Raw genomic sequence first — 57671 nt, 5'->3', positions numbered from 1 at the left:
GCAGCCTCGAGCAGCACCTGTTCTGCCGACTTACCGCCAATGGTGCAGTACGCACCGTTCTCGCCGGTCGGAATCGAGCCATTGACCACCAGAATGTGATCCTCGGCATTCATGTCGTCCAAAGCCTTTTCAGCCGCATGCCCGGACGGTGCCATGAGCAGCTCGTTGTAGTCCATCGAAACCAGGTTCAGCACCACATCTTCAGCAGTGGTGCCTCCGGAACGCAATACGGATTCCATACATCCGGTACATTCCTGCAACTGCAGCCAAGCCACCTTCGGCTTCTTTACAGCCGAGAGCTTATCTGCGATTTCCTCCGCCGAGGGAGTCAGTGACTGCGCCGCAGCCTCACCGACATTCGGAGTTCCGGCGGCAAAAATTGCCGCCATAGTGCCACAAAACTTCATGAAACTGCGCCGTGAGACACCAGCTCTAGCGAGGTTTTCGCCGAGGGTCCCTTCCTGCCAATTCGCGCCACTAATCATTTTTTCGCTGCGCCTTCTGCTTAGTTATTAGGAATATTGGTTTCGAGGTTTTACAACTACCAAGGCCCATTGCCTATACATGGCCAAGTATAGCGACCTAAGAACAACCTGAATAATGGTGCTGCGCTGCGGTTATAACAAAATAATATGCAAGATAAATGTTGCGTAAATATAGCTCCAGGTACAGGTAGTGAACGTGAAAAACCGCCGCAGATTACAGCGGGATATCACCTATCCCCCACTAAGGTGGAGCGAAGCGAGGGGGGGGTAGCGGGGCCGTCGTCAAGCATGCCGTGACGCCCCCATTGCTTCACGACGGCCCCCGGCGCGCGCTTAATCAACCAGCGCAGGGTTGACCCAACGGAGCCATTCGTCGATGCCCGCCCCGGTCTTAGCGGAGACCTCAATCACCTTCACGCCTGGATTGACCTTTTCCAGGTTGGCGCGGAAGAGCTCCATGTCGAAGTCAAGGTACGGGGCAAGGTCCATCTTGTTGATAACCACTACCTGCACAGAGCGGAACATCACCGGGTACTTGACCGGCTTATCCTCCCCCTCGGTGATGGAGTAGACCATTGCCTTACGAGTCTCACCGACCTCAAACTCAGCCGGACAGACAAGGTTTCCCACATTTTCAATCATGACCAGGTCAAGCGTGGCCAAATCCAGCCCCTCGAGCGCGCGGGAGACCATCGGGGCGTCCAAGTGGCATTCACCACCGAATCCGTTGCCCGTGTTCAGCAGCGAAATCTGTGCCCCGTAGCCCTCCAAGCGGTCGGCATCGAGAGCCGTCTCAATATCGCCCTCGATAATGCCGACGCGCAGCTTTCCCTGCGCAGCCGCCAGTGTCTTCTCCAACAGCGCAGTCTTGCCTGACCCCGGGGAGCTCATCAGGTTGATGGCTTCCACGCCATGTTCAGCAAGCAGCTCGCGATTGTGCTCCGCGCGATGGTCGTTTTCGCTGAAGATGTCCTCGAGGATGGTCACGCGTTCCACGCCGGTTTCATAACCTGAGTGGTCGCCGTGGCTAGTGTCATCGGGATCGGCGAGATGAACGTGGTCATGGCCGTGATGGTGGTCATGGTCGTGGTCATGATGATGGTGGTGATGGTGGTGTGCGTCATCGCCGTCATGCCGGTGGAAACGTCCCATGATAAAACCGTCTTTCCTACTTGTGCGTGTCGACGTCGATGTCGACGATTGTGAACTCTTCCCCCGAGATTACGCGTCCTGGCTTTCCACACGTGGGGCACAGCAGGCCGTCGAGTGGCCCCACCTGTTCGCGATGCCCGTGCGCGCATTCGACAACCGCAGGTACCCAGTCAATATCCAATTTCGCGTCCCCCAAACCGGTATCGCGACTGACGAAATCCCACGCGTATGAAAGGGTTTCTGGCACAACCTGCCGTAGAGCGCCTATCCGCAGGTGCACAGTGCGTACAGTTCGACCTTCGGCTGCTCTCGTGACAACCTTCGCTAACTGCATGCTCAACGCTACTTCGTGCACAATCTCCAAACTAGCAGTGCGAACGGACCCGAGCCGCTTACGTAAAGTTGAATGCATGGAAAAGGCAGGCGCGACCGGGGCGGGGATGGGTACGAGTATTCAACGCATTCGCTGGCGTATCGAAGGTATCGTCCAGGGGGTCGGATTCCGCCCTTTTGTCGCCACCATCGCCCGGCGCGCGGGTCTCGTCGGCTTCTGTGGCAACGATGAGCAGGGCGTATTCATCGAGGTAGAAGGCCCACCGGACGCCCTCGCTGCCTTACGCAGCCAGCTTTTCACCGAACTGCCGGCGCTTGCCCGCATCATCAATCACTCCGCCGAGCACATCGCGACACTGGGCCATGAGCGCGAGTTCACCATCGTGCCCTCTCGCCACAGCTACTCCGGCCGCGCACTGCTTCCGCCCGACACTGCACTGTGCCCGGACTGCCGCCGTGAGTTTTTCGACCCTACCAACCCGCGCTACCTCTACCCTTTCATCTCCTGCACCAACTGCGGACCGCGCCTGTCCATCATCACTGAACTGCCCTACGACCGCCCGCGCACCACTATGGCGGCCTTTCCGATGTGCACCCCGTGCGAGCGCGAGTACACCGACCCCACCGACCGCCGCTATCACGCTCAGCCAATCAGCTGCTTCGACTGTGGCCCGCGTCTGAGCTGGCACGATGCAGGCGGCACCGCCACCGCCACCTCCCGCGAGGAGGTTCTCGCGCTCTTTCGTCGCGCACACGCACTGCTTGACGACGGCGCCCTGCTCGCCGTCAAAGGTATTGGTGGTTTTCACCTGGTCTGCGATGCCACCAATGACGCTGCCTGCGAGAAACTACGGATGCGCAAACGTCGACCCGACAAACCGTTAGCGGTAATGGCCCCCACTGTTGACACCGCTGCCCAACTGGTTGAGTTAACTGAGCAGGAGAAGCGTTTCCTCGACTCCCCTGAGGCACCGATTGTGATTGCACCGAAGCAGCGGTCGGGGCCGCTTTCCAATCTCATCGCACCGGGCCTCGACAGCTTCGGGATTATGCTTCCGTACTCAGGCATTCACCTGCTGCTTTGCGATCGCCCGCTCGTGGTCACCAGCGGCAACCTCAGTGGCGAGCCCGTCTGTACCGACAATGCCGACGCGCTGAAGAAGCTCGGTCACATCGCCGACGCTTTCATCCTCCACGACCGCGAAATCCACGTACCCGTTGAAGATTCGGTTTTCATCGGCACCGCCCCATCGCGCCGGTCCCGCGGCTTCGCTCCCGTCCCCGTTTCAATCACGCCCACCGATTCTCGTAGCCACACTGGCCCTGGCCCTGGCACCAGCGCCCGGAGCACGTCCCAACCCACCATTTTCGCGACCGGCGGAGAGCTGAAGAACACTTTCGCTATCGCGCATGGGGACCTCGCTCACGTCTCCGCGCACATTGGCGACATGGGTTCGTGGGCCAGTCAGAAGGCCTTCCAGAGAGCAGTTGACCAGCTGCTTTCCATGCGTGACGCGACCCCGGAGCTTGTCGTCTGCGATCTGCATCCGGACTACGCCACTACCGCCTTCGCCGAACGCTTCGCCGCCGAGCACGACATCGAGCTGCTCGCGGTTCAACACCACTTCGCCCACGCGCTTTCCCTACTCGCCGAGCACCGTCTCCTTTCCCTGAACGCGGGCCGTGCCGTCGTCGCCACCCTCGACGGCACCGGCTACGGCACTGATGGCACCATCTGGGGCGGCGAGATCCTCACGCTCAGTCGCAGTTCCGCAAACTGGGAACGCACCTGGCACTGCCCCTCTTTCCCGTTGGTCGGCGGCGATCGTGCCGTCACACACCCGTGGAGGCTCGCCCTCGGTCTCACTCACGCATGGGAGCTTGACGACGACCACCTCCTGCGCAATCTCTCCAACGAGCGCGAAGTAGCCCTGGTTAAAAGCCAGTTGGCGACGGGAGTTGGCACAGTGCAAACTTCATCTCTCGGCCGCATATTCGATGCCGCCGCAGCACTGCTGCTTCCTCGCTGGCGCGGTGGCGGAGCCATCAGCTACGAGGCGCAAGCGGCCATGGAGTTGGAGGCAGCGGCGACTCGCTACGTGAGGTCACATGCGGAAGCGCTTGAAGCGGTCAGTTCAGAGACCAAGCCAGTGCCCTTCCAGGACGCCATTCGGGAGGCGGTAGCATCGCCTGACGCTGAGCAGGCCGCATTTGTGTTTCACGGTGGGGTCGCGGGTGTCGTCGGCAAGCGATTGGTGCAGGCTGCGGAGGAAGCCGGCACCGATGTTGTCGGCGTCAGCGGGGGTTGCGCGAATAATGCGCTGTTGATGGAGCTGCTGCGGCGCGAAGTTGCAGCTGAGGGCATTACTCTGTTGCAGCATCAAATTGTGCCGCCGGGCGATGGCGGATTGAGTCTTGGTCAGGCGGTGGCCGGCCGCCTGCTGGCGGCAACGGGCATGGATGTCTAGCAGATGCGCGGCAGCGGGTCGCCGACCAACATGTCCACCATGCGGGTGCCACCGAATCCGGTGACCAGTACCACGGAAGCGGCGGGCTCGTCCTCGATGGAGCCGATATCACAAGCCTCGGAAGCCCCGGCTGCGTGGAGTGCACTGAGCGCTGCCTCGGATTGCTCGGCGGGGACAACGGCGACGAAGGTACCTTCATTGGCGACGTAGAGCGGATCGATGCCAAGCATGTCACAGGCGCCACGGGTCATTTCACGGACTGCAATGGAATCGTCGTCAAGCACGACACCAAGACCGGTGCCACGGGCGAGCTCGTTGGCGACCGTGCCGAGGCCGCCACGGGTGGCATCGCGCATCCAGCGAGTGCCGGGGGCAGCTTCAAGTAGTGCCTCGACCAGGCCGTTGACGGCACGGGTATCGGACTCGATAGGCGCGGCCAGAGCCAAGTCGCCGCGGGCGAGCATGACGGCCATGCCGTGATCGGCGATTGGACCGGAGACGAGGATGCGGTCTCCGGCCTCGATGTTTGCGTAGACAGATCCTTCCGTAGCGGCACCGGCGTAGTCGCCGCGGACCACGCCCACCCCGGCCGTGGTGATGTAGACCTGGTCACCTGCGCCCTTCGGCACAACCTTGGTGTCGCCGGCGACGATGCTCACCCCTGCGGCATCGGCAGCGACGCGCATACTCGCCACAATGCGGCGCAGAGTCGCAATCTCCAGCCCCTCTTCCAGAATGAACGATGTGGTCAGCGCCAGGGGCCTGGCTCCAGCTACCGCTAGATCGTTAATCGTGCCGTTGACGGCCAAATCCCCGATGTTGCCGCCCGGGAACTCGATGGGATTGACCACATAGGAGTCGGTGGACATTGCCAACCGCGCCCCACCATGTGCAGAAGCTGCCGCAGCCTCGACGACGGCATCGGCAGCGAACAGCCCGGAGTCGCCACCCTGCCCTAAAATTTCATTGCCATAGGCGTCGAAAAAGACCTGTTCAACCAGAGCTGCGGAGGCCTTTCCACCGGAGCCGTGTTGCAAGGTGACGTAATCGTCGAGAAGCCTGAACGGACGTGCCCGAACGCGACCAATATTGGTGTTTACCTTGGCTTCGTTGGTGTTCAGACGATTCTTCGGCTGCATGCTCACTATCCCTAACTTCACAGCTGCTGGCGGACAAAACTGCTTGCGTCACTCGTCCTTCGAAAACGAGGCTCGCTGCTCCTGATGGTAGTCTCGATAAGTATTGCAAACGAGGAGAAGCGTATGTGTCTTGGTGTCCCCGCCGTCATCACGGAAGTCCACGATGCTGCCCGTGCAACAGTGGAAATTGGTGGCGTCGCACGCATGATTTCCACCGATTTACTTATTGACGAGAGCCTCACCGCCGGTGATTGGGTTCTCGTACATGTCGGTTTCGCCATGAGCAAGATCGACGAGGAAGAGGCCAGGCTCTCGCTCCAGCAAATCAAACAGCTAGGTGGCGACGCTTACGAGGATGAGCTGGAATCCTTCTCATCGTCACAGATCAACTAAGGGGGCTGGACGGCACCATGAAATACGTTGACGAATTCCGCGATCCCGCCGCTGCGAAGAAGCTGCTCGCACGCATCGAACGCGAGGCCACCAAGCTGGAAAAGCCCATCGCACTGATGGAAGTCTGTGGCGGGCACACGCACACCATTTACCGCTACGGCTTGGAAAACCTCCTACCCGAGAACATCGAGCTGATTCACGGACCCGGCTGCCCCGTCTGTGTCATCCCCATGGGGCGCGTCGACGATGCCATCTGGCTGGCACAGCAGGAAGACGTCATTTTCACGACCTTCGGCGACATGATGCGCGTGCCGGGGTCCGAAACGTCGCTGATGCAGGCACGTGCGCGCGGCGCCGATGTACGCTTTGTCTACTCGCCTCTCGACGCGCTGAAAATTGCCACCGACAACCCCGATAAGCAGGTCGTTTTCTTCGCCGTCGGGTTCGAGACCACCGCCCCGTCGACTGCCGTGACCGTTGAGGCCGCACGCCGGCAGGGCGTGGAAAACTTCTCCGTGTTTTCCAACCACGTACTTATCGAGCCGCCGCTGCGCGCCATCGTCAACGGCGGCGAAACCAAGGTTGATGGGTTTATCGGCCCAGGTCACGTGGCTACAACCACCGGCACGGACGCCTTTGAGTTCCTGCCGCGCGAGTTTAATCTGCCAGTGGCGGTCACCGGTTTTGAGCCATTGGATGTGCTCCAGGCCGTCGTCATGCTGCTGGATCAATTCGTCAGCGGCGACGTTGCTGCCGGTAAGTCGCGGGTGGACAACCAGTACGCGCGCGTCGTTCGCTCCTCCGGCAACACCACCGCGCAGAAACTTATGGACCGCGTCTTTTCTCTCCGCGACACCTTCGAGTGGCGTGGCCTCGGCTGGATTGAAAACTCCGGCCTCGGCATCTCTGAGGAATACGCGGCATTCGACGCCGAGCGTCGTTTCCAGGTGCCGGGGCGCCGTATCCCAGATCCCGTGACCTGCGAATGCGGTTCTGTGCTCACCGGCCACATCAAGCCCTGGCAGTGCGCGGTCTTCGGCACTGCCTGCACCCCGGCGACCCCCATCGGCACCTGCATGGTCTCCCCCGAAGGCGCTTGTGCGGCGTACTACAACTTCGGCCGCATCGATCGGAAGGTCACCGAGAACCTGGCGAAATCTCGCCGCTAGTTACTCCGTAATTCCCGCTCGCGCGAGCGCTGCCACGGCTTGCTTTACGACGGGCGCGTCAATCATTTCACCATCGAGCTGGAAGGCGCCGGTATGCGTTCCAGCGTGCTTGACAATCTCCCGGGCGCGGGCCAGCGTTGCGTCCGACGGCTTGTATGCCTTACGCACCGGTGGCACCATCGCCGGGTGAATACAGGCAGTAGCCAGGAATCCGCACCCCACTGCGTCGAGTGCCTCGAGATACTGGCCACGCTCATCCCGGAAATCAGCGTGAATGGCATCAATGGCGGCAATGCCCGCTGCAGCTGCATGGACCTGAACAAGTGCTCGCGCCAGACGCTGCGGGTCTCGGTAGTGGCGACGTGGGTTTTCATCCACACTCTGCCGCGAGGACACCCCGCCGAGTTCGGCGGTCAGGTCTTCGGCACCCCAGAACAGACCCACAACGTCCGGGTGCGTGGCAATCTGCTGGATATTAATCATGGCCTGCGGGGTTTCAATCATCGCGATGATCTTCAACCCCTCGAGCTCTGCGGGGATGGAGTCTCGAATCTTGGGCACCATGACGATGTCGTAATCACATGCACGGGCAAAGGCGACATCCTCCGCGAAGGTCGGAGTCCCGGGACCGGTGATCCGAAGAATAGTCGTCTCCGGGTCGAGCGGATTGTTGATGATGTTCGCACGTGCCTGCTCGTGATTGTCAACGGCAGCGCCGTCTTCCAGGTCAATGATGACCATGTCCGATCGTTCAGCAGCTTTCTGGAAACGTTCCGGACGGTCAGCCGGGGCGAAGAGTAGCGCCGGGCCAGAGGGAAGCCAAGGGAAGGTCTGTTCACCATCGAGGGAGCTAAAGCCTGTCATAGCTCCTAACCTAATTGAAAACTCGAATCACCTTCGCGCAGGGGCTCCCCCAGGAGACAACAAAACCCGCGTTGTGGCATCCATAGAGTGGAAACCACAACGCGGGCTTGCTGAGTTTTTCAGCCTTTCGCGATTAGTCGCGGTACAGCAGCAGCGCATCGCCCTGACCGCCGCCACCGCACAGGGACACACCAGCGCGACCCGAACCGCGACGGTTCAGCTCCATCGCAGCGGTCAGAGTCAGGCGGGCACCAGAGCAGCCAATCGGATGGCCGAGGGCAATCGCGCCACCGTGGATGTTGGTCTTCTCCAGCGGGTAGTCCAGCTCACGCAGGGACTTGACGGCCACCGCACCAAATGCCTCGTTGATCTCGATGAAGTCGAGCTCCTGCGCGTCCCACTCAGCGCGACGCAGGGCATCCTTCAAAGAGTCCGCAGGCTGAGCGTGCAGGGAGTTATCCGGACCTGCGGTCTGGCCAGCCTTGCCCACAACTGCGAGGTAGTCCAGTCCGTGCTTTTCTGCGTAAGCACGCGATGCCAGCACAACTGCTGCGGCACCGTCGGAAATCGGCGAGGAGTTACCGGCAGTGATGGTGCCGTTTTCCTTCAGGAAGACCGGGCGCAGCTTAGCCAGGGTCTCCACCGTGGTCTCCGGGCGAATGCCCTGGTCGGTGTCGACAACTACCGGGTCACCCTTGCGCTGCGGAATCTCGATTGGAGCGATTTCCTGCGCGAAAATACCGTCTTCCTGCGCCTTAGCCGCACGCTGGTGAGAAGCGGCCGCAACCTCGTCCTGCTGCTCGCGGCTAATGCCGAGGTCGCTGTTCGGACCGTCGGTAAGCGTACCCATGGACACACCATCGAAGGAGTCGACCAGACCGTCGCGCTCCAAGGTGTCCTCCAGCTTCAGCGCACCGAAGGACTTGCCCTGACGAACACCGCGTGCAACGTGCGGAGCGTGCGTCATGGACTCCTGACCACCTGCAACAACGACGTCTGCATCACCGAGACGAATCAAGCGAGCGGCGTGAATGACAGCGTTTAGGCCCGAGAGGCAGACCTTGTTAACGATCTCAGCAGTCGTATTCCATGGCAGACCCGCCTTAATGGCGACCTGTCGAGCCGGGTTCTGGCCAGCACCTGCGAGAATCACCTGGCCCAGAACGACGTGCTGAACCTCTTCCGGGGCAACGCCGGAACGCTGGACAGCGTGCTTGACAGCATGAGCGCCAAGTTCGACGGAAGTAAGCGGTGCCAGCTGACCGAGCAGCTTGCCCTGCGGGGTGCGGGCACCAGCGAGGATAACGACATCATTCGGGCTGGGAGCTGGAAGGTTACTCATGGATGGATTCTCCTAAGTCAAAACTGATGAGTGTGGACTGACCATGATTGCTGCGTATTTAATTCTCGAGGTCAACCACGTATGCGGCTTCGGTGTTGGCCTCGATATCTGCCAGCGTCACCCCAGGTGCCAGCCTGCGTAGCACCAGGTGATCATCAGCGACATCGAAGCTTCCCAGGTTGCTAATAATCCTTTTCACTACTTTTGCACCTGTGAGGGGCAGTTCGCAGGCTTTTACCAATTTTGGTTTGCCATCTTTGGAAACATGATCGGTCAAAACCACCACTCGAGGGGTACCGGCGACCAAGTCCATCGCACCGCCCATGCCCTTGACCATCTTTCCCGGAATCATCCAATTGGCCAGGTCACCGCACTGGCTCACCTCCATCGCACCCAACACGGCCATTTTCACGGCACCGCCGCGAATCATGCCGAAACTGGTGGCGGAGTCGAAGATTGCCGCGCCCGGCACCAATGTCACGGTCTGCTTCCCCGCATTGATGAGGTCAGCATCCTCTTCGCCTTCATATGGGAAGGCACCCATTCCCAGAATTCCGTTTTCACTCTGCAGCAGAACGCGCACGCCTTCGGGAATATGGTTTGCCACCAGTGTCGGAATGCCGATACCCAGATTCACATAGTCGCCATCGCGCAGCTCTTCAGCGGCCTGCTGTGCCATCTCGTCACGGCTCCAGCCCTTGTCCATAATTGTCTTCGCAGGTGCCATTTAAATCTCCTCCCCTGCTGCCGCGTCACCGGCATCGTGGCTGGAATCGGTATTGCGTGGCCGAGTTGTGCGCTTTTCAATGAGCTTCTCGCGTCCGTCACCGCGAACGATGTGCTGGATATACACACCCGGAGTCATCACCAGATCCGGGTCGATCTCGCCGCGGCCAAGCAAGTACTCCACCTCTGCAACGGTCACCTTGCCGGATGCTGCGCACAGCGGGTTGAAGTTCTGCGCGGTCCGGCGATAGACAAGGTTGCCGTCAATATCGCCGTGGTAGGCGTGCACCAGGCCGATGTCGGCAACGATGCCACGCTCCTGCACGTAGGTCTGTCCGTCGAAGTCGGCGTGGGGCTTGCCCTCTGCAACGAGCGTGCCGACGCCGGTTGCGGTGTAGAACGCGGGAATACCTGCGCCACCTGCGCGAAGACGCTCTGCCAGAGTGCCCTGTGGGGTGAACTCCACCTCGATTTCTCCTTCGAGGTACTGGCGAGCAAACTCCTTGTTCTCGCCGACGTAGGAGGCCACTACCTTTGCCACCTGCTTGTTCTCCAGCAGAATGCCGAGCCCAGTACCGTCAATGCCCATGTTGTTGGACACGATGGTGAGGTCTTTTGCCCCGGAGTCGCGCACGCCCTCGATGAGGGTATATGGCACACCGCAAAGGCCGAAACCGCCGACTGCCAGGGTCATTCCATCAGTGACGAGGCCTGCGACAAGCTCGCGACCGGTCTGATCAGTTGTTTTTGACATTGTTCTACACCCAGCCCAGGATTCGCGGAGCCATCTCACGCATCTCAACCTTGCGAACCTTGCCCGACGCGGTCATCGGAAACTCCTCGACGACGTGGACGTAGCGCGGAATCTTGTGACGCGACAGCTTGCCGTGGGCAAAGGCCGCCACGTCCTCAGCGGTGAGGTCTTCCACATCGTCGTGCAGAATTACCCATGCCATGATTTCTTCGCCATACTTGTCATCCGGCACGCCGATGACCTGTGCATCGACAACAGCCGGGTGAGTGAACAGGAACTCTTCAATCTCGCGCGGGTAGATGTTCTCACCACCGCGGATGAGCATGTCCTTGATACGTCCGGTGATGGACAGGTAGCCCTCGTCGTCAAGCACACCCAAGTCGCCGGTGTGCATCCAGCCGTCGGCGTCGATGGCCTCGGCAGTCTTTTCCGGGTGCTCCCAGTACTCCTTCATCACGGAGTATCCACGGACGACGACCTCGCCCTGTTCACCTCGTGGTAGGGTCTCGCCGGTTTCTTCACAGATGATGCGGGCTTCCAGGTGCGGCATGATCTGCCCGACGGTGTTGACGCGCTTTTCCAGCGGGGAATCCGCGCGGGTCTGGAAGGACACCGGCGAAGTCTCGGTCATGCCGTAACAGATGGCAATCTCACGCATATTGAGCTTGTCCATCACATCACGCATGGTCTTCGACGGGCACGAGGTACCTGCCATCACACCTGTGCGCAGCAGCGACAGGTCGTAAGGGGAGCCGTATTCCTCCTGGTCGTGGGCTTCTTCAAGCTCATTGATGAACATCGTCGGCACGCCGTAGAGGCTGGTGGCCTTAGCCGAGTGCACAGCCTTGAGCGTTTCACGCGCCTTAAACGACGGAGCCGGAATGACAATAGCGGCACCGTGGGTGAAGGCAGCGAAGGTGCCAATCACCATGCCGAAGGTGTGGAAGAACGGCACCGGCACACAGATGCGGTCGGCCTCGGTGTAGCCCAACAGCTCACCGATGAAGTAACCATTGTTCAGCAGGTTGCGGTGCGTCAGCGTAGCGCCCTTGGGAAAGCCTGTCGTGCCCGAGGTGAACTGGATGTTGATCGGATCATCCGGCTTCAGCTGGGAGGTGTACTCGCTCAGGTCATCGATTTCGCTGTGCATGTGCTCGTACCACTCGGAGGAGCCGAAGTAGATGACCTTGTCCAGGCGCACACCGCGCTGCTTGGAGGCCTCGATCAGCATGGTTCGGTAATCGGAGTCCTTGTAGCGGCGGGCGGCAAACACCATACGCACACCTGCCTTTTCCAACACGTAGTTCAGTTCGTGCTGGCGGTAAGCCGGGTTGATGTTGACCAGCACCAGGCCGATGTGGTGGCAGGCGTACTGCACCACGGTCCACTCCCAGCGGTTGGTGGACCAAATGCCGATACGATCTCCTGGACGGTAGCCCTCACGGATGAAAGCGCTGGCCAGACGCAGAACTCGGTTGTAGAAACGCTCAAAGGTAAAGGAGACATCCGCGTAGACGTCAACGACGGCGTCGCGAGACGGGAATTTCTCCACAATCGCACGCAGGTTCTCACCGAGAGTCTCATCGCGAAGTGGAGCGGCACCTTGCTCGACACCGGCGCCGAACACGTGGCTCATCTTGTTGCCATCAGCATCGACAACATCCTTGCCGTATGGTGCCGGCACAGTGGTGAAGCCCTCCGGCAGCTTCGAAGGATCAGCAGTGCGCTGTTCTGCGTGGTTCTTCAATGTCGCGGTCATGGGGAGATCTCCTTGGTTTAAGTGACTCCGCATAGTGCGGAGTGTGAGAGGGAATTGTGTTCTTTAGGGGGGATAAATCAGTGGTAGTTACCGGCTGTGGGACTAACCGGTTACAGCGGCTCGCCGAGCAATGGCTTCTGCTTGACGGAAGAGCGGCGCATCCACCATCTGGCCGTCTAAACTGAAGGCACCGGTGTTCTTTTCCGCTTCCGCCAAGAGCCGACGCGCCCAGTCAATCTCCTCGTCGCTAGGGCGATAAGCCTGGCGGATTGTCGGGACCTGACCTGGGTGAATACAGACGGTGGCAGCGAATCCCAACGCAGCGGCATCGGCTGCCTCCGCAGCTAGCCCATCCGCGTCGGAGATATTTACGTAGATGGAATCCAGACTGGCCTTACCGTGCGCCGCTGCCGCCAGGTGAACGTGGCTGCGGGTATGTACCACCACACTGCGGTAGCTGCCCGCATAGATACGGCCCGGCGCGAGTGCAGCCTCTGCTTCGCTAAAGCGTGATGACGTTCCCGCCAAGCCCGCCACCAGGTCCTCTGCGCCCCAGAACAGCGCAACGACGCCATCGGCCTGCGCCAGCTCTTCGGCGCGCATGACCCCAAGCGGAGTTTCGATAAGGGCAATGACCTGGGTCTTCTCCCCCAGTGCCGCTACCAACTCATCCACTTGCTGCGCCGAGGAAGCCTTGGGCAGCATCACCTGGCGGAAAGCGGTGCCACGCAGCATGTCAATATCCGCTGCGTAGTCCTCAACCTCCGGTGGATTGACACGCACAATGGTGCGGGCCGGATCGAGGTCACAGGAGACGATAGCCTCGCGGGCAGCCTCACGGTTTTCTGCGCGACAGCCGTCCTCCAGATCCAGAATCACCATGTCGGCGCGGTCAGCAGCTTTGCCGAATCGCTCTGGCCGATCGGCCGGCGCAAACAGAATTGCAGGGCCCAGCGGCTGCCAGGAGTTATGCGTAGACATGAGCCACTCACTTCCCCGCTGAAGCTGCGTTCTCGGAGCCGTCGTCAAGCGAAGTCGGTGCGCATTGGACGAGCGTGGAACGGACTGCGCGGCAGACGACGGTGCCGTCCTGGTTGCGTCCGATGTGCTCGAGCTCGACGATGCCCTGGTTGGGGCGGGACTTGGACAGGCGCTTGTTACGGCAGACGGTCTCTGCGTACAGGGTGTCGCCGTGGAACATCGGTGCGGGAAACGCCACTTCGGTGAAGCCGAGGTTGGCGACGATGGTGCCGAGCGTCAGCTGCCCGACAGACAGCCCGACAACCGTCGACAGCGTCCACATCGAATTGACCAGGCGCTCGCCTCCGAATCCCGGCTGCTGGCTCGACCAGTGCGCATCCAGATGCAGTGGCTGGGTGTTCATGGTCAGCGTCGTGAAGAGGACGTCATCGGTTTCAGTGACGGTTCGCCCCGGACGGTGCAGGTAACGCGCGCCAACCTCGTACTCTTCGAACCACAGTCCGCGCTGCACGACGTCGCGGGTGACTTCGGTTGCGTTGTTGTCAGCCATTTTTACAGCCCCAATCCGCGCGCGATTAGCATGAGCTGCACTTCGGTGGTGCCCTCGCCGATCTCCAGGATCTTGGAGTCGCGGTAGTGGCGTGCCACGCGGTACTCGTTCATGAACCCGTAGCCGCCGAAAATCTGCGTCGCGTCGCGCGCGTTGTCCATCGCAGCCTCCGAGGCAATCATCTTGGCGATGTACGCTTCACGACGGAACTCTGCGCCCGCGGCCATCTTTGCGGCTGCGTCGTACCACGCCATCCGTGCGGCATGCGCACGCGCTTCCATACGGGCAATCTTGAAGGAAACAGCCTGGTACTCGCCGATTGCACGGCCCATGGAGTGACGTTCCTTGGCGTGGCGAACCGACTCATCAACACAACCCTGCGCAGCACCGGTGGCAAGCGCTGCGATTGCGACACGCCCCTCGGCCAAGATGGACAGGAAGTTAGCGAAGCCGCGACCACGGGTGCCCAGCAGGTTCTCCTGCGGGACGCGAACATCGGTGAAGGTCAGTGGGTGGGTGTCGGAGGCATTCCAACCGACCTTGTCGTAAGCCGGTTCCGCGACAAAGCCCTCCGTGCCACTCGGCACGATGATGGTAGAAATCTCCTTCTTGCCATCTTCCTTCTGGCCGGTGACTGCGGTGACAGTAACCAGCGAAGTAATATCCGTGCCGGAGTTGGTGATGAACTGCTTGGCGCCGTTGATGACGAAATCATCGCCGTCTTCACGGGCTGTGGTGCGGGTGGCGCCGGCGTCGGAACCTGCATCCGGCTCGGTGAGACCAAAGCCAGCGAGCTTCTTACCAGCAGTCAGCTCGGGCAGATAGGTCTCCTTCTGCTTGTCATTGCCGAAGTGGAAGATTGGCATGGCGCCCAAACCAACACCAGCTTCCAGGGTGATAGCGACCGACTGATCGACCTTAGCTAGCTCCTCCAGAGCGATACCGAAGGACAGGTAGTCGCCGCCCATGCCACCGACTTCCTCGGGGAATGGCAGACCGAACAGGCCCATTTCGCCCATCTGCGAGACAATCTCGTACGGGAAAGTGTGGTTGCGGTCGTGCTCGGCGGAAACCGGGCCGACAACTTCGTTGGCAAATTCGCGAACTACTTTCTGCAGCTCCACGTATTCGTCGTCGAGGATGGCGGTTGCAATCTTGGCGCTTTCGGACATGATGAGTGCTCCTTATAAGATTTTGTAGGTGTGGGACTTGATTGGCGTTAGACCTGGTTGGTGCGTTTCGTGTGGGTTTTTATTCCTCGGCTTCGGCCACAGTGATGACCGCCAGCTGCTGGTCACCGGTGACCTGATCGCCCGGCGCGACGGTGAAGCTGACCTCACCCGCAATTTCAGCGGTGAGAGTGTGCTCCATCTTCATGGCCTCCATGACCAACAGAGCATCACCAACTTCGACGCGGGTTCCCTCCTCCACCGCCAACGCGATAATCGCGCCGGGCATCGGAGCTTGGATGACTCCCGAGCCTCCGGCATCGGCTTCGGCTCCGGTGGCGACTACCTCGGTGCGAGGCAGCACCCACGTGCCGTGAGCGCCGGCGACGACGTATTCTTCATGGTTCGCAGCCCCCGCATTGTCGATGGTCTCGACCAGGAAGTGCTGTGCGACACCGTCGCGGACGATGCGCAGGTGCTCCCCGTCGCGGTAGACCGAAACCTTGTAGTTTCGCGGTTCTGGAACGTCGATCTCTTCGTTCTCCGCCTCGGCGGACAGGCCCGCGACCACATCACCGACGATGACGTCGGCGCTCGACGGCGTGCCCACAATCGAGATCAGACGCGAGTCCTCCCCCGTTCCGAAGCGGATGCGCTGCGCGGCAGGGGTACTGGCGCGCCAGCCGTCCGGGGTCAGCCACGGCGAGTCGGTGGCCTCTTCAAAGCGAGAAGTCAGCCAGTCCATCGCAGCGGCGAGGTAGACATCGTCCGGTGTTTCGGAGGTGGCGAAGCCTTCCGCCACACGGTCGAGCAGACCGGTATCAAGATCGCCGACGCGAACCTCGGGGACGTTCAGCAGGTAGCGACAAAAGTCGATATTGACACCGACACCTGCGACAACGGTGTCTCCGAGCGCCCGGTCCAGCCGCTCGAGCGCCTGCTCACGGTTTTCCCCATGGGAGATGATCTTCATCAACATCGGGTCATAGAGGGATGAGACCTCGGAACCGTCGACAATGCCGGAATCCACCCGGATTCCCGCCCCGCTCGGCTCGACGACACGTGTGACCGTGCCACCGGTGGGCAGGAATCCCGCCGCTGGGTCTTCGGCATACACGCGAGCTTCAATCGAGTGACCGGTGAGAGTTACATCTTCCTGAGCAACCGGCAGTGGTCGTCCCGAGGCAATGTCAACCTGCAACGCCACCAAATCCAGGCCGGTGACCTGCTCAGTTACTGGATGCTCGACCTGCAGGCGCGTGTTCATCTCCATGAAGAAGAACGACGACGGGTCCTTCGCCGGCACAATAAACTCCACCGTGCCCGCGCCGACGTAGCCAACCGAGCGGGCCGCGTCACAGGCCGCTTCACCAATTGCACTGCGCGTTTCCTCATCCAGCAGCGGGCTCGGCGCTTCCTCGATGACCTTCTGATGGCGTCGCTGCAGCGAGCACTCGCGCTCGCCTAGGTGGATCACATTGCCGTGCTTATCTGCGAGGATCTGCACCTCGATGTGTCGCGGGGTGTCGACGAAGTGCTCGATGAACAGGGAGTCATCGCCGAAGGCACCCGCCGCTTCACGACGAGCCGTTGCGAGCGCTGCCGGCAGGTCAGCAGCGTTTTCCACGCGGTGCATACCCTTACCGCCACCGCCTGCCGATGGCTTAATCAGGACTGGGAAGCCAATCGATGGGGCTGCCTCAATGAGGTCCTCGTCGCTAAGCCCTGGGCGAGATAGACCCGGCACGGTGGGAACATAGCGGGCTTCGACGGCAGCGCGGGCGGAGATTTTGTCACCCATGGTGTTGATGGCGCTGGCCGGTGGGCCGATGAATTCAATACCTGCTTCCTCACAGGCGGTCGCGAAGTCAGCGTTTTCAGACAGAAAGCCGTAACCGGGGTGGATTCCGTCTGCGTCGCAGCGGCGAGCGGCATCGATAATCTTGTCGATGACCAGGTAGGACTCGCGTGCCGGAGATGGGCCAATGTGGATGGCCATATCCGCCATGCGTACGTGAGGGGCGTCGGCATCGGCATCCGAGTAGACCGCGACGGAGCGAATTCCGTTGTCACGAAGGGTTCGGATAATGCGGCAGGCAATCTCCCCACGGTTTGCGACCAATACGGTACTCAGGCTGCCGCCAGCTGCGTGGGGCTGCGTGTTGTGCGCTGTCATGTGCCCTGTGTTTCCTTTCAGAAAATGCGGTGTCGAGAGTTTTTAGCTGGTTACTACATGCGGAAGACGCCGAAGCCCTGTTCATCCATGGGCGCGCCACTTGCCACATCGAGGGCCATGCCAAGAATTCGGCGGGTATCTGCGGGGTCGATGACACCGTCATCCCACAGGCGAGCCGATGAGTAATAGCAGTGCGACTGACGCTCAAACTGCTCGCGAATCGGAGTTTCAAACTCCTCCTGCTCTTCCTGCGACCAGCTCTCACCTGAGCGTTCAATCTGGTTGCGACGAACCGTCGAAAGCGTCATCGCCGCCTGTGGACCGCCCATGACGGAAATGCGAGCATTCGGCCACATCCAAAGGAAGCGCGGCGAATATGCGCGACCGCACATGGAGTAGTTGCCGGCGCCGAAGGCGCCACCGATGACTACAGTGAACTTGGGCACGCGGGTGGTAGCCACGGCGTTGACCATCTTGGCGCCGTGCTTTGCAATACCGCCGGCCTCGTATTCGCGACCAACCATGAAGCCCGTGGTGTTCTGCAGGAATACCAGTGGGATGCCGCGCTGGTCACACAACTCGATGAAGTGCGCGCCCTTCTGCGCAGATTCCGCGAAGAGAATGCCGTTGTTGGCGATAATGCCGACGCGGTGACCGTGGATGCGGGCGAAAGCAGTGACCAAGGTCGTACCGAATTCGGCCTTGAACTCCTGGTACTGACCGCCATCCACAATAATTTCAATGACCTCGTGGACGTCGTAAGGCACTTTGGCATCGACGGGGACGACATCGTAAAGATCGGTCTGGTTGCGAGTCGGCGCGACGGTGGGTTCTGTGTCCCACGGAACTTCCGGGTCCTTGGGGAGCGTTGCGACGATATCGCGGACACGACGCAGTGCATCGGCATCGTTAACCGCAAGGTGGTCGGTAACTCCGGAGGTCTTGGAGTGCAGTTCGCCGCCACCGAGTTCCTCTGGTGTGACATCTTCACCAGTTGCAGCCTTAACCAGTGGTGGGCCTGCCAGGAAGATGGTGCCCTGGTTTTTCACAATGACTGCTTCATCGCTCATTGCCGGCACGTATGCGCCGCCGGCGGTACAGGATCCCATCACGGCGGCAATCTGCGGAATGCCGCGGGCAGAGAGGTTGGCCTGGTTGTAGAAAATGCGACCGAAGTGGTCGCGATCAGGGAAAACTTCATCCTGGTTGAGAAGCATGGCCCCACCGGAGTCGACCAGGTAAATGCACGGCAGGTGGTTAAGGCTGGCGATCTCCTGTGCGCGCAGATGCTTCTTGACAGTCAACGGGTAGTACGTACCACCAGAGACGGTTGCGTCATTAGCAACGACCAGGCAGCGACGACCTTCGATGATGCCAATGCCGGCGATGACGCCAGCAGCCGGAACCTTGCCGCCATACATTTCGTGGGCCGCTAGCGGTGCGACCTCAAGGAAAGGGCTGCCGGGGTCAAGCAGTTGGTTGATGCGCTGACGTGGCAGCAGCTTACCGCGGGAAATATGGCGAGCACGGGCACGTTCGGAACCACCGCGTGCTGTTGTGCTAAGCAGCTCTTTGAGCTCTGCGACGAGCTCTTCGTGGCGCTGTCGGTTGGTCAATGCTGGAGCGTGAGTCATGGGCGAAATACTTTCCGTTAATGACTATTAACTTTCTTGACGAAAAGATTAATGTGACCCCAGTCACCTCACAACAAATTTTGTTTCTTAGACCACACTTTCACCCCCGGAAGTCTTTTATGCAGCTTGAAATACACACCTCTCCCCGAGGTCGCAACATGTTTCCAATAGAGATTTATGTTTCCCCTAGAAATCTGTTTCGGGGGTGAATTCAACTGAATGTGAGCGCCCTGCACCGCACAACAAAGCCGCCTGACCTCACACTGCTGAGCACAGTGAGGCCAGACGGCAGAAGAATGAATACGGATTATTGGTTGTTAATGCCCAGCGCAGCGAGGGCCATCTCAAAGGCATTTTCCCTTGTCGCCTCGGGGCCCGCCCATTTGAGCACATGCCTGGAAGAGTTAATCAACCCAGCGGTGAGCTGGACTTTAAGCTGCGCCTCGTCGGAGGTGAGTTCGGGCTGTAGTTCACGCAGAGCGTCCACCCATAAGACCATGTAAAGACGCTGCAAGGAACGCACTTTTGCGCTCTGCTCTGGCGCCAGATTTCCCCCTTCGCGCTCTTGGACACGAATGCGATCGGGCTCCGTGACTGCAAAATGCACGTGATGCGCAAGGAGGCCCCGAAGAGTCTCCTCTGGCTCCCAATCATTGCTCTTTGCTCGATCGAGAACTGCTCGCGCACCATCGACAAGTCGGATAGAAATATCGATGAGGATCTGCGCCAACAGCTCTTCCTTGCCGCTGAAGTAACGGTAAAGAGCTGGGCCAGAAATGCCGACAGCGGAGCCAACATCCTCCAACCGAGTCTGATGAAACCCTCGGTCGGCCAGGATCGCAGCAGCAGCGGAGAGAATCTCTGCTTCTCGACGCCGTCGCGCTTCGGTTCTACGTGACATAAGCCCTTATGTTAAACGCATTGGAGCCATTTCGTCTGCATAATTATCACCAGCGCCTGCCCTCAGCGTGTGTTCACATAGACCACGGCTCGACAACAGACACACATCCTCGCCCACAGGTCCCCACACGTCCGGGTAGAGAAAAACCGCCGAGGTGACAGTTAGCACCGCGGCGGTTAGCCCCTAATCCAGTAAGGAATTAGTGGAAGAAGTGACGAGTACCTGTCATGTACATGGTGACGCCAGCTTCCTTGGCAGCAGCTATGACCTCTTCGTCACGGATGGAACCACCTGGCTGGACAACTGCCTTCACACCGGCATCAATCAGGACCTGCAGACCGTCAGCGAACGGGAAGAAGGCATCGGACGCAGCGTAGGCCCCCTGAGTACGGTTTTCTCCGTCGGCAAGCGTATTTGCGCGCTCAACGGCGAGCTTTGCGGAGTCCACGCGGTTGACCTGGCCCATGCCGACGCCGACGGTGGCGTTGTTCTTGGACAGCAGGATGGCGTTGGACTTCACAGCGCGGACGGAGCGCCATGCAAACTCGAGCTCAGCCAGCTCTTCAGCATTCAATGCCTCGCCGGTGGCCAGCTCCCAGTTCTCCGGCTTATCACCCTCTGCCTGGTAAGTATCCGGATCCTGGGTGAGCAGACCACCCGAGATAAACTTGTTCTCGGTGGTCGGTGCTTCGTACTCGGCGACGAGAATACGCAGATTCTTCTTGGCCTTCAGCACCTCAACGGCACCGTCTTCGTAGGACGGAGCGACGATGACCTCGGTGAAGATGTCCTTGACCTGTTCGGCCATCTCAACGGAGACCTCGCGGTTGACGGCAATGACACCGCCGAATGCGGACATCGGGTCACATGCGTGAGCTGCGCGGTGAGCTGCGGCGATGGACTCATCCGAGACTGCGATGCCGCACGGGTTAGCGTGCTTGATGATTGCCACACACGGGCGCTCGTGATCCCAGGCGGCACGCCATGCGGCGTCGGCATCCTGGTAGTTGTTGTACGACATCTCCTTGCCGTTCAGCTGCTTGGCGTTTGCCAGCCCCTTGGTACCAATGCGGGTCAGAGTTGCCGACTGGTGAGAGTTCTCGCCGTAGCGCAGCGGAGTCGGAGTGGATCCCTCAGCGCCACCGAGCTGCTCAACAAACCAGTTGGACACAGCTGCGTCGTAATCAGCGGTGTGCAGGAATGCGTCGCGAGCGAACTCACGGCGCTGCTCGAGGGTGAAGCCGCCTTCCTTCACGGCGGTAGCGACATCGCCGTAACGAGCCGGGTCGACGACGATGGCAACCGACGGGTGGTTCTTCGCCGCAGCGCGAACCATCGACGGGCCTCCAATGTCGATCTGCTCCACGCATTCGTCGTAGGAAGCGCCCGAGGCAACGGTCTCCCGGAACGGGTACAGGTTAACGACAACGAGCTGGAAAGCCTCCACACCGAGCTCCTTCAGCTGAGCCAGGTGGTCTTCCTTGCGGGTATCAGCCAGAATGCCGGCGTGAACACGCGGGTGCAGCGTCTTCACGCGGCCCTCGAGGCACTCCGGGAAACCAGTGAGATCCTCAACCGGGGTCACAGGCACGCCAGCTGCAGCAATCTTGCCAGCCGTGGAACCGGTGGAAACGATTTCCACGCCAGCCTCGTGCAGGTCGCGAGCCAGCTCCTCGAGCCCAGTCTTGTCGTAGACGCTAATCAGAGCGCGCTTGATCGGTTTACGCTGCGTGTTGTCGTTGGTCATTTCAGATAAGCCTTTCGTCCGTCACGCTCAATTCCGTGATCGGCAATCGAGTGCAATACATCAACCAGGAGTCGGCGTTCGACAACCTTGATTCGTTCGTGCAGGGTCTCCACCGTGTCGTCGTCCTCGACGGCCACTGGCTGTTGCGCCAGAATCGGCCCGGTGTCCACTCCATTATCAACGATATGCACGGTCGTGCCGGTGACCTTCACCCCGTAGTCAAGTGCATCCGGTACCGCACGCGCCCCTGGGAAGGACGGCAGCAGCGCTGGGTGCGTATTAATGATGCGATTGCTGTAGGCCTCCACAAATGATGGCCCCAGAATGCGCATGAAACCCGCCGAGACAACGATATCCGGCGAAAAACTGTTCACGGCCTCTAAAACACGAATATCCCAACCTTCTCGGTCCTTCTTTGCCTCAGCATCGAAAGGCACCCGAAAAGTTGGGATATTGAGGTTTTGAGCCCTCTCCAGCGCCGGACAATCCTTGTCCGAACCAACCGCGACAATCTGAACCTTTTCAGCGTCCAGCAGTTCCAGCATCGACTGCAAAAGGGAGCCCAGGCCAGAGGCCAGGACTACGATGCGGAGCTGCTTGCTGGAGGAATTATTGTGCGAAATTTCTGCGACGGGCTGTGCTTCAGTCACGGCGTTTAGCTTACCCAGCCCGGCAGAGACCCCAAATTCCGCTCCCCCTAAGTTGGCTTAGCTCTTTTGGCTTGACGACGGTTCCCCGTCGCCGCCTTCCTCCGAGTCTTCGGTGTCCTCATCGGATTCGTCCTCGTCGGTCGCATCTACTTCGCCCGATGCTTCTCCGCCTGCGGCGCTTTCTGAATCCTCTTCAGAGTCGTCCGATTCCTCAGCGTCTTCTGAAGTGTCTTCAGACTCAGCACCGGACTCTGATTCCTCCTCTGTGTCGGACTCGGCTTCGTCTTCGGAGGTCGCTTCATCTTCGGAGGTCGCTACGACTTCCCCGTCGACAATCTCCTCCGACTCCTCCGAACCGCTCCCGTCATTGTCGGACTTATCGGCGTCGCCGGCATCCTCAGCCTCAGCATGACCGTTTCCATCTCCCGCAGGCTTCGGCGGGAACTTCTCGGCGGCCACTTCCGAGACTCCCTTGTCCCTACCAAGTGACGGCACACCGGTCATCGCAACAACCACGATGGCCCCCGGAACAACCAGCCACATCGAGCCGAGCAGTCCAGTCAGCCACCAGGAGGCACCGGCCCACCCAAAGATGCCAACCTCACCGCCGAGCAGCCAAGCCAGCCCCATGAGGAAGATGATCGACCACACGGCAGCGAGAACGACGACCAGGTAGGGCTGCTTCGGTGCAGATTTCTTCAGGAATGCCACGACGCGCCAAGCCGCAACGGCTGGCGGTAGCACAATCAGCACTCCGAAAGCCCAGTGCACCAGCGACTGAGGCATGGCAGCCAAAATCGGCAGCGGTGGCAGCTGAGCCGGGTGCACTGCGAACAGCCCAGCCTCCGCTGGCCCAAACGTCGATTTTCCGCCCACCAGCACACCGACAGCACCGAAGGCCACATTTGGCAGGTACAGCAGCGAGAGGCCGCTGACCGCAACACTTTCACCGACGGTATCCGTGATTGCAAATGTCTCTGCCAGCAACTCTCGATGCCAAATCAGCGAAACGAGTGTCACCACAACACCGGCCAGCCACAGCCATGCCACGTAGCTGCCCGCCAGACGGGCCGACCCGAGCAACCACTCCGGCAGCTTCCGGCGCAGCAGTAGTGCACGCAGCAACCGCTGCCCCATTCCCAGCACCAAGGCCACGAGATTTACAAGCAGCGCGGCTGCAATCGCAAGGCCGAAACTAGGGGTCTGAACGCGGGGAAACACCTTCGACGCGTCGTAAAGCATGAGCCACGCGATGATGGTGAGAACAATGGGCGTGCCCAGATACGCGCCGACCAACGCGCGGACATCCTTGATGCTGATGCGGTCAGCGACTTCGCGGCGTACACGCCAGGCGATGAACAACACCATCAGCACCGCGGGCAGTGCTGGTGTGAGCCCCAGCGTCGTGCCGTTAAAACGGAACGGCGCGAGGTTAAAGATCATCCACATCGACGCGATACTCGCTGGAAGCGGAGACATTCCAGCGCCACTGACGATGACGCCAATCAGAGCTACCGAGATGATGAACAGCAATACGACGCCGTAAGAACCGGCAACAGACAGCCCAAACCGGCGTGTACGAGGCGAGTTAATGAAACGACGGAACCCCGAGGGACGCCCCTTGCGTGACGACGTTCCGGAGCCCCCCGCTTTCATCTTCGTCGTGGCGGCTCGATTGCTGTCGGCACCGACGCTGCGCGCACCGCCAGTCTGACCGGCCTGCGTATTCTGCCATGCGCGGGCAGTGCGCTCGCTGCGGACGCTACGGGAACCCCCGCCGCTGCCACCGGCACCGGTGCGGCTTCGCCGATTTCGATCGCTACCGGAGGAACCTCTCCGCGAATCCGCGCCTTTCACAGTGACATCGTCCTTCCCGCGTCTAATCATTGACAGCTGATTGCCCACCTATATAGATAGGGTGCCACGCAAGGGTGCGTCACAGCCATGGCCATATAGTGCCATACATACAACGCCTCTTTGTTTAGGCATTGCAGAGTCTAATTTGAAGGTACGGATCCCAGGACGGACGGTATCCGTTGAGTCCGATCTCCTTTTGCCCCCTCCCCCCCAAAGTGGCTTCACCTTTGGTTTCCATTTGTCAACGCCGATGGGTTACTTTTTGCCACCCCCGCGACCACACCCTTAGTTCACCCGGAAACTACTTGCCGATCCCCCTACCCAGCCCCTCGATTAAGGGGCATCCGCCATAAATCCCCTGGCAACACACCGGTTGCGCTTCACCGGATCCGTGATACAAGACAACAGCCCCACGGCCACAGCACGGCCCTATTGAACTGAAACTGACGAATCAGCGAACAAGTTCTCTAAAAACAAGTTGCTTGCCCTATATCGAACCGTTATTATCGCAGAAGTTAGATAACAGTTGGGTTACAAAGAGTTTCGTTGGCAGGGAGATTGAAGTGACGTTTTTCAATGCTCGTCGCGGAGGCGGAAAGCACCGCAAGGTAGAGGTTTCCGCAACTTCTCGCGCAGCACTGGTCGCACTGTCCGCATCGACGATCGCTTCCTCCAACGCGGTCGCCCACGCAGCTGAGACCGAGAATAAGGCTCCGGAGAACTCAGCTTCGACTCAGACCCGCGCTGCTCAGCCGAAGAACAACGCTCCGATGGTGCTGGCCTCCAGCTCCTTCAATCCGAGCACTAACCTCAGCGACCACCTCGCTACGGCGTTGCAGTACAACCAGGAGCGCGTTGCTCGCGACCAGGCTGCCCGCGCTCCGAAACTCTCCATCCCGACCGTGGGGCTGCTGACCTCACCGTTCGGCTCACGCTGGGGAACCTTCCACTACGGTGTCGACCTGGCTAACGTCACCAACACCCCAATCATGTCCGTCATGGACGGCACTGTTATCGATGCAGGCCCGGCTCAGGGCTACGGCCAGTGGATTCGCGTTCGCCATGACGACGGCTCTGTTTCCGTCTACGGCCACATCGAGTCCATCTACGTTGCTGTCGGAGAAGCTGTCCGAGCTGGTCAGGTCATCGCCGGTATGGGCAACCGCGGCTTCTCCACCGGTACGCACCTCCACTTCGAGATCCACCCGGATGGCACCACTCCGGTCGACCCGGTGACCTGGTTCATCCAGCGTGGTCTGAACCTGAACTAATCAGGTATCGGCACAGGTACGAGCAAGCCTGGCCGCTCTGCGAAGGCCCTACCTGTGCACCGGCCCCTGTTTGACCGCGGCTGCAAGCCTCCCCTGATTAAATTTTTCAGAAACCGGCATCGCCGCCGGTACTGGGGCTTTACTCTTGACACATGGCAGAGACTCAAACATTCCGCATGTGGAAGAAGTTGGCTGCGACTCCAGTCGTCGGCAAGCGTCTATTTTCCTTAACCGCCGCATTGACGGCGCCATATTTCCGCACAATCTGTCCCAAGCTAGAGACGATGCAGCCTGGACTGGCGGTAGCGCGCATGCCCGCTTGGTGGGGCGTGCGTAATCACATTAAGTCCGTGCATGCGATTGCTGCGTGTAACCTCGCTGAATTCGCGATGGGCATGCTCTGTGAGGCCAGCGTACCGACAACGCATCGCTGGGTTCCAAAGGGCATGACGACGAACTACAAGCGCATCTCCGTTGGTGGCCTGACGGCTGTGGCCAAGGCTGAGTTGCCGGACTTCTCCACCATCACACCGGAGACTGGTGGGGTAGATTTTCCCGTCCACATCGTGCTGACCGATGCCAACGGCACCGAAGTACAAGATGCCACCATCAACTGCTGGGTGACAGCGAAGAAGCCTAAGTAGCCTCCACGCGATAGTGGCACGTGCACGGCCGCGGGTAGGGACGGCCAGTCGGGCGGTGGTTGTTCTTTTACAACTTCTCCATGGGCACGCCGCCGATAAGCATCATGCGGACCTTACCTGCGGATCCAAAGTCAATCATCGCAGTTGCCCGGGGCGCGGCCCCTTGGACCTCAAGCACAGTGCCTAAGCCGTACTTGTCGTGAACAACCTTGTCACCGGGCTCTAGGTGCAAGACCTGATTCTTCTTTCGGGATGACGCACCAGAGTTAGAGGATCCACCAGAGCCGAAGCCCGAGCTGGAACCGAAGCCCGACGAGGCACCATGGCCACGACCAAACGCGCTGCCCGCGCCGTAGCCACCAGAACCAAAACCACCAGAACCGGCGCCCCAGCTGCGAGCCGGAGCCTCGCGCAGCCAATCGATCAGGTCGCTTGGGACTTCCCCCAGGAAACGTGAAGGCGGATTATTCTGCGGCGAACCCCACGAGGACCGAGTCACAGCGCGCGTGAGATACAGCTGCTTGCGAGCTCGGGTAATACCCACATAGGCCAGACGTCGCTCTTCAGCCAGCTCCTTCGGATCGCCCAGGGCGCGCAGGTGCGGGAACAGTCCGTCTTCCCAGCCAATGAGAAATACCACCGGAAACTCCAGGCCCTTAGCCGTATGTAGCGTCATCAACGTCACTACACCGGTGTCATCATCCGGAATCTGATCCGCATCGGCCACCAGAGAAACTCGCTCGAGGAATGCCTGCAGACTTCCCGGTTCCGCTTCCCCATCGTTGTCGAAGTCGGCCGCGAAATCACGCGCGAGGTCATTCGCGATTCCAGATTCCACCTCGGACTCGCCACTAGTATCAGCACCGCTTTCAGCATCAGCTGCAGCGCCAGAGCCTTCATTTACATCAGCGCTAATATCCACCGACGACATCATCCGCGCCTCTGCAGAGAACTCCCGCGCAACGCTGACGAGCTCATTGAGGTTGTCCAGGCGCGTGGCATCTTGCGGATCATTGGAGCGCTCGAGCTCCGACTTGTACCCACTGCGATCAATAATCGCGTTGACCAAATCACCGATATCGGCCAGTTCACCGGATGCCATATCCGCCGCCAAGCCATCAATCATCTCGACGAACGCCGCCATCGCGTTTCGACTCCGCGCCGCCACCGCCGGAACCTTACCCTCCGCTACGGCACGTAGCGCCGTGCCGAACGAGCACCTCTCGTCCTCGGCATAGAGCGACACATGAGCCACCGCACGGTCACCGATTCCGCGGCGCGGCGTATTGATAATGCGACGCAGCGAAACATCATCGTCGAAGTTCTCAATAACGCGCAGGTAGGCGACAATATCGCGTACTTCCTTACGCTCATAGAACCTGGTGCCACCAACCACCGTGTACGGAACGCCCATACGAATGAAGACATCCTCTAGCGCACGGGAGGAATTATTGGTGCGGTAGAAAATCGCCACATCTGAATACGAGTACGGCCCGTAGTCGACCAATTGCTCAATCTCGTTAGCGATAAACCGAGCCTCATCGTGCTCATTGTCCGCCACGTAGCCCTTGATCTTGCCGCCCTCACCGAGATCGGTCCACAGCTTCTTCTCCCGGCGGTTCTCATTGCGCGCAATCAACGCATTGGCCGCCGACAGAATCGTCTGCGTCGAGCGATAGTTTTGCTCCAGCAGAATCGACGTGGCCTCCGGATAGTCCTTCTCAAACTCCTCAATATTGCGAATAGTCGCACCACGGAAGGCATAAATGGACTGGTCCGAATCGCCCACCACACACAGCTCACTCGGAGGCACATCTCCACCGGGCTTGCCGACGAGCGTCGAGACCAAAACATACTGCGCATGGTTGGTGTCCTGGTATTCGTCCACCAACACATGCCGGAAACGGCGACGGTAATACTCTGCAACCTGCGGGTGATTGGTGAAAATCCGAACGACCTCACCGATTAGATCGTCAAAGTCCACGGCATTAGCCGCCCGTAGCCTGGTCTGGTACTCCAGGTAAACCCGTGCAACGACGTCATCAAAAGGATTGCGCGTCGTCGACGCGTCCGCGAGGGCCTTCTCCGGGTCAATCAACTCATTCTTGAGATTGGAGATACGCGACGAGAGCACGCGGCCGGTGAACTTCTTGGCATCTAGGTCCATGTCCTTAGCGATAATGGACAGCAAACGCCGGGAGTCGTCCGAATCATAAATAGAGAAATTGGAATTAAGCCCCGGTACTAGCGCATGCTGCATGCGCAGTATGCGCACACACATGGAGTGGAACGTGGACACCCACATACGCCGCGCCTGGTCACCGACCAGTCCCGCCACACGCTCGCGCATCTCGGCTGCGGCCTTATTGGTAAAGGTAATAGCCAAAATTTGGCTTGGCAGGACCCCACGCGCACCGATCAGGTATGCAATCCTGCGCGTCAGCACAGATGTCTTTCCTGAACCCGCTCCAGCCACAATCAACAGTGGTGAACCAATGTGCTCCACTGCTTGGCGCTGCTGCGGATTAAGCCCCTCTAGCAGCGACTCTGAATCAAAACTGGGCTCGAAGCCACCGCCAAAACCGCCGCCAAAGCTGGCAGCGTCACTCGGTGCGCTATTGCTACCAGCGCTGGCGAAGTGGCCGAACCCACCACGGCCAGGCGTAGCACCGCCCGCCTCACCGTGGTTCGAACCAGCATGGCTATCGCCACTACGTCCATCGTCAGCATTGAAGGACCCGAACAGCATTCCAGTTTCATTTCCCATGATGGCTACTACAGTAGCCGAGCCCCCGGATTGGACTGTTCGAATCCTTTGGCACAATAAGAACTATGAGCGAAAACCCTGCGGACACTCCCGCCGCACACACCGACAACACCGACGGCGCCGAGCACAGCCAGCAGGCGGCGGCAGTATCCCCTTTTGAAGTCCGCACCCCCACCGGTACCGATGACCCGTTGAGCTCCGCGGAGATCGAACAGTACCGCAAGGAAATCAACCGCCTTGACGGGCTGATTATCGATGCCATTCAACGCCGCACCGCAATCAGTAAGGCCGTCGGCAAAACCCGCCTGGGATCTGGCGGCACGCGTCTCGTGCACGGCCGAGAGGTGCAGATCATCAACGAGTTCCGCGACGCACTTGGCCCAGAGGGCCCGGCAATCGCGTCGGCGCTGCTGCGCATGGGACGCGGTCGCCTGGGCTAACCCTCGCCAGCTACCTGTCCTGCTAGCCTTCCAGGGAAATCAGCTTTTCCTCTAGGAACTCATTGATACCGGTGAAGCCGCCCTCACGGCCAAGACCGGACTGCTTGACACCACCGAACGGCGCCGACGGGTCCGACAGCGAGCCCTTATTGACCGCAACCATGCCGGACTCCAATGCCTCTGCCGCACCAAGTGCCTTGGTCAGGTTCTCACTGAACACATACGCCGCCAGACCAAAGATCGTGTCATTTGCCTGCTCAATCGCGTGCTCATCGTCCGTGAAGGTTGTCACTGCAACCACCGGACCGAAAATCTCTTCGCGGACAATATCCGCATCCTCGGGCACATCGGTCAGAACTGTGGGCTCGAAGAAGTAGCCGTCGGAAAGCGCGCCGCCGAGATCTGGGATCTTGCCGCCGCACTCTACTTTCGCACCGCGCTTGACCGCATCGTCAACCAGATCACGAACCTTTTCCTGTTGATCACGCAGCGCGAGTGGCCCAAGGTCCGTCGCCGGATCGGTACCCTCGCCCAACTTCAGCTCCGCAAAACGCTTGACGACGCCTTCGACGAACGCATCCTTCTTGGCTTCATGAACAATAAAGCGATTCGGGGCGATGCACACCTGGCCGCCATTGCGGAGTTTGGCGTCACTGACTGCCTGTACAGCCTTATCGACATCGCCATCAGAGAGAATGACAAACGGAGCATTTCCGCCGAGTTCAAGGGAGACCTTCATCGAGGTTTCCGCGGCCTTCCCAGCGAGCATCTGGCCAACTTCGGTGGAACCGGTGAAGGTGAACTTGCGCAGGCGGTCATCGGAAAGCAGGGCCGAAACGTTGGCTGAGTGTCCTGTTGGCAGCACGGAGATTACGCCTGCGGGGACACCGGCTTCGATAAGCAGTTTGCCCAGGTAGAGCATGGTCAGCGGAGTTTTGGACGCCGGCTTAATAATGACCGGGCAGCCGGCGGCGAGTGCCGGGGCGATCTTGCGGGTACCCATAGCCAGCGGGAAATTCCACGGCGTAATAGCCAAAGCCGGGCCGACCGGCTGCTTAATCACCGCGACGCGCGAGGTTCCGCTCGGAGAAATTCGGTAATCGCCGGAGATACGCACAGCCTCCTCAGCGAACCAACGGAAAAACTCGCCACCGTAGCCGACCTCGGCCTTGGAATCCGGCAGCGCACGGCCCATCTCCAGGGACTGCAGCTGGGCCAACTTATCTGCATCCCGACGGATGAGTTCAAATGCGCGGTAAAGAATCTCGCTGCGCTTGCGGGGCGGGGTTACCTTCCACTCCTTCTGGGCTGCGACGGCGTCGTCAAGCGCCTGCCTGGCGTCCTCCTCTGTGGCGGAGGCGACCTGGACCAGCGGCTTATCTGTCGCGGGGTTAACGACATCGAAGGTCTCACCATTCGACGCGGGACGGAACTCGCCGCCGAGGAGAAGGCCTGTGGGGACATCTTTGAGGATGTTGTCGTAATCAGGGGTGAAATCAGTCATATTTTCCAGGGTAGGTGCCTTTGCTGAAGCGGGCTAGGGACTCGTAGGTGGCGGATAGTCGACGGATGGTCGGCGCATAGGCGGAGCATAGGCACCGCGGAATCGAGCTGCCAGCAGATTGTGGTCACGCCTGATCGAATACTGTCGCCCGGCGAGAGCGCCAAAACGCAACTAGTCTGGGGAGGTATAAAGTGCATTTCGTCAAAAATCACCTGGGAGCAGGAATGACCGTAGATATCACCGCAACCGAACAGTGGGCTCAGCTGGCTAAGCGCGTGGACAATGTTCGCGCCACCTCGCTGCGTGAGCTTTTCGCCAATGAAGATGGCCGCACTGAGAAGCTGACTTTCGATGCGGGCACTCTCCACGTTGACCTTTCCAAGAACTTGATGTGCCTCGACGGTTTTGCCGAGCTGGTTGAGCTCGCTCGCGCCGCTGGCATCGAAGAAGCACGCGAGAAGATGTTCCGCGGTGACAAGATCAACACCACTGAAAACCGCTCCGTGCTGCACACAGCGCTGCGCCTGCCAGCAGAGGAAAATCTGACCGTCGGCGACCAGGATGTTGCTGCCGACGTGCATGAGGTGCTCGGCCGCATGCGCGACTTTGCTCGCAGCCTCCGCAGTGGAGACTGGCTGGGATACACGGGTCACACTATTAAGACTGTGGTCAACATCGGCATCGGTGGCTCCGACTTGGGCCCGGCAATGGTGACCAAGGCGCTGCGCACCTACGCCACTGCCGGCATTGATGCCCGCTTTGTCTCTAACGTTGACCCATCTGATCTACATGCGGTTCTGGATGAGGTCGATCCGGAGTCCACGCTGTTTATCGTCGCTTCCAAGACCTTCACCACGCAGGAGACGCTCTCCAACGCTCACGCAGCTCGCCGCTGGCTTATCCAGCAGCTGGGTAGCGAAGATGCCGTCGCCAAGCACTTCGTCGCCGTTTCCACGAATGCCGAAAAGGTCGCCGAATTCGGCATCGACACTGAGAACATGTTTGGCTTCTGGGACTGGGTCGGCGGCCGCTACTCCGTCGACTCCGCCATCGGCCTGTCCATCATGGCCGTCGTTGGTCCGATGGACTTCATGCGCTTCCTGCAGGGCTTCCGCGCAATGGATGAGCACTTCCTCAACGCTCCGCTGGAGCAGAACGTGCCGGTACTGATGGGCATGCTGAATGTCTGGTACTCAAACTTCCTCGACGCTCAGTCGCATGCCGTGCTGCCCTACTCTGAAGATCTCTCTCGCTTCCCGGCGTACCTTCAGCAGCTCACCATGGAATCGAACGGTAAGTCCGTGCGTACCGACGGCAAGAGGGTGGACTACAACACCGGAGAAATCTTCTGGGGTGAGCCGGGAACGAACGGCCAGCACGCTTTCTTCCAGCTCCTTCACCAGGGAACTCGCCTAGTTCCGGCTGACTTCATCGGCTTTGCCCGTCCACGCCAGGATCTGCCGACGGCTTCCGGCGAAGGTTCTATGCACGACCTACTGATGAGTAACTTCTTCGCACAGACCAAGGTGCTGGCCTTCGGTAAGACCGCAGAAGAAATTCGCGCAGAGGGCGTTGCCGAGGAACTCGTAGAGCACAAGGTCATGCCAGGTAACCGTCCGACCACGACCATCATGGCCGAGGAACTGACCCCGGACGCTGTCGGTGCGCTGATTGCACTCTACGAGCACATCACCTTCGTCGAGGGCATTGTTTGGGGCCTGAACTCCTTCGACCAGTGGGGCGTCGAGCTGGGCAAGCAGCAGGCTGGCGACCTGTTGCCTGCAGTTACCGGTGAAGTGGCGCCTAATTCTGGCGACGCTTCTACCGATGCGCTGCTGACGTGGTACCGCGACAAGCGCTAACGTCTTTTAGCCAATTGGCCTAGATAGCTAAGAGTCCGCCTTCGGCTTGAACTGATTCTCGCTGCGGGCGGACTTTTGTTATTTATATGGCCACTCGGTTGCGGTGAGGATGGGGCGCGGCATCCCGTCGTAAAGCGGGGTCGGGAAAAAGCGAATAGTATCTAAGTCATGTCTGCCTACATTGAAGATGATGTTCTTGCCTATCGACTTGCCGTGGGCGCCAGTGAAATTCTCAAGGGTGTCCGCAACGTAGGCCTGCTGCGTGGCCGCATTCTGGGAGATGCCGGCGACGCACTGGCACAGGAGTGGATTGCCCGCGTACTAGAGCAGCACCGTCCGGACGACGGACTGCTGTCGGAGGAAGCCGCGGATAACCGTGAGCGCCTGGACTCAAAGCGGGTGTGGATTATTGACCCACTCGATGGCACGCGTGAGTTCGCTTCGGGGCGCCAGGACTGGGCAGTTCATGTCGCTCTAGTAGAGGACGGTCAGCCGACCCACGCTGCTGTTGGTCTGCCGGATCACGGCCAGGTTTTCCACACGGGTGAGGCCAAGGCTGTGCAGGGGCCGCGTGCGGGCAAGATTGTCGTATCGCGTACTCGCCCACCGGCTGTGGCGAAGTACGTCGCTGACAAGCTAGGCATGGAGCTGGTGGAGATGGGCTCCGCTGGTGCGAAGGCAATGCACGTGCTGCTCGGTGACTACGACGCCTACATCCACGACGGTGGTCAGTACGAGTGGGACTCGGCAGCGCCGGTTGGTGTCGCTAAGTCCGCAGGGCTTTTTGTCAGCCGCCTAGACGGCTCCGCGCCGACCTACAATAATGTCGATACTTTCCTGCCGGATACGCTGTTCTGCCGACCGGACCTGTCGGAGGAGATTCTGGCACTGGTGAAGGAATTCAAGGATCAAGAGCAGAAGTAGGTAAGCTAGGGCGGCTATGACCGACTCCACTGACATCACGACACAGGCTCATCAGGGCATTAAGACTCCGTACGAGGATTTGCTACGCGAAATTCTCGCTGACGGAGCAGCTAAATCAGACCGCACTGGCACGGGCACTCGCTCAGTGTTCGGCCGCCAGCTGCGCTTTGATCTGAGCGAGGGCTTCCCACTGATCACCACTAAGAAGGTGCACCTGAAGTCCATCGTGTACGAGCTGTTGTGGTTCCTCCGCGGCGATTCAAACGTCCGGTGGCTCCAGGATCATGGGGTGACTATTTGGGACGAGTGGGCAGACGACAACGGCGACCTCGGTCCGGTCTATGGCGTGCAGTGGCGCTCTTGGCCCACTCCAGATGGGCACCACATCGATCAGATCGCACAAGCGCTGGAGACTCTGAAGTCCAACCCGGATAGCCGCCGCAACATTGTCAGCGCCTGGAATGTCTCCGAGATTTCCAATATGGCGCTGCCGCCGTGCCATCTGCTGTTCCAGTTCTACGTCGCAGATGGCAAGCTCAGCTGCCAGCTCTACCAGCGCAGCGCGGACATGTTCCTAGGCGTGCCATTTAACATCGCTTCCTATGCACTGTTGACGCACATGATGGCGCAGCAGGCGGGCTTGGATGTTGGTGAGTTCATCTGGACCGGTGGCGATTGCCACATCTACGACAACCACATTGAACAGTGCGAACTGCAGGTCTCCCGTGAGCCACGCCCCTACCCCACGCTGAAGCTTCAGAAGGCCGACAGCATTTTCGACTACGCTTACGAGGACATTGAGGTCATCGGCTACGACCCGCATCCTCTGATTCGCGGTCAGGTGGCTGTCTAAGTCAACGAAAGGTGAGTGTCGACATGAACGAGTCCACCGCTTCCACCAGCGCAAGGCCCCCATTTGTAGGGATGATTTGGGCGCAGTCTCGGGCCGGCATTATCGGCGACGGTGCGACTACGCCCTGGCATCTGCCTGAAGATCTTCAGCATTTCAAAACAACAACGATGGGCGCACCGGTCATCATGGGGCGTCGCACGTGGGACTCGCTGAATCCCAAGTTCCGACCACTCCCCGGTCGTCGAAACATCGTCCTTTCACGCTCCGTGTCCGATTTCCCCGGCGCCGAGTCCGCAACCAGCCTCGAAGCCGCGCTCGCAGCCGTCGCCGACGCGCCCGCGGCTTGGATTATCGGAGGCGGGCGTGTCTATCGCGATGCACTTTCGCTTGCCGACGAATGCGTGGTCACTGACATTGATACTGATGTCAGCGTCCCGGTACCAGTCATGGCTCCCGACCTCTACGACTGGGTTCGCGTCGAGGATGGCCCGTGGCAGACGTCAACGACCGGCCTACGCTACCGCTTCTGCACGTGGCGGCGTCTAGAGGATTAGCTTGGAAGCCTGTCCAGCAAAGCTCTGAGGCGGGACTACTGCCCGGCGAACGTATTGCGCAATGGAATATCGGCCTTGGTCCGCGCGTTGACCTAAGTATGACTGATGTGAAGACTCCACAGACCACCGAACACGTGACCATTTACGCTGCAGCCTGGTGTCCTTTCTGCCAGAACCTTATTGCTGGCCTGAAGGAAAACGGCACTCCGTTTGAGGCCTGGGATGTCGAAAAGCACGACGACCTTTCGAAGTGGGTTGAGTCCGTCAATGATGGCAACCGCGTTGTTCCGACCGTGCTGTACTCCGATGGCGTGCACGCCACGAATCCGTCGGTTGAGGAAGTCACCGCTAAGTACGCTGAACTCTCCAGCAAGTAATTAAAAAGCTAAGTAATTAAAAAGCCGAGCCCCACTTCCGGGGTTCGGCTTTTTATGTATGAATACGACCGGTCATGCTGCCAGTCGCGATACCAGCATTAGTCCAGATCGTCGTGTGCCATCAGCTGACGAGCAGCCTCAGTAATCGAGCCAGACAGTGACGGGTAGACAGAGAAGGAGCTTGCCAGGTCATCGACGGTGAGCTGGTTGGAAACACACACCGCAATTGGCAGAATCAGCTCCGAGGCGGTCGGAGCGACCACCACACCACCGATAATCATGCCGGAGTTCTTACGGCAGAACAGCTTGACGAAACCGTGGCGCAGCGAGCGCATCTTCGCACGCGGGTTACCTGCCAGTGGGAAAACCTCAACGCGAGCGGAGACCTCACCGGACTCAATCTGAGCCTGGGAGACACCGACAGTCGCAATCTCCGGGCGGGTGAACACTGCCGACGAAACGGTGCGCAGGCGAATCGGAGATACGCCTTCACCGAGGGCGTGGTACATCGCAATACGGCCCTGCATAGCTGCAACGGAAGCCAGCGGGAACAAGTCGGTGCAGTCACCGGCAGCGTAGATACCCGGCACGTTGGTACGGGAAACACGGTCAACGTGAATATGGCCAGACGGAGTCAGTTTTACGCCGCTGGCTTCCAGCCCCATATCCGCGGTGTTAGGAATCGAACCGACGGTCATCAACGCGTGGGAGCCGAAGACCTCACGGCCGTCGGAAGTGACGACGCGAACGCCGCCGTCCTCCGTGCGTTCGACAAGATCACAGCGGGCGTTCTTCACAACGTCCACACCGCGCTCCAGCAGGACCTCCTCCAGGGCATCTGCAGCGTCGGCATCCTCGTGCGGCAGGATGCGATCACGCGACGCGACCATGGTGACCTTCACGCCCAGCTCGGTGAACGAGGATACGAACTCAGCGCCAGTCACACCGGAACCGACCACAATGAGGTGCTCCGGCAGCTCCTCCAGTTCGTAAACCTGACGCCAGGTCAGAATACGGTCACCATCAGGAATCGCACCCGGCAGAATGCGCGGGGACGCACCGGTGCTGACCAGCACCAGGTCGGCTTCAAGAGTGACCTCGCCGCCCTCGAGCAAGTCAACGGTGACGTAGTGAGTTACACGGCCCGGGTCGTGGTCATCGAGACGACCACGGCCCTGCAGCATCTTGATGCCCTCACGCTCCATCTGCGCGCGAACATCGTCGGACTGCTGCTGTGCCAGGCGCTTAACGCGCTCGTTGACCGCAGTGAAGTCGATTTTGCGCTGGGAGAAGTCCGGACGCAGACCCATCTCGTCCGCACGGCGCATATCGGTACGAACGCCCGTCGCCGCGATGAAGGCCTTAGAGGGAACGCAATCCCACAGGACGGAAGAACCGCCCATCCCGGCATCCTCAACCACAGTGACTTCAGCACCGTACTTGGCGCCAACCAGCGCTGCTTCGTAGCCGGCTGGGCCGCCGCCAATGATTACGATCCTCTGTGCCACAAATCCTCCAAAGTTGCCGTGGATATCACAATGTAATTACCGCGGGAGGCATTTTCCCCGCTTTGCCCCCATAGTCTAACGGACAGTCATGGTTGACTGCGCGCCGTCCTCGTAGCGAGCAACAATGCCAGCGAAGAGTTTCACACCAACGCCCAGGCAACGCTCGTCCACGATTAGGTCATCTCGGTGCAAATCGTGCTTGTCTCCGCGACCGGACCAGCAGCCCAAGCGGGCCATCGCGCCCGGGACGTGCTCGAGATACCAACCGAAATCCTCGCCACCGGACGACTGTGGGGCCTGAATGACAGCATTCTCGTCTACTCGTCGCACAGCTTCCGCAATCAGGGCGGTGCAATATTCGTCGTTAAGCACGGGCGGCACGCCACGCTCGTAATTGATGGTGCACTCTGCGCCGGTCGGTGCGAGGACTTGTTCAATGAGTTCGCGAACCAGTGGATCGATGTCGCGCCAGGTCTTGATGTCCGCGGTGCGCAGGGTGCCACTGACGCTGCCTTCCGACGGAATCGCGTTGTGCGCATACCCGGAGTGCACGGAACCGAACGTGAGCACGGTGCCGGTGCGCGGGTCGACGCGTCGCGACAGTAATCCGGGCAAATCGACAATCAATTTGCCCAGTGCATAGACAACATCGGCTGTCATCTGCGGACGGGAGGTATGCCCGCCCGGGCCATGCACCTGAATCTCCAGCGTGTCGGCCGCAGAGGTGATGGCACCTGTTCGAACGCCGACGTGACCTACGCGCAGCTTCGGCTCACAGTGGACGGCAAAAATACGCTCAACGCCATTGAGCGCACCGGCAGCGATAACCTCGGGTGCACCGCCAACCATGACCTCCTCGGCGGGTTGGAAAATGAAACGCAGCGGCGTCGGCAACGTGTGCTTTTCGTGGTACTCAGCCATAGCCAGTGCCGTCGCGAGCGTGATCGCGGTGTGGAAATCATGCCCGCAGGCATGCATGACGCCGTCATTGGTGCTGGCAAACTCCAGCCCCGTGCTCTCTGTAATTGGAAGCGCGTCGATATCACCGCGGAAAGCGAGACGTCCCGGGAGTTCACCTCCGGCTTCGCTACCGGCGAGTTCGTCTTCACCAATGTCGACCATCAGGCCGGTGTTGGGAAACAGCACTGGTTTCAGCCCTGCAGCACGCAGCTTCTCCTCCACAAAAGCCGTGGTGGCGTGCTCCATGTGAGATAGCTCTGGGTGCGCATGAAGATGCCGCCGCCACTCGAGAATCTCGTTCGCGTGCTCGGCCCACCAGTGCTTAATAAACTCCTCAATCACAACTCTCCAGTGTAAGCGCTCCATCGACAGGCCGTAACAAGAGGCCTACCGACGACTGCGCCAGCGACAGCAGTGGCCGGCAAGCGCTTGAATGTCAGCGCCAGACGTACGCATGACCAGGAGTCACTTCTTTAACTTTGGCCTCTTCAATTATCAGATGTTTCACATTTTGAGGAAGTCTGCGATGATAATAGGCATGTCCGGCAATGGCACACCTAAGTCTCTCAGCATCCCCATCATCATCGTGGCCACCGCACTCGTGGTCGTCATCGGCATCGCCATCGGCCTGTCGCTGAACAATAGTGATGAGCCCCAGCGTCCGGAGGTCCCCTCCTCCTCGCAGCCGACGTCGCCCAGTTCGACACCGCCGTCCTCGACGAGTTCGACTTCTACGAGCAAGACGACCACCACGACCACAACTACGTCGAAGTCCTCCGAGACGTCGTCAAGCACGCCGAGCACTTCGACATCGTCCTCGTCGTCGACGCCGAGCACCACGTCTTCGCCATCCACGACGACGAGCTCAGAGCCGACATCAGCTCCGGAGGGGCAGGACTTCGGCACTGGCCGCTCCGACCTAGACGGCCTGGGCTTCGTGGGCAGCTCCGCACGCTGCGACAACGGTGACCGCGCCTTTGCTGTTATCGCCGCTGAACAGGGAATTAAGGCTGCTGCTTGTGAGACGCGCTCCGGCGAGAAGTACTACCGCTCGGATACACCACAGGGTTCCGGATCGATGGACATCATCGTCGATGAGGGCGACCGCGTTGTTGCACAAAACGGCTCGTACAAGTACCAGATGTCCCCCGACGGAGTTCTTGTGACCAAGGACAACGAGGTCGTCAAGAAGTACGCGGCAGAAGCCTGGGGAACTGCCTAAGAGATCAATTTAAAGATCAATGTTGCGGGGACCGTAGAGGCGGTCGCCCGCATCTCCCAACCCCGGCACGATGTAGGCATCCTCGTTAAGATCCGGGTCCACCACTGTGGTGACAAGACGCACCGGGAAACCGGATTCCTTCAAGGCGTCGACACCCTGCTGTGCGGAAATGATGCACACGGCCGTGATGTTGTCCGCGCCGCGATCCACCAACAGCTTCAGGGCATGCAGCAGTGAACCGCCGGTTGCCAGCATTGGGTCGACCAGGAAGACAGTGCGCCCGGACAGATCCTCCGGTAGCGCCTCGAGGTACGGCACCGGCTCATGGGTTTCCTCATTACGAGCCAAGCCAATAAAGCCCACCTGCGCATCCGGAATCATCGACAGCGACGGATCAATCATGCCAAGACCCGCACGAATGACGGGAACAATAATCGGCGGATCCTGCAGACGGTAACCCGGCGCGGTAGTGATTGGGGTCTGAACATCGAAGTTATCGACGGGCAGCTCCCGGCTTGCCTCGTAAATCAGCATTGCGCCCAGATCGGCGAGTGCCGCACGGAAGCCCGCGTTATCAGTGCGCGCGTCGCGCAGAATGGTCAAACGTGACTGTGCCAAGGGATGGTTGACAACGGTAATCTCCATGCCTTCCAAAATACATTGCTTTGCTTTTGCTGCTCTGGTGCCGGCAAAAGCAAATTTCTGAAAACGCGTTCCCAAAAAATATGGAACCGAATCGGCCTTTTTCGCGCCTAACAATACGAGGGCTATTTACTGCGCCCTATTTGCACAAGTCCGCCTACTACCAAACCACTTGCCACTCAGTCGCCGTCCGAACCCCGCTAGCCGTTCTGCCACAGCACTGAGTGTTGAACCACACGCGAATTTCCTAGAGAGGCCGTCAACATTGTCCCGTCCATCACCACACAGTTCCCACAGCCAATCTTTTCTCTCTCCGACCACTAGCGGGAATGACTCAGTCTTTACGCTGGTGCCAGAGCTGATTTCTGCCGATGCCACGCGCCTTGACGCGTTGTCGCAGCAGGTCAGCGGCGCTGACTTGGGCATCAGCGCACTGCTCTCGCTTGGCGACGTCCCGTTTGCTGGGCCCTTCTGTCACGCTGCAGCCACTGCTCTACAGCACCAACACGAGCATGTAGCTGAGCTGAATGAGTACGGCACCAGCGCTGCTCGTGCACTGAACGCTCTTGTCTCTGCGGTGTCCACTGCTGAAGATGCCGGCGCATATGCGCTGCAGTCCATCTCACCGAAAATGGGAGCCGTTGCAACTCGCGGAATGGGCGGTGCGTGATGCTTCCCACCAATCTACTTACGGAGGTCCCCACCGCGATTGCACAACAGTTAAGTCCTGCCATCGCACCCGCACTGGCAGGACTTGCTGGGGCCGCAATCCCCGCCGCGAGTACTGCCTGGCGCTCAGTGGCAGATTCCGTTGACCGCAACTGGGGCGATGGTGCTGGTTCCGGAGCAGGGGCCGCGGGAACAAGCCTCAAACGGGCTGCAAATGCGGCAGCCGACTTGGAAACTCGCGCCGGAACCATTGACAGTGACATTGCCAAGGGCCTGGCCGCAGTAATGTCAGCGGCCACTGATTTGGCCCGAATCGCCATGGATTTTGTCAGTTCTGCCATGGGCTCGTTGACTGCGACTGCTGCGGGGCCCGCTGGTCTCGCCGCGACCGGTGCCAGCCTAGCCTCAGCGGCCAGTTCCGCGATTTCACAGGCAATTGCACGGCTCATGAAACTCGAGCAAGAACTACGACCTCTGGTGCAGTCGCTGATACAGCAAGCAAGTACAGCGGTGGACACCCCTACCCCACCTCACCCGGCACAGTTGGAGGCCCCAGGTACCACTCAAGCCGCCCTCGCTTCTACGTCTACGAACACCCCAGGATCGGCTAGCGCTACCGACGCTGCAGATGGTTCGGAGGCGTCGTCCGATTCGGGCAGCGCGCCGGTACCTGCGGATGCTGGAGCTGGCGCGCCCACACCAGAGGCCCAAGCTGCGGTGAAGGCTGCACTCAGTGCCGTCGGAACGCCCTATGGTTGGGGCGGAAATACTCCGGGGCAGGCGCTCGATTGCTCAGGCTTGACGCACTGGGCCTACGGGCAAGCTGGTGTTGATATTCCCCGCACGGCAGAAGCACAGGCCGTCGGCAGACAGGTGAGCCAGGATGAACTGCTGCCTGGCGATCTTGCAGTGTGGGACGGCCATGTCGCCATGGTTATCGGTGACGGAAAGATGGTCGAAGCGGGCGATCCGGTGCAGGTAAACCCCGTGCGTACAACCAACATTGGCATGCCGTTTAAGGGGTTCTACCGCCCGACCGGATAGTGCGGTGGGTATCTGCGTCGCAAAACTTCTAAGATAGGAATACGCAAACTTGCCACCCGTGGGGGCGCTGCAGGTATGACAATTTTTGAATTTTAATAATCACCAACAAGCAGAAGGGCTGCGACGAAAACTATGGCCAGGAAAGGCATCGTTCCTATCGAACTCGAGCTGACCTCGGGCACCTTTTACACGTTGTGGGCTCCAAGCTGGCGTGAAGGTGGCTCCGAGTGGCAGGCTCTGCTCGGCCGCGGCGATGACATCTATTTGTTCTCATCGGCGGCAAAGCTCCTGGCTTTCCTTCAGTCGGATGCTCCTCACGACTTCACGCAGCACCCCAGCTGGCGAAACTTCAACCAGCAGCTACCGGGAGCTGCCATCGCGGCGCCACGCCACCGCTATGACCTGATTGGGCTGCCAGAGATTCTGGCCGGCCGGGCCGACTACGACCATGTTTCGCGCGCAGATCGCATTCTTGCCATCACTCGCTCGATTGGTGCAATCGCGGATCTCACTCCGATCAACCAGATGTTCGCCTCTCACTCTGTCCTGGCTGCCACACAAAATGGTGCTGATCACTTCCAGGGCAGTGGCGCCGCTCAGTGGTCGGCTATCGGCAATGTCATCTTGACCAACTGGGACAATTGCATTGACGCTATCGACGCCATCGGCGCAAATACTCCGAGCATCGATGAAGAGTCTGAAACCGCTGCTGCAGCCGCATTAAAGGAAGCGGAGGCCGCGGAGCGTGAGCGTCGTGAAGCAGCGGAGAAGAAGCGCGAAGAGGAAAAGAAGTCCGCAGAGGAGACCGCCGGCGATCCGTACGATCAGACGGTGTGGGCCAACGCTGGCATCGACCCGATCAAGATCTCCATCGCTGGCCGCACGCTCTACACCTTGCGTTGTTACATGGGGCGTCGCCCGCTATTCCTGGGCAGCGCCGGTGAGATTCACACGTTCTCACAGCCCCGCACGATGGTGCGTTGGCTGCTGGAGCACAAGCATCACGACATGTCGGCGCTGACGACGTGGGATGAAATCATCACCGCGGCCAACGCAGGTGAACTGGAGGCCGTGGTGCACGAGGACAATGAGTACTCGTTTACCGGCCTGGCCGAGGACATTGAAAAGGGCCCGAACGCCGTGGACACCGCCCAGCTCGCCCGCGCGTACGAGCTACTCGCAGACGCCGCTGACTGGGCTGGAGATGATGCCGTGAACGAAGTACTGGCGGGCAACCAGCAGCTGCAGTGGCTGCTGAACTTCCTGCTGGACACCGGAGAAATGTCCGAGCCAGTTCCGCCTTACGACGATGAGGCCGAGGGCTGGAGGCAGCTGGAGAAGGACTTGGCCGCTCGGTTCACGACCAAGATCTAGCTCCTCCCAGCAAAGCTGGCCGGCGCTGGCTAGTCCAGCGTCAGGTTCAGCTCATCTTCGGCACCGAAACCCGCACCGTTGACATCAGTTTCGATGTCCTCGTCGCTGTTGTCGATAAGCTGCAGGTAAGCGGGGTAAATAATGGTGTCCATGATGTGCTCGCGGGTCGGCAGATCCACGAATGCATTGTTTAGCGCATTCGAGGTCAGTTCGAACAGCTCGCTGTAGCCGTAACCGAAGTTCTCCACCAACTCCATGCACTCCCGGGTCATGGAAGTCGCGCCAATCAGACGGTTATCCGTGTTGACCGTGCAGGCGAAACTCATATCGTCGAGAAGCGAGAACGGGTGATCCGCAACGCTGTCACAAACACCAGTCTGAACGTTGGAGGTCGGGCAGATTTCCAGCGGAATCTGGCGGTCACGAATAGCGGAGGCAACCTCCTGGCATTCGATGCCCTCGAGGGAAGCACCGAAGTCCTCGTAGATGCGTACGCCGTGACCCAGGCGGCGAGCACCTTGCACGACAGCATCCTGCAACGAATCGACACCGGCGTCTTCACCTGCGTGAATGGTGACCGGAATGAGGTTTTCCCGCAGCATGGTGAATGCTTCGGCATGGTTAGCCGGTGGGAAGCCGTTTTCCGGTCCAGCGATGTCAAAACCGACAACGTACCCGTCGGAGTTCTTCCCGTAGTTGTCGATGACCAGCTGTGCGACTTCCTTGGAATTGTCATTCTGGCGCATCGCACAGACCAGCAGACGTGCGGTGATGTGCTTTCCCTCAGCGGCGGCATGGGCTTCACCCTGCGCCAGGCCTTCGACCAGTGCGTCGATGACAGCCTGCATATCCAGGCCCTTTTCCAAATGGTTTTCCGGAGCCAGGCGCAGCTCAGCGTAGACGACGTTGTCGGCGGCCAGATCCTCGACGGCCTCACGCGCAACGCGCGTCAGCGACTCAGCGGTCTGCATGACGGCGCAGGTGTGCGCGAAGGCGGTCAGGTAGCTCGGCAACGAGCCAGAGTTGCCGGTGTCAATGAACCACTTCTCCAGTTCATCCACGTCGGTGGTGGGCAACTGATCGGTGTAACCGCAGTCCGCGGCCAGGTCGATAACGGTCTGCGGGCGCAGGCCGCCATCGAGGTGATCGTGAAGCAGTACCTTGGGCAGGCTGGCGACAACCTTGCGCATCTCATCGAGATTCGATGCCGAAGACTGTGTGTCCAGAGACTGAGCATCACTGTGCAAAGAATTAGTCATAATGGCCAGACTATCGGTACTGTGCCCTCCGCTTCTACTTCACTGCCGGTGAATCGTAATTCTGCTTTGTACAAAGGCTTCCGCTCCCCCGTTTTCCCCCATCCACACACGACGAATACGTCATTTCGGGTGACGTTTTACTACCCTTATTTCATCATGTTTCCCTCTCGCCGCTTCTCATCTGCCGTTACGCTGCTAGCTACCAGCGCTCTGCTTCTGCCGAGCACCGCCCCTGCAGCCATGGCGCAGAGCACCTCGCTTACCGACGACGCCCCGATTGTCGGTCCCGCACCTGATATCCGTGACACGGAGGGCTGCCCCTACAAGACCCTTCCACCAGCACCAGTGGATTCCTCTGAGGTTCCGGCTCCCGGCGAAACATCTCCCGCTCCACTTCCGGTTCCTCAAAAGCTGGCTGGAGGTAGCAAGATGTCCGCCTGCGGCATTGTCAGCGGTGAGGGGTTTGACGTTCCGAAGGACCTCTCCGCCTCTGCATGGACGGTGTTCGATTTGAAATCCGGCGATGTCCTTGCGGCGAAGGACCCGCACGGCCGCTACCGTCCGGCATCGATTATTAAGGTGCTGCTGGCGATGGAGGCAATCGAGAATTTGAAGCTCGACACCCCAGTCAAGGCGACCTTCGAGGACGCGAACATGGAGGGCTCTCGTGTCGGCATCGTCGAGGACGTGAACTACTCGGTAGAAACGCTCCTGACTGGTCTGCTGCTTAACTCCGGCAACGACACCGGCCACGCCTTGGCCCGCGAACTTGGTGGCATGGATAAGACCACAGAGAAGGTCAATGCCCTGGCAAAGAAGTTGGGGGCGACGGATACGCGAGTGGTCAACCCGACTGGTCTCGATGCTCCGGGACAGATGACGTCGGCATACGACATGTCACTGTTCTTCCAGCACGCATTCAACAATGAGATTTATCGCAAGCTCTCGGCCACCCGCCTGGCCACCATCCCCGGAGACAAGGCTCTCGAGGTCGATGACTTCGAAATCGCCAACGACAATCAGCTGATTGCCCAGGACTACCCCGGCGCCCTTGGAGGCAAGACCGGTTTTACCGACGATGCCCGTCACACCTTCGCTGGGGTGGCTGAGCGCGATGGCCGTCGTCTCGGCGTCATCGTTCTCGACGTCACGGTTGAGGATTCGCCGCGCCCCTGGGAGCAGGCGGCATCGCTTCTCGACGCCGGCTTCGCGGCCCCGCAGGACAGCTCTGTCGGTGTCCTCGAAGCGGAAGCGACTGAGGATAAGTTGGTAGAAAAATTGCCCGATATCCTGGACAACGAGTCAACAGGAACCGGGCTAAAAATTACTGTCAGCGCTGCCATCGTAGGTGTCATCGCATTGATTGCGATGGTCACCTACCGCTTCGGCAGACGCGATCGAGGCTAATTATTTCGAACCGAGCAGGCGGTTCAATCCGGACGGGTTGGCCGCTTCCGCACGGACGTTAATGACAGCAGGAGCAGGTGCATCCAGCTCCTCGTCGGCAAGCGCTTCTTCGGTCGTCGCGGTCCAGGCAGTGGCATACATAGTTATGCGCCAGATGAGGTAGAAAACGACCATCAAACCGATGACCGGACCGAAAACTGCACCGGCCGGGTTCGACAGGGCGTTGGAGAAGAAAACGCTACCGAGCTGCTTGACAACCTCAAGGCCAATCGCACCGATAATCGCACCCTTTGCCGCAGAGCGGAACGGGGCGCCCCCGCGCGGCAGGAAAGCGAGCATCCAGAAGAACAGCAGCCAGTTGGCAACGAGACCAATGGCGATGGCAATCAATCCCGCAATAATTGTGATTCCCGGGACATGAGCCAGACCAATCTTGTCCAGCAGGGACTGGGTCAGTCCGGAAGAGCCGGCTGCGGTGACAGCGAAGGTCAGCAGGATCATAACCAGCATGCCCAGCAGACGCAGCAGGTCGCGAACCTTTCCCACCACGAAGTTGCTAGCGCCCAGCGGGCGCTTCCACAGCTGTGTCACTGCGTTGGAGAGGTTGCCCATCCAACCAAGACCCGACCACAGGGTGGCAATGAAACCGACGGTGAAGACGCCACCTGCCTGATCGATCGCGCCTTCGATAATTGCGTTGATGGTGTCGCCCATCGACCCATCGATGGAGTCGGTGATAGCGGACTGGATTTGCTCAAGCAGCTGCTCATTGCCACGCAACACAAGCGCGAGGATGGCAAATGCCGTCATGATTAGGGGGAAAATCGACAGCACGGAGAAGTACGTGACAGCGGCGGCAAAAAAGTTACCGCCCTGCTCGGAGTAGCGCTCCTGCATCCGCATAACGTGATCGAACCACGCCCACTTTTCGCGGAGGCGGTCGATTGCGCTCGGTTCATCGGCGTGTACACGCTCGATGCCATAGCGGTCCGTTCTCTTCGGATCTTTTTGAGTAGAGGTTGCCATGTCCCCTACCTTAACGTGCCAGCTTTCGGTACGGAGACTGAAGCGCAGAGTCTACAGCTGAATTAACGGTTGGCGGCCTTCAGGAACCCGACTCGCTCGTACACATCTGCAAGTGTCTTGGCGGCAACTTCACGAGCGCGGTCAGCGCCTTCGGCCAGAATCCGCTCCAACTCACCGCGATCGACCATGAGCTCCTCATAGCGTGCACGCAGTGGCGTGGTGAATGCCTCCAGCGCATCTGCGGTATCGGCCTTCAGCTGGCCGTAGCCAGCGCCTTCGTAGCCGGCAACGAGCTCGTCGACAGGCTTGTCGGTCAACGCCGACTGAATGACCAGCAGGTTGGAAACACCCGGCTTGTTCTCACGGTCGAAGCGAATCTCTCCGTCATTGTCGGTAACGGCTGAGCGAATGCGCTTGGCGGAGACCTTTGGGTCGTCCAAGAGGTTAATAATGCCCTTCGGATTTGCACCCGACTTGCTCATCTTCGATGTCGGATTCTGCAAGTCGTAAATCTTCGCGGAGCCTTCCATGATGTGTGGATCCGGCACCACGAAGGTCTTCTTGTAGCGGGAGTTGAAACGCTGCGCCAGGTTACGCGTCAGTTCGAGGTGCTGGCGCTGATCCTCCCCCACCGGCACCAGCTGTGGGCGGTAGAGCAAGATGTCGGCAGCCATCAGCATGGGGTACGCGAACAAACCAGCGGAGGTGTGTTCCGCGCCCTGACGAGAGGACTTGTCCTTGAACTGCGTCATACGGCTGGCTTCACCAAAGCCAGTCAAGCAGGTCAACACCCATCCGAGCTCCGCGTGCTCGGGCACATGCGACTGCACGAAGAGAACCGACTTCTCCGGATCAATACCGAGTGCAATCAGCTGTGCGGCACCTGCGATAGTGCGCTGACGCAGCTCCTTCGGATTCTGCTCGACAGTGATGGCGTGCAGGTCTGGAATGAAGTAGTAAGCGTCGAAGTCATCCTGCAGATTAATCCAGTTCTTCAATGCACCCAGGTAGTTGCCCAGGTGGTAGGAATCTGCGGTCGGCTGAATGCCGGACAGAACGCGCTGCTTACGAGCACTCGGTGCAGGATTAGTTGCCTCAGGACCCTTGCTTTCACTCATAGCCAATAAGTCTAGCGCGAGGCCCGCAGTTGAGAGTCGACGACGTACCCGTTTCGACAACACCACGGGCTTTTGCAGGAAACCGACTGCCAAAAGCTAGCCCCGACGCCCCTCGTCCCCCTGCTCCACAAGCATTCGATCGGATAGCAATTTGACGGTGCGCGCCGCAGCGGCTGGCGATTCCTCGGGGTACAGTGCGCGCACCAACGTGATCGCTGGGCGAATGCCGTGTTCAGAGAGAACACGGCGAACACGCTCACGCTCCCCCTGGGTCAACTCGAGCGGGGCTACGGGTGGCCTGCGGGTGTAGGACACGACCATCACGGCTCCCAGCAGAACAATGAGTCCTAGGGAAATCCACAGTGGCCACGCGTAGGCAAAAGACAGCACGATAAACGCAACAATGACACCGGAAGTCACGACCACTGGGACATTGACAGCAGTGCCAGGGTCGTTCTGCAGACTCCGTGCGATGGCTTCCAAATCGGCCATCTGGTGCCGCTTGTTATCGCTCTCGCCGTTTTTCACTGGGGATGTCCTCTCCTTTCCTGGTCCGCACCGAGCTCGCTTCAAGTCCCGCGCAGATTCGCGCTTGGGTTTTACAGCGGCTGAAGTCCCATCAGTCCTTCTTCAAATCTTAGGCGCTCGCGTCCCAAGTGCCGAACTAACCCACAGGTATTATTGGACTAATTCAATTCTCTTATCCGTCAGGAGTCCCATGCTCGCTGCCATTGTGGTTGCCGTCTTCATCCTGCTGGTCCCAGGCGCAGTTCTCGGTTGGGCCAGTGGGCTACGTCCCACGCTCGCGTTGGCATCTGCCGGCCCATTAATGCTGGGTGTGACCGGTTTTTCCGCATGGTTGTCTCACGCGCTCGGGCTGGATTACACCTGGCTCTTCGTGGCCGGCATGTGGGCATGGTTCTGTGCTATTGGCTATCTGGTGCGCAGATTCGTCCCCCGAGCAACGCCCGAAGACGGCTTCGATTCCGGCGTTGTCACCGCGATGATTGTCGTCGGAGTTACGGTAGTCGGCTCGATGCGCGCCATGCTCGTGCTTAACGACGTCCCCGGCGGCCCCGGCGCTATCCGCGAAGCCTGGGACATGCTCTGGCATACCAACTTCCTCCGGTTCATTGACGAGCATGCAATAGCCTCGCCCACCGCGGCCGGTGACCTGATGAATCAGGAAACCGGGGCCGAAATGTTCTACCCCACCGGCTGGCATGCCATGGCGGCGCTGCTGCCCGGCTCGGTTTTCCTCGATTCCAACGTGTTTGCGTTCTTGGCCCCGGCGCTGCTTGTTCCCGCAGCAACTGCGGTGCTAGCCCGCACCGCAGTTGGTCCTAAGTGGGCGGCCTACGCCGGTCCCGCAGCTGCCGTCGCGACGCTGATGCTTCCGGAGATTTGGGTGGCTCTTTGGCGCACATCCTCCATGCCGTATCTGCTCGCGGTGGCCGCTTTGCCGGTTGCTGCGGCTTTGACCATGCGGGGCTATATTGTCCCCGCTACGCTTGCCCTGGTCGGCACGTTTATCACGCACCCGGCCGGCGCAATTGCTGCCGTGCTCTTTGTTGGCTTGTGGTTGATCACCCAACCGAGCGTCAGTGGCCTAGTTCGCACGCTAATTATCGGCGCGCTCGCTCTGGTGATGACTCTCCCGGCGGCTTTGTCCGCGAGGGGGCAAGGCGAATCCGTTGCGGGCTTTACCGGCCAAATTGAGATTTCCCGCTCCGAATCACTGTGGCGAACTCTGATCGGGTTTTCCCGCTATGCTGACGAACCCATCTTTTCCCGGACTGTTCTGGTTCTTGTGCTCATCGGCCTGGTGGTGGCGCTTGTCTCTCGCCTGCCAGACAGCCCATGGGCTCCGTGGCCGGCACTGGTTTTCGGGCTGCTCTTTGTGGTGTCCGATAGTGCGCAGTCCCGTTGGTTTGAGCCGTTCGGCACCTATCTGAAGTTTATTGGCACTTTCTTCTACGACATGCCGTACCGCATGCAGGCGGTTATGGGAATTCTGCGCGCAGTGCTGGTCGGCTACGCAGTCGCGGCTGCCGTTGTCGCGATTGTGGCTGCGGCGCAGTGGATCGTCGCAAAGCGAAATCAGCCGGTCAAATCGTGGAATCCTGCGCTGGCGATGGGGCTCGTAGCGGCACTGGCGATTGTGCCGGCAACCTGGGTGAGTGGGCCTGCTCAGCGCGATGCAATTCGCCAGAGTTTCGGAAGCACGTTTGTGACCGCTGCGGACATGGAAGCTATTGATTGGCTGTCCGCACAGCCGCATGCGTTTGAGGGGCATATTCTCAATGACCGTCGTGACGGTTCTGCGTGGATGTATGCCATCGCCGGACTGCCGACCCTGTTCCGCCATTTCTCCTTCTCTGACAAAACTGCCGAGGCGAGCAACAAGCTGCCGATAAACGTTGACCTGCTGGGCTCACATCCAGAGTTCGATGCCATGGCGAAGAAATTGGGAGTGCACTACATCATTAGTTCCCCGCCGGGTGTGAACACGGATGGCACGGAGGCGCTGTCGATGCGTTCCTGGGCATGGCACGCGCCGGGGCTCACGCCTGTGTATCACAACAGCTCGGTGATGATTTTCGCGGTCAACAAGATGTTTTCACCGGAAGAGTTGCACGCTGTTGTCAACAGTTCCCCACACCGCCCGGCGCGCCCCAATCCGCTGTGGATGCCTCCGCGCCAGCCAATCGTCCCCTCCCCCGACGAGGCTGTCGATCCGCTCGCCGGCGCGCACATCACCGTCGACTCTCGCCGCGAGGCCATCGAGGCTATCAACGCCGACCTGCCTCGCGCGCTGCGTTTGAGTGGGGATACTTCCGCTCACATCGACAGCATCGTGCAACGCGCCAGCGACAAGCTCCGTCAGCGCGGCGCAATCATTGGCGCGCATTCACTTGCCGACGACACTGCGAGCGCAGCCACCGTAATCGTCGGTCGCTCATCAGAGGGGCAGACCCTTTCTGGGGATAACATTGGCGATCGTGGTTTTTCGGTATCCGCTGTGGTGAAGTCTCTCGAACCTGAGGACGATGCTCCTGCCGGTTGGCAGTTGGCGGCGGGTGTTCGCGACGGAATGGTGTACCGAGGTTTCAATCCGCACAGCAGTTACAGCACAAACGGGGTGCCAACCGAGTTTCGCACCGGCCTGGCGCCGGCAGTGGCGGTGAACCAGAGTTCGCGGCCACATGCGCCGACAATTGCGCTATCGCTGGGAGCGGTGGGCGCTGAAAAACTCACCCGCGATTTGGCCGACCCCGCTATGCAGGACAAATGGGCCGACGCCATCGTTGACGGCATCGCCTCCATGTTGCGGCAGAACCGGCATCTCGTAACTGCTCCCGAGCCTGAGATAATCCCAGAGTTCGCTGACGTCGGAGCACACTAGTCCGCTCGGGGTTAGGCGTATGCCGGGTTTAGGCGTACTCCACGATCACCGGCGCGTGGTCCGTCCAGCGAAGGTCGTAGGCGGCAGGCTTATCCACTACCGAGCTGACAGCACGCTTGAGCATTGGTTCGGTTACCGCCTGGTAGTCGATCCGCCAGCCGGCATCGGTATCGAACGCCTTACCGCGGTAGGTCCACCAGGACCAGGGACCGTCGGCCTCTGGGTGCAGACGGCGAGTGACATCAAACCACACCGGATCTGCATTGAGCTTCGGGGCCTCCCACACAGAACCATCGGAGAAGGCACCGGATTCCAGCTCCTTGTCGCTGGCCTGTACCTGCGAATCCTGGGGAACCTCATCGGGCCAGCAGCCGAAGACCGAGTCCATCCAGGCACGCTCCTGCGGTAGGAAACCGCTCTTGCGGCGGTTGGTCTTCCAGTTCTTCAAATCCTGTTCGCGGTGGCAGATGTTCCAGTCGCCGCCGATGACTGCGTGGTGACCGTCGCGCCCCTTGGCACCCAGTTCGGCCAGGTAGTCGGAGAAGGCATCGAGGAAGCGGTACTTCTCATCCTGCTTCTCGCTCAGGGCAGCACCAGAGGGCAGGTAGAGGCTGGCAATCTGGACATCCACATCCAGGCCGGTGTCCGCTGCCGGGGCAACACCACTGATAAACCGACCGGATTCTTCGAACTCCTCGGAGCCGATGCCCACCTGGACGTCGTTAAGCGGAAAGCGCGAGAGAATGCCCACGCCGGCGCGCCCCTTGGCACCCAGGTTTTCAGCGCCGACCCAATGCCATCCGGCATCGAAAGCGGGCGCGAGGGCCTTGCGTGCCTGGTCGTCGGTGGCGCGGACTTCCTGCAGCAAAACGACATCGGAACTGGTGTGCTTCAGCCACTCCAGCAATCCCAGATTGGTTTCGCTGCGCTCCTTGACGGCGGCGCGGATGCCGTTGACATTGATTGTCGCGATTGTAAGGCTCATGCCCTCATACGTTACCTATGCGTGCACTACGCCTTGAAGACCCCTAGCGCAGTTCGATGCGCTCGGCCTTCTTCGCCTGTGAGCGGCGGTAAAGAACAATGGTCGGCAGAGCGATGAAGATAGCCAACATCGCCAACGTCGCGCCGCCCAAAGCCGGTGCGCGGTAGCCATAACCGGACGCAATGACCCAACCACCGAGCGCCGCTCCGAATGCGTTGGCCATGTTCAATGCGGCCTGGTTGAGTGCTGCCGCCAGCGTCTGTGCGCGACCGGCGACATCCATCAGACGGGTCTGCAGATTAGGCACCAATACCGATCCCAGCAGACCGATAAGGAGGAAGTTGATCGTGCCCAGCACAGCATTCTGTGAGGTGAAGTAGAAGACGCTGAGCATGATTACCATCAGCACCAACGCAACCATGATGCCCCACTCCCCGATGCGGTCGGAGAGCCAGCCACCGATGTAAGTACCGACAACCATGCCGATGCCATAGGCCATCAGCACAATCCAGATGTGGTTTTCGCTCATGCCCGCTTCGCGAGTCATAGTCCAGGTGATGTAGGTGTAAACCGCGAACATGCCGCCGAAACCAACGGTGCCGATTGCGACGGTCAGCAGCACCTGCGGTGTCACCAGAGCCGAGAGCTCATCCATCGGACGTGTCTTCGGCATGCGGTTCATATGCGGCACGGCGAACCACAGCGAAACAAATGCAATCAGCCCGATGACCGCGACAAACGCGAAGGCGCTGCGCCAACCGTAAATCTGTCCCAGCACCTGCGCGGCCGGCACACCAATCACAGTCGCCACCGACAACCCCACGCCCGACAGAGCCACCATCTTGCCGCGCTGTCCCGGCTTAGCCAGGGAGGCCGCCACCAGCGCCGCCACCGAGAAATACGCGCCGTGCGGCAGACCGGCAATGAAGCGCGAGACCATGACCGCTTCGAAAGAGCCCAGTGTGCCTGCCCAAACCGTGGCACCATTGCCGATGGTAAATGCCGCCATCAGCAGCAGGAGCATGCGCCTGCGCGGAATCGAGCCGGTCAGCACGGTAATTAGGGGTGCGCCCACGACAACACCGAGTGCGTACATCGAAATCATGCGCCCTGCGGCATCCTCATCACGTCCGAAGGCATCAGCGATGTAAGGCAGCAGGCCCATGGCCACAAACTCGGTAACGCCGATGCCGAATGCACCGACCGACAGAGCCACAATCACCAAGATTCGGCGTAGATCAGAGATGTCGTCCTGCACCGGAACAGGACGGCGATGCGAGCTAAACGCTCCCGCACGACGCGCACGCGGTTTGTGGTCGTCGTTGTGGGTTGTTACTTCGCTTGACGACGTCATTGCGACCGTCTCCTTTTCTCTTCTTACGCCAGTTGGTGGACTCTCAGTTCCCCTCGACTTTCGACCCAAGACGGGCTCCCAAAACCGTGAGGGGAGCCGCAAGGGAAAAATGAGACTCTACTCCGCAACACAAAAAATTCGCTATTTAATCCGCCTGTTCCCCGGGTATTTGTGCGCGGAATAACATCTACGGCCATTAGTGGAAGTCGCTCACTCAAGTTCTTCTAAACCATTTTGCAATCGGCATTGTTTGCCGAGGACTACCATTCCCTCCGAGCGCCACGGACTTCCTACCCATCGAGCGCTCCGGGTCTTCGATGCTTCCGTACTAGCTACCGGGTAAATTGTTTTAAAAGATATTTCGAACTGCAATACCGATAGGATCTTGATCCACTATGGGCGACCGCTATAACCTCTACGAGTCTCTGAAGCTGGATAGCGCAGCCAGCACCGAAGAACTCCATGCAAATCTTTCTAATCAGCTCTCCGAACTGCGAGATGCTGGCGTCTCGGAGTACTCCGGCGAGTTCCAGGAGAAGCTCACTGCGCTGCAGGTGCTTGGCGATGAGGGACGTCGTCGCGAATACGACGCTTTGCTGTCCGATGAGAACGCCACCATCACCATCGCGACGCTGCGCGAGCTGGCAAATCGCCCGGTACCCACTGCGCAGGAATCCTCGTTCCAGACGCAAACCCAGCAAGCACAGTGGTCCGCCCCGACTCAAACCAGTCCTGCGACAGTAACCACCACGGTGACCACGGATGTACCACCGCTGCCTGCAAACGCCACACTGCAGAACATGTGGCAGCGCATGCCACTCATCCCCCGAATCACTACCGGCTTGGTCGGTTTTTCAACTCTGATTGGCATCATCGCAGTTCTGTACGCAATCACGCTCGGCATCCAGGGCGCCAACGATCTCGGCAGCCTAGAGTCATCATTGGGGGGCACTTGGGATGACATCGGCTACATTATGGGCGCTGCAGCCGCCCTCGTTCTTGTCCCAGTCCTCTTACTGATGGGAATGATGCTTGTCACCTTGACCGCATACTGGATTCACTCCATCCTCCGCGGTGAAGACTCGACGGCACCAATCTTTTTCTGCGCCACCGTGGCACCACTGGCGTTGGCTATGACCATCATCCCCCTCCTGTTCTTGAGCTCCTGGGTGGATGTAGTCCTCTTCCTCGCAGGTGCCATGCTGATCGCGGCTTGCGTTCTTATGTTCCTCAAGGACATGCACGCATGGTTCCGAGGCCAGAAACTGGTCAGGACTACCCAGTCGGCCCCGGGGCAGGGCTATGCTCCGCAGTACCCACAGTCTCAGAACATTCAGGGCTACCAGTTCGGCCAGAACAATCCTCCGAACAATACGCAGAACTAACTAGGCTGCCCTGAACAACCGCGCCGGCGTGCACGACACCCCAGCGCGGTTTTTCGTATTTGAGGGGCCTGAGCGCTGGGACCGTCGTAAAGCGAAAAATGGAATGAAAAGCGGCGAATAAGCGACAAATAATAGCGCATTTCGTGACTTACCTCACATAATTGCGTTATTCATATCACTATCACTGTTTTTGCGCTATGCCCCGACACAACCCAGGATTCAAAACTGGGTTATCGTGGAACAAAACAGATAGGAGACATGAATTATGGCGACAATTATTTGGACCCGTACTGACGAAGCCCCTCTGCTGGCGAGCTACTCGCTGAAGCCAATCGTGGAGGCATTTGCAAGCCAGGCTGGTGTCAATGTTGAAACCCGCGACATCTCCCTCGCAGGCCGCATTCTGGCTCAGTTCCCGGAGCGTCTTTCGGACGAGCAGAAGGTAGAGGATGCGCTGGCAGCCCTGGGCAAGCTGGTCAAGGAGCCGGACGCCAACATCATCAAGCTGCCGAATATCTCTGCATCCGTCCCGCAGATTAAGCGCGCTGTCGCAGAGCTGCAGGAAAAGGGCTATGACATTCCGAAGTACAAGTCGCAGCCGGAAGGCGAGGAAGAGACCGCCGACCGCGCCAAGTTCGACAAGGTCAAGGGCTCTGCCGTTAACCCGGTACTGCGTGAGGGCAACTCCGACCGCCGCGCTCCGGAGCCGGTGAAGAACTACGCCCGCAAGCACCCGCACCGCATGGGCGCTTGGTCCGCAGACTCCAAGACCAACGTCGCCACCATGGCCTCCAACGACTTCCGCCACAATGAGAAGTCGGTTGTCATGCCGGCCGACGACAAGCTGACTTACCAGCTCGAGGCTAACGACGGCCAGATCATCACCCTGAAGAAGGAAATGCCGGTCCTCAAGGGCGAGATTATTGACGGCACGGGCATGAACGTCCACATCCTGGACAACTTCCTGCGCGCTCAGATTCGCCGCGCACAGCGCGAGAACATCCTGTTCTCCGTGCACCTGAAGGCCACCATGATGAAGGTCTCCGACCCGCTGATCTTCGGCGAGGTTGTCAAGGCCTTCCTGCCATCTGTTTTCCCGAAGTTCGAGTCCAAGCTGGCTGCCGCCAACCTGACTCCGGACAACGGCCTGGGCGCCATGCTCGATGGTCTGCACAAGCTTGACGACGCTACTGCGGCGGCCGTCAAGTCCGCTATCGAGAAGGACCTGAAGGAAGGTCCGGCCCTTTACATGGTCAACTCCGATAAGGGCATCACCAACCTCCACGTTCCGTCTGACGTCATCGTTGACGCTTCCATGCCGGCCCTGATCCGCAACGGCGGCAAGGGCTGGGGTCCGGACGGTGAGGAGCGCGACACCCTCGCAGTCATCCCGGACTCCTCCTACGCAGGCGTCTACCAGGCTGTTATCGAGGACTGCCGCGCCAATGGCGCCTTCGACCCGGCAACCATGGGCTCTGTCCCGAATGTCGGCCTGATGGCCCAGAAGGCTGAGGAGTACGGCTCCCACGACAAGACTTTCCAGATCCCGGTTGACGGTGTCCTGCAGGTCATCAACTCCGCTGGCGAGGTTCTGATTGAGCACCACGTCGCCGAGGGTGACATCTGGCGCTCCTGCCAGACCAAGGACGCCCCAATCCGCGACTGGGTGAAGCTGGCCGTCAACCGCGCTCGTATCACTGGCGACCCTGCAGTGTTCTGGCTGGACCCGCAGCGTGCGCACGACAACAACCTGATCAGCAAGGTCAACGAGTACCTGGCAGACCACGACACCGAGGGTCTGGATATCCGCATCATGGATCCGGTGTCCGCTACCAAGTTCTCCCTCGAGCGCATCCGCCGCGGCGAGAACACCATTTCCGTAACCGGTAACGTTCTGCGTGACTACCTCACCGACCTGTTCCCGATCATGGAGCTGGGCACCTCCGCCAAGATGCTGTCGGTCGTGCCGCTGATGGCCGGGGGCGGCCTGTTCGAGACCGGCGCAGGCGGTTCCGCACCGAAGCACGTCCAGCAGGTTCAGGAAGAAAACCACCTGCGCTGGGACTCCCTGGGTGAGTTCCTGGCACTGGCCGAGTCCCTGCGCTACGCCGCTGAGCATGACGACGACCCACGTCCGCGCGTCCTGGCTGAGGCCCTGGATAAGGCAACCGCTACCCTGCTCGACGAGGGCAAGTCGCCGTCCCGCAAGGCTGGCGAAATCGACAACCGCGGCTCCCACTTCTACCTGGCTCTCTACTGGGCACAGGAGCTGGCCAAGCAGGACGAGAACTCCGAGCTGAAGGAAGCTTTCGCCCCGGTTGCTAAGGCTCTCACGGAGAAGGAAGAGTCCATCGCCAAGACCCTGATTGATGCTCAGGGTTCCCCAGCTGATCTGGGTGGCTACTTCCTGCCGGACGATGAGAAGACCTCCGCAGTTATGCGTCCGTCCGCTGAGTTCAACGAGATCATCGACGGCCTGAAGAAGTAGGACTAGCTGCTTGCTCCTGGCTGGCCTAGTTGGCCCAGGCTGGCCTAGGCCGACCTAGGCTGACCGCCGGTTTCGGGCGATAGCCCCTCGCTCATGTTGCATTTGATGCACATGGCGCGAGGGGCTTTTTCTATGCCCTGACTTCCGTAACGGTCTTGACAGTACCCAGTGCTTTTCGGCGCTTTACGGTACCCTTCGCCCATACTCAGTCCCCTGTTTGGCTCACCTCGACACTCGGCACCGCAGCGCCCGATGCCCCGGCACCGCAGTGCCTCACCCCATGAGTTAGTGACTACCTTTATGACACTTTTGCCCGGTAGGTTCAGGCGGTGAATGCATCACCACTTTCGACCAGGAGAAGTAGTGAAGCAAACCCGCC

Annotated in this window: 48 protein-coding genes (1 of these 48 only partly in view); 19 read left to right on the top strand and 29 right to left on the bottom strand. The window is 59.7% G+C overall.

From position 1 onward, the window contains the following. The 3 genes from HMPREF1206_RS04500 to HMPREF1206_RS04490 form a co-directional block, all read right to left on the bottom strand. Positions 1 to 485, bottom strand: the 5' portion of a protein-coding gene (locus tag HMPREF1206_RS04500) for a hydrogenase small subunit (protein ID WP_016422185.1). It extends 754 nt beyond the left edge of the window; 485 of the gene's 1239 nt are visible here — the first part of the coding sequence; its start codon is at positions 483 to 485; its stop codon lies beyond the left edge, outside the window. A gap of 333 nt (positions 486 to 818) precedes the next feature. Next, the gene (hypB, locus tag HMPREF1206_RS04495; protein ID WP_042388459.1) at positions 819 to 1637 is read right to left on the bottom strand and encodes a hydrogenase nickel incorporation protein HypB; all 819 of its coding nucleotides are present in this window, start codon (positions 1635 to 1637) and stop codon (positions 819 to 821) included. Between the two features lie 16 nt (positions 1638 to 1653). Continuing rightward, positions 1654 to 1971 (bottom strand): hydrogenase maturation nickel metallochaperone HypA, encoded by a 318-nt coding sequence (locus HMPREF1206_RS04490; RefSeq protein ID WP_081636710.1) that lies wholly within the window; start codon positions 1969 to 1971, stop codon positions 1654 to 1656. 76 nt (positions 1972 to 2047) lie between these two features. Between HMPREF1206_RS04490 and hypF the strand changes: the two genes are divergently transcribed. Next, the gene (gene hypF, locus HMPREF1206_RS04485) at positions 2048 to 4438 is read left to right on the top strand and encodes a carbamoyltransferase HypF (protein ID WP_042388453.1); all 2391 of its coding nucleotides are present in this window, start codon (positions 2048 to 2050) and stop codon (positions 4436 to 4438) included. Here the strand turns inward: hypF and hypE are convergent. Continuing rightward, complete coding sequence (gene hypE, locus HMPREF1206_RS04480) at positions 4435 to 5577, bottom strand: hydrogenase expression/formation protein HypE (protein ID WP_016422180.1); 1143 nt, start codon at positions 5575 to 5577, stop codon at positions 4435 to 4437. The two genes, hypF and hypE, sit on opposite strands and share 4 nt — an antisense overlap. A 123-nt stretch (positions 5578 to 5700) precedes the next feature. Between hypE and HMPREF1206_RS04475 the strand changes: the two genes are divergently transcribed. Both HMPREF1206_RS04475 and hypD read left to right on the top strand, forming a co-directional pair. After that, positions 5701 to 5970 carry a HypC/HybG/HupF family hydrogenase formation chaperone gene (locus HMPREF1206_RS04475; protein ID WP_016422179.1) on the top strand — a complete coding sequence of 90 codons (270 nt, stop codon included), beginning with the start codon at positions 5701 to 5703 and terminating at the stop codon, positions 5968 to 5970. 17 nt (positions 5971 to 5987) lie between these two features. Then, positions 5988 to 7139, top strand: coding sequence for a hydrogenase formation protein HypD (gene hypD, locus HMPREF1206_RS04470; protein WP_016422178.1), 1152 nt, complete (start codon positions 5988 to 5990; stop codon positions 7137 to 7139). On the opposite strand, the gene HMPREF1206_RS04465 is transcribed toward hypD, so the two are convergent. From HMPREF1206_RS04465 to HMPREF1206_RS04400, 14 genes are all read right to left on the bottom strand, one after another. After that, the gene (locus HMPREF1206_RS04465) at positions 7140 to 8003 is read right to left on the bottom strand and encodes a CoA ester lyase (RefSeq protein ID WP_016422177.1); all 864 of its coding nucleotides are present in this window, start codon (positions 8001 to 8003) and stop codon (positions 7140 to 7142) included. It lies immediately after the preceding gene. Positions 8004 to 8136: 133 nt separating this feature from the next. Then, a complete protein-coding gene (locus HMPREF1206_RS04460; RefSeq protein WP_016422176.1) occupies positions 8137 to 9345 on the bottom strand; it encodes an acetyl-CoA C-acetyltransferase in 1209 nt (402 codons plus the stop codon). Positions 9346 to 9403: 58 nt separating this feature from the next. Next, entirely contained in the window at positions 9404 to 10072 is a 669-nt protein-coding gene (locus HMPREF1206_RS04455; protein WP_005509864.1) for a CoA transferase subunit B, read from the bottom strand. Next, positions 10073 to 10825 carry a CoA transferase subunit A gene (locus HMPREF1206_RS04450; protein WP_016422175.1) on the bottom strand — a complete coding sequence of 251 codons (753 nt, stop codon included), beginning with the start codon at positions 10823 to 10825 and terminating at the stop codon, positions 10073 to 10075. A gap of 4 nt (positions 10826 to 10829) precedes the next feature. Beyond that, positions 10830 to 12584, bottom strand: a complete 1755-nt coding sequence (locus HMPREF1206_RS04445) for an AMP-binding protein (protein WP_016422174.1) — start codon at positions 12582 to 12584, stop codon at positions 10830 to 10832. A gap of 102 nt (positions 12585 to 12686) precedes the next feature. Then, positions 12687 to 13565, bottom strand: a complete 879-nt coding sequence (locus HMPREF1206_RS04440; RefSeq protein ID WP_016422173.1) for a CoA ester lyase — start codon at positions 13563 to 13565, stop codon at positions 12687 to 12689. A gap of 7 nt (positions 13566 to 13572) precedes the next feature. Beyond that, entirely contained in the window at positions 13573 to 14115 is a 543-nt protein-coding gene (locus tag HMPREF1206_RS04435) for a MaoC family dehydratase (protein WP_016422172.1), read from the bottom strand. Between the two features lie 2 nt (positions 14116 to 14117). Beyond that, complete coding sequence (locus tag HMPREF1206_RS04430; RefSeq protein WP_016422171.1) at positions 14118 to 15287, bottom strand: acyl-CoA dehydrogenase family protein; 1170 nt, start codon at positions 15285 to 15287, stop codon at positions 14118 to 14120. A gap of 79 nt (positions 15288 to 15366) precedes the next feature. Next, positions 15367 to 17460 (bottom strand): acetyl/propionyl/methylcrotonyl-CoA carboxylase subunit alpha, encoded by a 2094-nt coding sequence (locus tag HMPREF1206_RS04425; protein WP_016422170.1) that lies wholly within the window; start codon positions 17458 to 17460, stop codon positions 15367 to 15369. 53 nt (positions 17461 to 17513) lie between these two features. After that, positions 17514 to 19094, bottom strand: coding sequence for a carboxyl transferase domain-containing protein (locus HMPREF1206_RS04420; protein WP_016422169.1), 1581 nt, complete (start codon positions 19092 to 19094; stop codon positions 17514 to 17516). A 307-nt stretch (positions 19095 to 19401) separates the two neighbouring features. Next, the gene (locus HMPREF1206_RS04415) at positions 19402 to 19995 is read right to left on the bottom strand and encodes a TetR/AcrR family transcriptional regulator (RefSeq protein ID WP_016422168.1); all 594 of its coding nucleotides are present in this window, start codon (positions 19993 to 19995) and stop codon (positions 19402 to 19404) included. Between the two features lie 199 nt (positions 19996 to 20194). Then, positions 20195 to 21742 (bottom strand): bifunctional phosphoribosylaminoimidazolecarboxamide formyltransferase/IMP cyclohydrolase, encoded by a 1548-nt coding sequence (purH, locus tag HMPREF1206_RS04410; RefSeq protein ID WP_016422167.1) that lies wholly within the window; start codon positions 21740 to 21742, stop codon positions 20195 to 20197. Beyond that, positions 21739 to 22392 carry a phosphoribosylglycinamide formyltransferase gene (gene purN / locus HMPREF1206_RS04405; RefSeq protein ID WP_016422166.1) on the bottom strand — a complete coding sequence of 218 codons (654 nt, stop codon included), beginning with the start codon at positions 22390 to 22392 and terminating at the stop codon, positions 21739 to 21741. Before purN ends, purH begins: the two co-directional genes overlap by 4 nt. Positions 22393 to 22449: 57 nt before the next feature. Next, a complete protein-coding gene (locus HMPREF1206_RS04400) occupies positions 22450 to 24279 on the bottom strand; it encodes a DUF6350 family protein (RefSeq protein WP_016422165.1) in 1830 nt (609 codons plus the stop codon). Between the two features lie 533 nt (positions 24280 to 24812). Between HMPREF1206_RS04400 and HMPREF1206_RS04395 the strand changes: the two genes are divergently transcribed. Both HMPREF1206_RS04395 and HMPREF1206_RS04390 read left to right on the top strand, forming a co-directional pair. Continuing rightward, on the top strand, positions 24813 to 25520 hold the full coding sequence (locus HMPREF1206_RS04395; RefSeq protein WP_016422164.1) for a M23 family metallopeptidase: 708 nt from the start codon (positions 24813 to 24815) through the stop codon (positions 25518 to 25520). A gap of 152 nt (positions 25521 to 25672) precedes the next feature. Then, a complete protein-coding gene (locus HMPREF1206_RS04390; RefSeq protein WP_038627827.1) occupies positions 25673 to 26164 on the top strand; it encodes a hotdog fold domain-containing protein in 492 nt (163 codons plus the stop codon). Positions 26165 to 26231: 67 nt separating this feature from the next. On the opposite strand, the gene HMPREF1206_RS04385 is transcribed toward HMPREF1206_RS04390, so the two are convergent. Beyond that, complete coding sequence (locus HMPREF1206_RS04385; protein WP_016422162.1) at positions 26232 to 28931, bottom strand: UvrD-helicase domain-containing protein; 2700 nt, start codon at positions 28929 to 28931, stop codon at positions 26232 to 26234. A 65-nt stretch (positions 28932 to 28996) separates the two neighbouring features. Between HMPREF1206_RS04385 and HMPREF1206_RS04380 the strand changes: the two genes are divergently transcribed. Then, on the top strand, positions 28997 to 29371 hold the full coding sequence (locus tag HMPREF1206_RS04380; protein WP_005509925.1) for a chorismate mutase: 375 nt from the start codon (positions 28997 to 28999) through the stop codon (positions 29369 to 29371). Positions 29372 to 29393: 22 nt separating this feature from the next. Here the strand turns inward: HMPREF1206_RS04380 and HMPREF1206_RS04375 are convergent, their stop codons facing one another. Next, complete coding sequence (locus tag HMPREF1206_RS04375; protein WP_016422161.1) at positions 29394 to 30875, bottom strand: NAD-dependent succinate-semialdehyde dehydrogenase; 1482 nt, start codon at positions 30873 to 30875, stop codon at positions 29394 to 29396. Positions 30876 to 31099: 224 nt separating this feature from the next. On the opposite strand from HMPREF1206_RS04375, the gene pgi reads away from it, so the two are divergent. The 5 genes from pgi (at position 31100) to HMPREF1206_RS04350 (ending at position 35445) form a co-directional block, all read left to right on the top strand. Then, positions 31100 to 32737 (top strand): glucose-6-phosphate isomerase, encoded by a 1638-nt coding sequence (gene pgi / locus HMPREF1206_RS04370; protein ID WP_016422160.1) that lies wholly within the window; start codon positions 31100 to 31102, stop codon positions 32735 to 32737. 168 nt (positions 32738 to 32905) lie between these two features. Further along, a complete protein-coding gene (locus HMPREF1206_RS04365; protein ID WP_016422159.1) occupies positions 32906 to 33661 on the top strand; it encodes a 3'(2'),5'-bisphosphate nucleotidase CysQ in 756 nt (251 codons plus the stop codon). 16 nt (positions 33662 to 33677) lie between these two features. Further along, the gene (locus HMPREF1206_RS04360) at positions 33678 to 34514 is read left to right on the top strand and encodes a thymidylate synthase (RefSeq protein ID WP_016422158.1); all 837 of its coding nucleotides are present in this window, start codon (positions 33678 to 33680) and stop codon (positions 34512 to 34514) included. 23 nt (positions 34515 to 34537) lie between these two features. Further along, positions 34538 to 35068, top strand: a complete 531-nt coding sequence (locus HMPREF1206_RS04355) for a dihydrofolate reductase (RefSeq protein WP_016422157.1) — start codon at positions 34538 to 34540, stop codon at positions 35066 to 35068. Between the two features lie 98 nt (positions 35069 to 35166). Beyond that, positions 35167 to 35445 (top strand): mycoredoxin, encoded by a 279-nt coding sequence (locus tag HMPREF1206_RS04350; protein WP_016422156.1) that lies wholly within the window; start codon positions 35167 to 35169, stop codon positions 35443 to 35445. Positions 35446 to 35543: 98 nt separating this feature from the next. On the opposite strand, the gene HMPREF1206_RS04345 is transcribed toward HMPREF1206_RS04350, so the two are convergent. Together HMPREF1206_RS04345 and HMPREF1206_RS04340 are read right to left on the bottom strand one after the other, a co-directional pair. Next, on the bottom strand, positions 35544 to 36953 hold the full coding sequence (locus tag HMPREF1206_RS04345; protein WP_016422155.1) for an NAD(P)H-quinone dehydrogenase: 1410 nt from the start codon (positions 36951 to 36953) through the stop codon (positions 35544 to 35546). Positions 36954 to 37028: 75 nt separating this feature from the next. Beyond that, complete coding sequence (locus HMPREF1206_RS04340; protein WP_172620230.1) at positions 37029 to 38279, bottom strand: M20 family metallopeptidase; 1251 nt, start codon at positions 38277 to 38279, stop codon at positions 37029 to 37031. 172 nt (positions 38280 to 38451) lie between these two features. Between HMPREF1206_RS04340 and HMPREF1206_RS11120 the strand changes: the two genes are divergently transcribed. After that, positions 38452 to 39135, top strand: a complete 684-nt coding sequence (locus HMPREF1206_RS11120; protein ID WP_141744775.1) for a hypothetical protein — start codon at positions 38452 to 38454, stop codon at positions 39133 to 39135. Between the two features lie 9 nt (positions 39136 to 39144). Here the strand turns inward: HMPREF1206_RS11120 and upp are convergent, their stop codons facing one another. Beyond that, positions 39145 to 39780 carry a uracil phosphoribosyltransferase gene (gene upp, locus HMPREF1206_RS04325; RefSeq protein WP_016422152.1) on the bottom strand — a complete coding sequence of 212 codons (636 nt, stop codon included), beginning with the start codon at positions 39778 to 39780 and terminating at the stop codon, positions 39145 to 39147. Positions 39781 to 40126: 346 nt separating this feature from the next. Here upp and HMPREF1206_RS04320 point away from each other — a divergent pair, with 346 nt between their 5' ends. The 3 genes from HMPREF1206_RS04320 (at position 40127) to HMPREF1206_RS04310 (ending at position 42864) form a co-directional block, all read left to right on the top strand. Next, the gene (locus HMPREF1206_RS04320; RefSeq protein WP_016422151.1) at positions 40127 to 40447 is read left to right on the top strand and encodes a hypothetical protein; all 321 of its coding nucleotides are present in this window, start codon (positions 40127 to 40129) and stop codon (positions 40445 to 40447) included. After that, positions 40447 to 41490: a C40 family peptidase gene (locus tag HMPREF1206_RS04315; RefSeq protein WP_016422150.1), complete on the top strand. Its 1044-nt coding sequence runs from the start codon at positions 40447 to 40449 to the stop codon at positions 41488 to 41490. Before HMPREF1206_RS04320 ends, HMPREF1206_RS04315 begins: the two co-directional genes overlap by 1 nt. 132 nt (positions 41491 to 41622) lie before the next feature. Beyond that, positions 41623 to 42864 carry a hypothetical protein gene (locus HMPREF1206_RS04310; protein ID WP_016422149.1) on the top strand — a complete coding sequence of 414 codons (1242 nt, stop codon included), beginning with the start codon at positions 41623 to 41625 and terminating at the stop codon, positions 42862 to 42864. Between the two features lie 29 nt (positions 42865 to 42893). Here HMPREF1206_RS04310 and HMPREF1206_RS04305 read toward each other — a convergent pair whose 3' ends face one another. Continuing rightward, positions 42894 to 44123 (bottom strand): adenosine deaminase, encoded by a 1230-nt coding sequence (locus HMPREF1206_RS04305; RefSeq protein WP_016422148.1) that lies wholly within the window; start codon positions 44121 to 44123, stop codon positions 42894 to 42896. A 156-nt stretch (positions 44124 to 44279) separates the two neighbouring features. Here HMPREF1206_RS04305 and HMPREF1206_RS04300 point away from each other — a divergent pair, with 156 nt between their 5' ends. After that, positions 44280 to 45530 (top strand): D-alanyl-D-alanine carboxypeptidase family protein, encoded by a 1251-nt coding sequence (locus HMPREF1206_RS04300; RefSeq protein WP_180950687.1) that lies wholly within the window; start codon positions 44280 to 44282, stop codon positions 45528 to 45530. Here the strand turns inward: HMPREF1206_RS04300 and HMPREF1206_RS04295 are convergent, their stop codons facing one another. The 3 genes from HMPREF1206_RS04295 to HMPREF1206_RS04285 all read right to left on the bottom strand — a co-directional run bounded on the left by HMPREF1206_RS04295 (position 45531) and on the right by HMPREF1206_RS04285 (position 48202). Further along, positions 45531 to 46556 carry a YhjD/YihY/BrkB family envelope integrity protein gene (locus HMPREF1206_RS04295; protein ID WP_016422146.1) on the bottom strand — a complete coding sequence of 342 codons (1026 nt, stop codon included), beginning with the start codon at positions 46554 to 46556 and terminating at the stop codon, positions 45531 to 45533. It lies immediately after the preceding gene. A 62-nt stretch (positions 46557 to 46618) separates the two neighbouring features. Then, on the bottom strand, positions 46619 to 47674 hold the full coding sequence (gene trpS / locus HMPREF1206_RS04290; RefSeq protein WP_016422145.1) for a tryptophan--tRNA ligase: 1056 nt from the start codon (positions 47672 to 47674) through the stop codon (positions 46619 to 46621). Between the two features lie 96 nt (positions 47675 to 47770). Next, positions 47771 to 48202 (bottom strand): hypothetical protein, encoded by a 432-nt coding sequence (locus tag HMPREF1206_RS04285; RefSeq protein WP_016422144.1) that lies wholly within the window; start codon positions 48200 to 48202, stop codon positions 47771 to 47773. Positions 48203 to 48392: 190 nt separating this feature from the next. Here HMPREF1206_RS04285 and HMPREF1206_RS04280 point away from each other — a divergent pair, with 190 nt between their 5' ends. Then, on the top strand, positions 48393 to 51080 hold the full coding sequence (locus tag HMPREF1206_RS04280) for a DUF6541 family protein (RefSeq protein WP_016422143.1): 2688 nt from the start codon (positions 48393 to 48395) through the stop codon (positions 51078 to 51080). A gap of 28 nt (positions 51081 to 51108) precedes the next feature. Here the strand turns inward: HMPREF1206_RS04280 and HMPREF1206_RS04275 are convergent, their stop codons facing one another. Next, positions 51109 to 52065: an exodeoxyribonuclease III gene (locus HMPREF1206_RS04275; protein ID WP_016422142.1), complete on the bottom strand. Its 957-nt coding sequence runs from the start codon at positions 52063 to 52065 to the stop codon at positions 51109 to 51111. 43 nt (positions 52066 to 52108) lie between these two features. Further along, on the bottom strand, positions 52109 to 53419 hold the full coding sequence (locus HMPREF1206_RS04270; protein ID WP_016422141.1) for an MFS transporter: 1311 nt from the start codon (positions 53417 to 53419) through the stop codon (positions 52109 to 52111). Positions 53420 to 53814: 395 nt separating this feature from the next. Between HMPREF1206_RS04270 and HMPREF1206_RS04265 the strand changes: the two genes are divergently transcribed. Next, positions 53815 to 54804 (top strand): hypothetical protein, encoded by a 990-nt coding sequence (locus HMPREF1206_RS04265; protein ID WP_016422140.1) that lies wholly within the window; start codon positions 53815 to 53817, stop codon positions 54802 to 54804. A 265-nt stretch (positions 54805 to 55069) separates the two neighbouring features. Next, the gene (locus HMPREF1206_RS04260) at positions 55070 to 57292 is read left to right on the top strand and encodes an NADP-dependent isocitrate dehydrogenase (RefSeq protein WP_016422139.1); all 2223 of its coding nucleotides are present in this window, start codon (positions 55070 to 55072) and stop codon (positions 57290 to 57292) included. Positions 57293 to 57671: the final 379 nt, after the last annotated feature.

The sequence above is a fragment of the Corynebacterium sp. HFH0082 genome (assembly GCF_000411235.1).
Lineage (GTDB): Bacteria > Actinomycetota > Actinomycetes > Mycobacteriales > Mycobacteriaceae > Corynebacterium > Corynebacterium jeikeium_D.
Note: the sequence above shows the minus strand (reverse complement) of the source record. Positions and strands in the feature narration are given on the sequence as shown.

What these genes read in the sequence shown, in the direction of transcription:
- hypB (WP_042388459.1), bottom strand. Translation starts at nt 1,637, where the DNA reads ATGGGACGTTTCCACCGGCATGACGGCGATGACGCACACCACCATCAC.
- HMPREF1206_RS04490 (WP_081636710.1), bottom strand. Translation starts at nt 1,971, where the DNA reads ATGCAGTTAGCGAAGGTTGTCACGAGAGCAGCCGAAGGTCGAACTGTA.
- hypF (WP_042388453.1), top strand. Translation starts at nt 2,048, where the DNA reads ATGGAAAAGGCAGGCGCGACCGGGGCGGGGATGGGTACGAGTATTCAA.
- hypE (WP_016422180.1), bottom strand. Translation starts at nt 5,577, where the DNA reads ATGCAGCCGAAGAATCGTCTGAACACCAACGAAGCCAAGGTAAACACC.
- HMPREF1206_RS04475 (WP_016422179.1), top strand. Translation starts at nt 5,701, where the DNA reads ATGTGTCTTGGTGTCCCCGCCGTCATCACGGAAGTCCACGATGCTGCC.
- hypD (WP_016422178.1), top strand. Translation starts at nt 5,988, where the DNA reads ATGAAATACGTTGACGAATTCCGCGATCCCGCCGCTGCGAAGAAGCTG.
- HMPREF1206_RS04465 (WP_016422177.1), bottom strand. Translation starts at nt 8,003, where the DNA reads ATGACAGGCTTTAGCTCCCTCGATGGTGAACAGACCTTCCCTTGGCTT.
- HMPREF1206_RS04460 (WP_016422176.1), bottom strand. Translation starts at nt 9,345, where the DNA reads ATGAGTAACCTTCCAGCTCCCAGCCCGAATGATGTCGTTATCCTCGCT.
- HMPREF1206_RS04455 (WP_005509864.1), bottom strand. Translation starts at nt 10,072, where the DNA reads ATGGCACCTGCGAAGACAATTATGGACAAGGGCTGGAGCCGTGACGAG.
- HMPREF1206_RS04450 (WP_016422175.1), bottom strand. Translation starts at nt 10,825, where the DNA reads ATGTCAAAAACAACTGATCAGACCGGTCGCGAGCTTGTCGCAGGCCTC.
- HMPREF1206_RS04445 (WP_016422174.1), bottom strand. Translation starts at nt 12,584, where the DNA reads ATGACCGCGACATTGAAGAACCACGCAGAACAGCGCACTGCTGATCCT.
- HMPREF1206_RS04440 (WP_016422173.1), bottom strand. Translation starts at nt 13,565, where the DNA reads ATGTCTACGCATAACTCCTGGCAGCCGCTGGGCCCTGCAATTCTGTTT.
- HMPREF1206_RS04435 (WP_016422172.1), bottom strand. Translation starts at nt 14,115, where the DNA reads ATGGCTGACAACAACGCAACCGAAGTCACCCGCGACGTCGTGCAGCGC.
- HMPREF1206_RS04430 (WP_016422171.1), bottom strand. Translation starts at nt 15,287, where the DNA reads ATGTCCGAAAGCGCCAAGATTGCAACCGCCATCCTCGACGACGAATAC.
- HMPREF1206_RS04425 (WP_016422170.1), bottom strand. Translation starts at nt 17,460, where the DNA reads ATGACAGCGCACAACACGCAGCCCCACGCAGCTGGCGGCAGCCTGAGT.
- HMPREF1206_RS04420 (WP_016422169.1), bottom strand. Translation starts at nt 19,094, where the DNA reads ATGACTCACGCTCCAGCATTGACCAACCGACAGCGCCACGAAGAGCTC.
- HMPREF1206_RS04415 (WP_016422168.1), bottom strand. Translation starts at nt 19,995, where the DNA reads ATGTCACGTAGAACCGAAGCGCGACGGCGTCGAGAAGCAGAGATTCTC.
- purH (WP_016422167.1), bottom strand. Translation starts at nt 21,742, where the DNA reads ATGACCAACGACAACACGCAGCGTAAACCGATCAAGCGCGCTCTGATT.
- HMPREF1206_RS04400 (WP_016422165.1), bottom strand. Translation starts at nt 24,279, where the DNA reads ATGATTAGACGCGGGAAGGACGATGTCACTGTGAAAGGCGCGGATTCG.
- HMPREF1206_RS04390 (WP_038627827.1), top strand. Translation starts at nt 25,673, where the DNA reads ATGGCAGAGACTCAAACATTCCGCATGTGGAAGAAGTTGGCTGCGACT.
- HMPREF1206_RS04385 (WP_016422162.1), bottom strand. Translation starts at nt 28,931, where the DNA reads ATGGGAAATGAAACTGGAATGCTGTTCGGGTCCTTCAATGCTGACGAT.
- HMPREF1206_RS04380 (WP_005509925.1), top strand. Translation starts at nt 28,997, where the DNA reads ATGAGCGAAAACCCTGCGGACACTCCCGCCGCACACACCGACAACACC.
- HMPREF1206_RS04375 (WP_016422161.1), bottom strand. Translation starts at nt 30,875, where the DNA reads ATGACTGATTTCACCCCTGATTACGACAACATCCTCAAAGATGTCCCC.
- pgi (WP_016422160.1), top strand. Translation starts at nt 31,100, where the DNA reads ATGACCGTAGATATCACCGCAACCGAACAGTGGGCTCAGCTGGCTAAG.
- HMPREF1206_RS04365 (WP_016422159.1), top strand. Translation starts at nt 32,906, where the DNA reads ATGTCTGCCTACATTGAAGATGATGTTCTTGCCTATCGACTTGCCGTG.
- HMPREF1206_RS04360 (WP_016422158.1), top strand. Translation starts at nt 33,678, where the DNA reads ATGACCGACTCCACTGACATCACGACACAGGCTCATCAGGGCATTAAG.
- HMPREF1206_RS04355 (WP_016422157.1), top strand. Translation starts at nt 34,538, where the DNA reads ATGAACGAGTCCACCGCTTCCACCAGCGCAAGGCCCCCATTTGTAGGG.
- HMPREF1206_RS04350 (WP_016422156.1), top strand. Translation starts at nt 35,167, where the DNA reads ATGACTGATGTGAAGACTCCACAGACCACCGAACACGTGACCATTTAC.
- HMPREF1206_RS04340 (WP_172620230.1), bottom strand. Translation starts at nt 38,279, where the DNA reads ATGGAGCGCTTACACTGGAGAGTTGTGATTGAGGAGTTTATTAAGCAC.
- HMPREF1206_RS11120 (WP_141744775.1), top strand. Translation starts at nt 38,452, where the DNA reads ATGTCCGGCAATGGCACACCTAAGTCTCTCAGCATCCCCATCATCATC.
- upp (WP_016422152.1), bottom strand. Translation starts at nt 39,780, where the DNA reads ATGGAGATTACCGTTGTCAACCATCCCTTGGCACAGTCACGTTTGACC.
- HMPREF1206_RS04315 (WP_016422150.1), top strand. Translation starts at nt 40,447, where the DNA reads ATGCTTCCCACCAATCTACTTACGGAGGTCCCCACCGCGATTGCACAA.
- HMPREF1206_RS04310 (WP_016422149.1), top strand. Translation starts at nt 41,623, where the DNA reads ATGGCCAGGAAAGGCATCGTTCCTATCGAACTCGAGCTGACCTCGGGC.
- HMPREF1206_RS04305 (WP_016422148.1), bottom strand. Translation starts at nt 44,123, where the DNA reads ATGACTAATTCTTTGCACAGTGATGCTCAGTCTCTGGACACACAGTCT.
- HMPREF1206_RS04300 (WP_180950687.1), top strand. Translation starts at nt 44,280, where the DNA reads ATGTTTCCCTCTCGCCGCTTCTCATCTGCCGTTACGCTGCTAGCTACC.
- HMPREF1206_RS04295 (WP_016422146.1), bottom strand. Translation starts at nt 46,556, where the DNA reads ATGGCAACCTCTACTCAAAAAGATCCGAAGAGAACGGACCGCTATGGC.
- trpS (WP_016422145.1), bottom strand. Translation starts at nt 47,674, where the DNA reads ATGAGTGAAAGCAAGGGTCCTGAGGCAACTAATCCTGCACCGAGTGCT.
- HMPREF1206_RS04280 (WP_016422143.1), top strand. Translation starts at nt 48,393, where the DNA reads ATGCTCGCTGCCATTGTGGTTGCCGTCTTCATCCTGCTGGTCCCAGGC.
- HMPREF1206_RS04275 (WP_016422142.1), bottom strand. Translation starts at nt 52,065, where the DNA reads ATGAGCCTTACAATCGCGACAATCAATGTCAACGGCATCCGCGCCGCC.
- HMPREF1206_RS04270 (WP_016422141.1), bottom strand. Translation starts at nt 53,419, where the DNA reads ATGACGTCGTCAAGCGAAGTAACAACCCACAACGACGACCACAAACCG.
- HMPREF1206_RS04265 (WP_016422140.1), top strand. Translation starts at nt 53,815, where the DNA reads ATGGGCGACCGCTATAACCTCTACGAGTCTCTGAAGCTGGATAGCGCA.
- HMPREF1206_RS04260 (WP_016422139.1), top strand. Translation starts at nt 55,070, where the DNA reads ATGGCGACAATTATTTGGACCCGTACTGACGAAGCCCCTCTGCTGGCG.